52 protein-coding genes and 2 tRNA genes (1 of these 54 only partly in view) are annotated in these 57,216 nt (G+C 72.9%); 28 read left to right on the forward strand and 26 right to left on the reverse strand.

All coding sequences use genetic code 11. The features are described from left to right. A partial coding sequence (locus tag FLM69_RS02855) for a CaiB/BaiF CoA-transferase family protein (RefSeq protein ID WP_141842959.1) occupies positions 1-1,013 on the forward strand: 1,013 nt, incomplete at its 5' end. Between the two features lie 25 nt (positions 1,014-1,038). Further along, positions 1,039-2,265: an acyl-CoA dehydrogenase family protein gene (locus tag FLM69_RS02860; protein WP_141842961.1), complete on the forward strand. Its 1,227-nt coding sequence runs from the start codon at positions 1,039-1,041 to the stop codon at positions 2,263-2,265. A gap of 15 nt (positions 2,266-2,280) precedes the next feature. On the opposite strand, the gene rimK is transcribed toward FLM69_RS02860, so the two are convergent. After that, on the reverse strand, positions 2,281-3,516 hold the full coding sequence (rimK, locus tag FLM69_RS02865) for a 30S ribosomal protein S6--L-glutamate ligase (RefSeq protein WP_141842962.1): 1,236 nt from the start codon (positions 3,514-3,516) through the stop codon (positions 2,281-2,283). Between the two features lie 27 nt (positions 3,517-3,543). Here rimK and FLM69_RS02870 point away from each other — a divergent pair, with 27 nt between their 5' ends. Next, a complete protein-coding gene (locus FLM69_RS02870) occupies positions 3,544-4,074 on the forward strand; it encodes an ATP-dependent zinc protease (protein WP_141842964.1) in 531 nt (176 codons plus the stop codon). Then, entirely contained in the window at positions 4,071-5,186 is a 1,116-nt protein-coding gene (locus tag FLM69_RS02875) for a succinylglutamate desuccinylase/aspartoacylase family protein (RefSeq protein ID WP_141842966.1), read from the forward strand. The genes FLM69_RS02870 and FLM69_RS02875 overlap by 4 nt, the downstream gene beginning before the upstream one ends. 40 nt (positions 5,187-5,226) lie before the next feature. Here the strand turns inward: FLM69_RS02875 and FLM69_RS02880 are convergent, their stop codons facing one another. From FLM69_RS02880 to FLM69_RS02905, 6 genes are all read right to left on the reverse strand, one after another. Further along, the gene (locus FLM69_RS02880) at positions 5,227-6,216 is read right to left on the reverse strand and encodes an MFS transporter (RefSeq protein ID WP_254184133.1); all 990 of its coding nucleotides are present in this window, start codon (positions 6,214-6,216) and stop codon (positions 5,227-5,229) included. A 103-nt stretch (positions 6,217-6,319) separates the two neighbouring features. Continuing rightward, positions 6,320-6,781 (reverse strand): 50S ribosomal protein L9, encoded by a 462-nt coding sequence (gene rplI, locus FLM69_RS02885; RefSeq protein ID WP_141842970.1) that lies wholly within the window; start codon positions 6,779-6,781, stop codon positions 6,320-6,322. Positions 6,782-6,809: 28 nt separating this feature from the next. Continuing rightward, positions 6,810-7,049 carry a 30S ribosomal protein S18 gene (rpsR, locus tag FLM69_RS02890; protein ID WP_002857788.1) on the reverse strand — a complete coding sequence of 80 codons (240 nt, stop codon included), beginning with the start codon at positions 7,047-7,049 and terminating at the stop codon, positions 6,810-6,812. A gap of 230 nt (positions 7,050-7,279) precedes the next feature. Continuing rightward, on the reverse strand, positions 7,280-7,879 hold the full coding sequence (locus FLM69_RS02895; protein ID WP_135039565.1) for a single-stranded DNA-binding protein: 600 nt from the start codon (positions 7,877-7,879) through the stop codon (positions 7,280-7,282). 132 nt (positions 7,880-8,011) lie between these two features. After that, on the reverse strand, positions 8,012-8,317 hold the full coding sequence (gene rpsF / locus FLM69_RS02900; RefSeq protein WP_002857790.1) for a 30S ribosomal protein S6: 306 nt from the start codon (positions 8,315-8,317) through the stop codon (positions 8,012-8,014). 304 nt (positions 8,318-8,621) lie between these two features. Further along, the gene (locus FLM69_RS02905) at positions 8,622-10,109 is read right to left on the reverse strand and encodes a M18 family aminopeptidase (RefSeq protein ID WP_141842972.1); all 1,488 of its coding nucleotides are present in this window, start codon (positions 10,107-10,109) and stop codon (positions 8,622-8,624) included. A 106-nt stretch (positions 10,110-10,215) separates the two neighbouring features. Here FLM69_RS02905 and FLM69_RS02910 point away from each other — a divergent pair, with 106 nt between their 5' ends. Next, positions 10,216-10,545 carry a hypothetical protein gene (locus tag FLM69_RS02910; protein WP_235186532.1) on the forward strand — a complete coding sequence of 110 codons (330 nt, stop codon included), beginning with the start codon at positions 10,216-10,218 and terminating at the stop codon, positions 10,543-10,545. Here the strand turns inward: FLM69_RS02910 and FLM69_RS02915 are convergent. Beyond that, complete coding sequence (locus FLM69_RS02915; protein ID WP_141842974.1) at positions 10,536-12,059, reverse strand: glycosyltransferase family 87 protein; 1,524 nt, start codon at positions 12,057-12,059, stop codon at positions 10,536-10,538. The two genes, FLM69_RS02910 and FLM69_RS02915, sit on opposite strands and share 10 nt — an antisense overlap. 169 nt (positions 12,060-12,228) lie before the next feature. Here FLM69_RS02915 and FLM69_RS02920 point away from each other — a divergent pair, with 169 nt between their 5' ends. Next, the gene (locus FLM69_RS02920) at positions 12,229-13,314 is read left to right on the forward strand and encodes an inositol-3-phosphate synthase (protein ID WP_002857798.1); all 1,086 of its coding nucleotides are present in this window, start codon (positions 12,229-12,231) and stop codon (positions 13,312-13,314) included. Between the two features lie 108 nt (positions 13,315-13,422). Here the strand turns inward: FLM69_RS02920 and FLM69_RS02925 are convergent, their stop codons facing one another. Then, a complete protein-coding gene (locus FLM69_RS02925; protein WP_141842976.1) occupies positions 13,423-14,142 on the reverse strand; it encodes a MerR family transcriptional regulator in 720 nt (239 codons plus the stop codon). Positions 14,143-14,222: 80 nt separating this feature from the next. On the opposite strand from FLM69_RS02925, the gene FLM69_RS02930 reads away from it, so the two are divergent. Together FLM69_RS02930 and FLM69_RS11355 are read left to right on the forward strand one after the other, a co-directional pair. After that, positions 14,223-14,777 (forward strand): DUF2306 domain-containing protein, encoded by a 555-nt coding sequence (locus tag FLM69_RS02930; RefSeq protein WP_141842977.1) that lies wholly within the window; start codon positions 14,223-14,225, stop codon positions 14,775-14,777. A 231-nt stretch (positions 14,778-15,008) separates the two neighbouring features. Beyond that, positions 15,009-15,674: a hypothetical protein gene (locus FLM69_RS11355; RefSeq protein WP_181743469.1), complete on the forward strand. Its 666-nt coding sequence runs from the start codon at positions 15,009-15,011 to the stop codon at positions 15,672-15,674. Positions 15,675-15,720: 46 nt separating this feature from the next. On the opposite strand, the gene FLM69_RS11505 is transcribed toward FLM69_RS11355, so the two are convergent. The 3 genes from FLM69_RS11505 to FLM69_RS02955 form a co-directional block, all read right to left on the reverse strand. Continuing rightward, complete coding sequence (locus tag FLM69_RS11505; protein ID WP_255502673.1) at positions 15,721-17,859, reverse strand: acyltransferase family protein; 2,139 nt, start codon at positions 17,857-17,859, stop codon at positions 15,721-15,723. Between the two features lie 145 nt (positions 17,860-18,004). After that, entirely contained in the window at positions 18,005-18,304 is a 300-nt protein-coding gene (locus FLM69_RS02950; RefSeq protein ID WP_141842981.1) for a Rho termination factor N-terminal domain-containing protein, read from the reverse strand. A gap of 52 nt (positions 18,305-18,356) precedes the next feature. After that, on the reverse strand, positions 18,357-19,808 hold the full coding sequence (locus FLM69_RS02955) for a CCA tRNA nucleotidyltransferase (RefSeq protein ID WP_122054787.1): 1,452 nt from the start codon (positions 19,806-19,808) through the stop codon (positions 18,357-18,359). Between the two features lie 65 nt (positions 19,809-19,873). Here FLM69_RS02955 and FLM69_RS02960 point away from each other — a divergent pair, with 65 nt between their 5' ends. The 5 genes from FLM69_RS02960 (at position 19,874) to trxA (ending at position 26,144) form a co-directional block, all read left to right on the forward strand. Next, entirely contained in the window at positions 19,874-20,485 is a 612-nt protein-coding gene (locus FLM69_RS02960) for an NUDIX hydrolase (RefSeq protein WP_041102508.1), read from the forward strand. Between the two features lie 46 nt (positions 20,486-20,531). Next, the gene (gene murJ, locus FLM69_RS02965; RefSeq protein ID WP_002857806.1) at positions 20,532-22,376 is read left to right on the forward strand and encodes a murein biosynthesis integral membrane protein MurJ; all 1,845 of its coding nucleotides are present in this window, start codon (positions 20,532-20,534) and stop codon (positions 22,374-22,376) included. A gap of 65 nt (positions 22,377-22,441) precedes the next feature. After that, positions 22,442-24,574: a hypothetical protein gene (locus tag FLM69_RS02970; RefSeq protein ID WP_141842983.1), complete on the forward strand. Its 2,133-nt coding sequence runs from the start codon at positions 22,442-22,444 to the stop codon at positions 24,572-24,574. 147 nt (positions 24,575-24,721) lie between these two features. Beyond that, positions 24,722-25,723 carry a thioredoxin-disulfide reductase gene (gene trxB, locus FLM69_RS02975; protein WP_010079783.1) on the forward strand — a complete coding sequence of 334 codons (1,002 nt, stop codon included), beginning with the start codon at positions 24,722-24,724 and terminating at the stop codon, positions 25,721-25,723. Positions 25,724-25,754: 31 nt separating this feature from the next. After that, positions 25,755-26,144 (forward strand): thioredoxin, encoded by a 390-nt coding sequence (gene trxA / locus FLM69_RS02980; protein WP_324287923.1) that lies wholly within the window; start codon positions 25,755-25,757, stop codon positions 26,142-26,144. Between the two features lie 117 nt (positions 26,145-26,261). Here the strand turns inward: trxA and FLM69_RS02985 are convergent, their stop codons facing one another. From FLM69_RS02985 to rpmH, 8 genes are all read right to left on the reverse strand, one after another. After that, positions 26,262-27,635, reverse strand: coding sequence for a ParB/RepB/Spo0J family partition protein (locus FLM69_RS02985; RefSeq protein ID WP_080696026.1), 1,374 nt, complete (start codon positions 27,633-27,635; stop codon positions 26,262-26,264). Positions 27,636-30,143: 2,508 nt separating this feature from the next. After that, positions 30,144-31,088, reverse strand: a complete 945-nt coding sequence (locus FLM69_RS02990; RefSeq protein ID WP_036384450.1) for a ParA family protein — start codon at positions 31,086-31,088, stop codon at positions 30,144-30,146. Between the two features lie 74 nt (positions 31,089-31,162). Further along, a complete protein-coding gene (gene rsmG / locus FLM69_RS02995; RefSeq protein ID WP_020628388.1) occupies positions 31,163-31,888 on the reverse strand; it encodes a 16S rRNA (guanine(527)-N(7))-methyltransferase RsmG in 726 nt (241 codons plus the stop codon). After that, complete coding sequence (locus FLM69_RS03000; RefSeq protein WP_043282880.1) at positions 31,881-32,465, reverse strand: R3H domain-containing nucleic acid-binding protein; 585 nt, start codon at positions 32,463-32,465, stop codon at positions 31,881-31,883. The genes rsmG and FLM69_RS03000 overlap by 8 nt, the downstream gene beginning before the upstream one ends. Before the next feature lie 2 nt (positions 32,466-32,467). Next, positions 32,468-33,466 carry a membrane protein insertase YidC gene (yidC, locus tag FLM69_RS03005; RefSeq protein ID WP_061867462.1) on the reverse strand — a complete coding sequence of 333 codons (999 nt, stop codon included), beginning with the start codon at positions 33,464-33,466 and terminating at the stop codon, positions 32,468-32,470. A 5-nt stretch (positions 33,467-33,471) separates the two neighbouring features. Next, on the reverse strand, positions 33,472-33,840 hold the full coding sequence (gene yidD / locus FLM69_RS03010) for a membrane protein insertion efficiency factor YidD (RefSeq protein WP_002856440.1): 369 nt from the start codon (positions 33,838-33,840) through the stop codon (positions 33,472-33,474). Further along, positions 33,841-34,239 carry a ribonuclease P protein component gene (rnpA, locus tag FLM69_RS03015; protein WP_002856442.1) on the reverse strand — a complete coding sequence of 133 codons (399 nt, stop codon included), beginning with the start codon at positions 34,237-34,239 and terminating at the stop codon, positions 33,841-33,843. Between the two features lie 28 nt (positions 34,240-34,267). After that, positions 34,268-34,405: a 50S ribosomal protein L34 gene (gene rpmH, locus FLM69_RS03020; protein WP_002856443.1), complete on the reverse strand. Its 138-nt coding sequence runs from the start codon at positions 34,403-34,405 to the stop codon at positions 34,268-34,270. Positions 34,406-34,747: 342 nt separating this feature from the next. On the opposite strand from rpmH, the gene dnaA reads away from it, so the two are divergent. From dnaA to FLM69_RS03075, 12 genes are all read left to right on the forward strand, one after another. Further along, a complete protein-coding gene (gene dnaA / locus FLM69_RS03025; RefSeq protein WP_044659943.1) occupies positions 34,748-36,295 on the forward strand; it encodes a chromosomal replication initiator protein DnaA in 1,548 nt (515 codons plus the stop codon). A 755-nt stretch (positions 36,296-37,050) separates the two neighbouring features. Beyond that, positions 37,051-38,166 (forward strand): DNA polymerase III subunit beta, encoded by a 1,116-nt coding sequence (gene dnaN, locus FLM69_RS03030; RefSeq protein ID WP_002856446.1) that lies wholly within the window; start codon positions 37,051-37,053, stop codon positions 38,164-38,166. Positions 38,167-38,187: 21 nt separating this feature from the next. After that, positions 38,188-39,402, forward strand: a complete 1,215-nt coding sequence (recF, locus tag FLM69_RS03035) for a DNA replication/repair protein RecF (protein WP_061867461.1) — start codon at positions 38,188-38,190, stop codon at positions 39,400-39,402. Next, positions 39,395-39,958, forward strand: a complete 564-nt coding sequence (locus FLM69_RS03040) for a DUF721 domain-containing protein (RefSeq protein ID WP_061867460.1) — start codon at positions 39,395-39,397, stop codon at positions 39,956-39,958. Before recF ends, FLM69_RS03040 begins: the two co-directional genes overlap by 8 nt. A gap of 370 nt (positions 39,959-40,328) precedes the next feature. Beyond that, positions 40,329-42,479, forward strand: a complete 2,151-nt coding sequence (gene gyrB / locus FLM69_RS03045) for a DNA topoisomerase (ATP-hydrolyzing) subunit B (protein ID WP_181743470.1) — start codon at positions 40,329-40,331, stop codon at positions 42,477-42,479. 68 nt (positions 42,480-42,547) lie between these two features. Beyond that, positions 42,548-45,244 carry a DNA gyrase subunit A gene (gene gyrA / locus FLM69_RS03050; RefSeq protein WP_036384433.1) on the forward strand — a complete coding sequence of 899 codons (2,697 nt, stop codon included), beginning with the start codon at positions 42,548-42,550 and terminating at the stop codon, positions 45,242-45,244. Beyond that, positions 45,241-45,741: a DUF3566 domain-containing protein gene (locus FLM69_RS03055; protein WP_010079768.1), complete on the forward strand. Its 501-nt coding sequence runs from the start codon at positions 45,241-45,243 to the stop codon at positions 45,739-45,741. Before gyrA ends, FLM69_RS03055 begins: the two co-directional genes overlap by 4 nt. 100 nt (positions 45,742-45,841) lie before the next feature. Further along, a tRNA-Ile gene (locus FLM69_RS03060) sits at positions 45,842-45,915 on the forward strand. A gap of 58 nt (positions 45,916-45,973) precedes the next feature. Then, positions 45,974-46,135, forward strand: coding sequence for a hypothetical protein (locus FLM69_RS11360; protein WP_020624432.1), 162 nt, complete (start codon positions 45,974-45,976; stop codon positions 46,133-46,135). A gap of 11 nt (positions 46,136-46,146) precedes the next feature. Then, positions 46,147-46,219: transfer RNA gene (locus FLM69_RS03065), tRNA-Ala, on the forward strand. A 252-nt stretch (positions 46,220-46,471) separates the two neighbouring features. After that, a complete protein-coding gene (locus FLM69_RS03070; protein WP_036384431.1) occupies positions 46,472-47,260 on the forward strand; it encodes a queuosine precursor transporter in 789 nt (262 codons plus the stop codon). A 77-nt stretch (positions 47,261-47,337) separates the two neighbouring features. Further along, positions 47,338-47,565, forward strand: a complete 228-nt coding sequence (locus tag FLM69_RS03075) for an amphi-Trp domain-containing protein (RefSeq protein WP_036384429.1) — start codon at positions 47,338-47,340, stop codon at positions 47,563-47,565. 36 nt (positions 47,566-47,601) lie between these two features. On the opposite strand, the gene FLM69_RS03080 is transcribed toward FLM69_RS03075, so the two are convergent. After that, positions 47,602-48,249, reverse strand: a complete 648-nt coding sequence (locus FLM69_RS03080; protein WP_036384426.1) for an MBL fold metallo-hydrolase — start codon at positions 48,247-48,249, stop codon at positions 47,602-47,604. Between the two features lie 217 nt (positions 48,250-48,466). Continuing rightward, the gene (locus FLM69_RS03085; RefSeq protein WP_036384424.1) at positions 48,467-49,702 is read right to left on the reverse strand and encodes a hypothetical protein; all 1,236 of its coding nucleotides are present in this window, start codon (positions 49,700-49,702) and stop codon (positions 48,467-48,469) included. A gap of 185 nt (positions 49,703-49,887) precedes the next feature. Between FLM69_RS03085 and FLM69_RS03090 the strand changes: the two genes are divergently transcribed. Together FLM69_RS03090 and FLM69_RS03095 are read left to right on the forward strand one after the other, a co-directional pair. Next, a complete protein-coding gene (locus FLM69_RS03090) occupies positions 49,888-50,418 on the forward strand; it encodes a peptidylprolyl isomerase (protein WP_010079725.1) in 531 nt (176 codons plus the stop codon). 11 nt (positions 50,419-50,429) lie between these two features. Next, positions 50,430-51,374: a rhomboid family intramembrane serine protease gene (locus FLM69_RS03095; protein WP_255502675.1), complete on the forward strand. Its 945-nt coding sequence runs from the start codon at positions 50,430-50,432 to the stop codon at positions 51,372-51,374. Between the two features lie 167 nt (positions 51,375-51,541). Here FLM69_RS03095 and FLM69_RS03100 read toward each other — a convergent pair whose 3' ends face one another. Then, a complete protein-coding gene (locus tag FLM69_RS03100) occupies positions 51,542-51,847 on the reverse strand; it encodes a cell division protein CrgA (protein WP_036337280.1) in 306 nt (101 codons plus the stop codon). Between the two features lie 157 nt (positions 51,848-52,004). On the opposite strand from FLM69_RS03100, the gene FLM69_RS03105 reads away from it, so the two are divergent. After that, the gene (locus FLM69_RS03105; RefSeq protein WP_036384630.1) at positions 52,005-52,658 is read left to right on the forward strand and encodes an aminodeoxychorismate/anthranilate synthase component II; all 654 of its coding nucleotides are present in this window, start codon (positions 52,005-52,007) and stop codon (positions 52,656-52,658) included. A gap of 45 nt (positions 52,659-52,703) precedes the next feature. Here the strand turns inward: FLM69_RS03105 and FLM69_RS03110 are convergent, their stop codons facing one another. The 3 genes in view from FLM69_RS03110 to FLM69_RS03120 are tightly spaced (at most 32 nt apart) and all read right to left on the reverse strand, a layout consistent with a single transcriptional unit that may run on beyond the window. Then, positions 52,704-55,019: a PASTA domain-containing protein gene (locus FLM69_RS03110; RefSeq protein WP_036384634.1), complete on the reverse strand. Its 2,316-nt coding sequence runs from the start codon at positions 55,017-55,019 to the stop codon at positions 52,704-52,706. Positions 55,020-55,051: 32 nt separating this feature from the next. Next, positions 55,052-57,136, reverse strand: coding sequence for a protein kinase (locus tag FLM69_RS03115; protein WP_141842985.1), 2,085 nt, complete (start codon positions 57,134-57,136; stop codon positions 55,052-55,054). Then, positions 57,133-57,216, reverse strand: the final stretch of a protein-coding gene (locus tag FLM69_RS03120; protein ID WP_036384638.1) for a penicillin-binding protein 2. It continues 1,362 nt past the right edge of the window; the window shows 84 of its 1,446 coding nt (coding positions 1,363-1,446); its start codon lies beyond the right edge, outside the window; its stop codon occupies positions 57,133-57,135. Before FLM69_RS03120 ends, FLM69_RS03115 begins: the two co-directional genes overlap by 4 nt.

A 57,216-nucleotide genomic window follows, 5' to 3' on the forward strand; every position in this document is an offset into this window, starting at 1 on the left:
CCACCGCCCCCTCCCCGGCCTCGCTCCCCCTCGACGGCGTCCTCGTCGCCGACTTCTCCCGCGTCCTCGCCGGCCCGCTCGCCACCATGACGCTGGCGGACCTCGGGGCGCGCGTCATCAAGGTGGAACACCCCGAGCGCGGCGACGACACCCGCGGCTGGGCCCCGCCCCGCTCGGCGACGGGCGCCACCTACTTCGAGTCCGTGAACCGCAACAAGGAGTCGGTCGGCTGGGACCTGAAGGACCCCGAGGACCAGCGGCGGGCCGCCGCCCTGGCCGCCCGGGCCGACGTCGTGGTCCACAACCTCAAGCCCGGCACCATGGAGCGCCTCGGCCTGGGCTACGACGACGTCGCGCGGGAGAACCCGTCCGTGGTCTACGCCGCCGTCTCCGGCTTCGGCGACCGCGAGGGCCGGGACCTGCCCGGCTACGACTTCATCGTCCAGGCCGCGGGCGGGCTCATGAGCATCACCGGCGAACCGGACGCCCCGATGAAGGCGGGCGTCGCCCTGGTGGACGTGCCCACGGCCAAGGACCTCACCGCCGGCGTGCTCGCCGCCCTGCTGCGCCGCGAGCGCACCGGGGAGGGCGCCCACCTGCGGCTGAACCTGCTCTCCTCGCTGCAGGGGGCGCTCGCCAACCAGGGCCAGGCATGGCTCGGCGCCGGCGTCGTCCCGCGGCGGATGGGCAACGACCACCCCTCGATCGCCCCCTATCAGCTGCTGGCGTGCCGGGACGCGCTCTCGGCGCAGACGGCGGCTCACTGGCGGGACGTGCTGCAGGCCGAGCGGCTCCCGGTCGGCCTCGTGTCCACCGTCGCCGAGGGCGTCGAGCTGGCCGAGTCCCTCGGCCTCGAGCCGACCGTCGAGGTCCAGGACCGCTCCGGCGCCCCCGCCGGCCGGCAGTTCCGCCACCCGGTGCAGTGGGACCCGCCCGTGGCGCACCCGCGCCACGCGCCGCCCGCGCTCGGCGCGGACACGGCGGCCGTCAACACCTGGCTCGACGCCCACTGACCACCCCGCAGAGAGGACCCCCGCCATGACCACCCCGTTCCACGCCGAGGCCGACTCGTTCCTCGGCCGCGCCGACGTCGTCGGCCTGGACTCCCTGTTCTCCGCCGAGGAGAAGGCCGTCGCGCTGCAGGTGCGCGGCTTCGTGGACGAGCACATCCGCCCGCACATCGCCCGCTGGTACGACGACGCCGTGTTCCCGCGCGAGATCGTCCCCGAGCTGGGCCGTCTCGGCGTGCTCGGCATGCCCTACGAGGGCCACGGCATGCCCGGCCGCTCGGCGGTGGAGTACGGCCTCGCCGCGCAGGAGCTCGAGGCCGGCGACTCCGGCCTGCGCACCTTCGTCTCCGTGCAGGGCTCGCTCGCGATGGGCGCGATCCACAAGCACGGCTCCGAGGAGCAGAAGGCGCAGTGGCTGCCGCGCATGACCGCCGGCGAGGCGGTCGGCTGCTTCGGCCTCACCGAGCCGGGCGCCGGCTCGGACCCGGCCTCCATGACGACGACGGCCCGCCAGGAGCCCGGCGGCGACTGGGTGCTCGACGGGGTCAAGCGGTGGATCGGGCTGGCCACGCTGGCCGACGTCGCGATCATCTGGGCGCAGACCGGCGAGCCCGGCGACGGGCGCGGGGTGCGCGGCTTCGTGGTCCCCACGGACACCCCCGGCTTCCGCGCCGAGGCGATCCCCCAGAAGCTGTCCATGCGGGCGTCGGTGCAGTGCGAGATCCACCTCGACGGCGTGCGCGTGCCCGCCTCCGCGATGCTGCCGGCCGACTCCGCCGTCGGGCTCAAGGGCCCCTTCCAGTGCCTCAACGAGGCCCGCTACGGGATCATCTGGGGTGCGATGGGCGCCGCCCGCGACTCCTTCGACGCCGTCCTCGACTACGCGATGCAGCGGCAGCAGTTCGGGGTGCCGCTGGCCTCCCACCAGCTGACGCAGGCCAAGCTCGCGGACATGGCCGTGGCCATCGGGAAGGGCTACCTGCTGGCGCACCAGATCGGCCGCGCCAAGGACGCCGGCCCGCTCACCCCCGCCATGATCTCCGCCGGCAAGCTGGACAACTGCCGCGTGGCCATCGGCATCGCCCGGGAGGCCCGCGAGATGCTCGGCGGCAACGGCATCACCCTGGAGCACTCGCCGCTGCGGCACGCGAACAACCTCGAGTCCGTGCGCACCTACGAGGGCACGGACGAGGTCCACCAGCTCGCGCTCGGCCGGCACCTCACGGGCATCGGCGCGTTCGCCCCGGCCCGCTGAGCCCCGCCCCCGGGCTCAGGCGTCGTCGGCGGGCGCCTCGGGCGCCGGGGCCTCCTCGGCGACGGAGGCGAGGATCGGGGTGGCCGGCAGCTTCCGCACGCGCTTGGGGCGGCGGGCGCGGGCGGGGATGAGGGCGCGCATGTTCTCGGTCTTGCCGAAGCAGAGCAGCCGGTCGCCCTCCTCGAGGACCTTGGTGTCCGCGGGGTTGGGGAACACGCAGGTGCCGCGGTGCAGGGTGAGCACCTGCAGGTCCTTCGCCAGCAGCCCGGAGTCCTCGATGGACTGGCCCACCCAGCCGGAGCCGGCGTGCACGGTGATCTCACCGACCCCGTACCCGGTGGACACGGCCAGGCGCTGGCGCACGTCGATGTCCGGGAAGCCGGCCTGGTCCGCCACGTAGTCGATGATCGCGCCGGCCACGTCCAGGTCCGTGGCGGCCTCGATGCCCTGCAGCCCCGGCGAGGAGTTCACCTCCATGACCAGCGGACCGTGCTCGCCCTCGAGCATGTCCACGCCGGCCACCCGCAGGCCTATGATGTGGGCCGCCCGCACGGCGGTCTCCGCGTACTCGGGCGAGAGCTCGACGCGCTCCACGGTGCCGCCGCGGTGCACGTTGGAGCGGAACTCGTCCCCCTGGGCCCGGCGGCGCATCGCGGCCACCACGCGGTCCCCCACCACGAGCGCGCGGATGTCCGTGCCCTTGGACTCCTCCACGAACCGCTGGATGAGCACCTGCTGGTTGGTGCCGTGCAGCGTCTCGATGATCGCCTCGGCCACCTTCTTGGTCGGCGCCAGGATCACGCCGATGCCCTGGGTGCCCTCGAGCAGCTTGATCACCACGGGTGCCCCGCCCACCATGTCGATCGCCGTGGAGACCTCGCCGCGGTTGCGCACGAACACGGTGGCGGGCATGTCGATCTCGTGGCGGGAGAGGATCTGGGTGGCCCGCAGCTTGTCCCGCGAGTTCATGATGCCGGCGGCCGTGTTGGGCGTGTAGACGTCCATCTGCTCGAACTGGCGCACCACGGCGGTGCCGAAGTAGGTCACCGAGTTGCCGATGCGCGGCAGGACGGCGTCGTAGCCGGAGAGGGGGCGGCCGCGGAACATCAGATCGGGCTCGTCCGAGCTGAGGTCGATGCCGAAGCGCAGGGTGTCCAGGACCTTCACCTGGTGGCCGCGCTCGAGCGCCGCGGTCTTGAGTCGCTGCGTCGAGTAGGCGCGCAGGGAACGGGAGAGGATGGCGAGCTTCATGACCTCTTTCCTGGGAGGATGAGGGGCGTGTCTGAATCTAAGCACACGGCCCCGGCCTCCCACGGCGTGCCCCCCACCGACGACGGCGCCGCTCGCCCGGGTCTGGTGGGCTGGCGCGAATGGGTCGGCCTGCCCGCCGCCCACACCCCCTGGATCAAGGCCAAGATCGACACCGGTGCCCGCACCTCGGCGCTCCACGCCTTCGGCATCGAGCGGTTCACCCGCGACGGCGCCGCGTGGGTCCGGTTCGAGGTGCACCCGTGGCAGACCTCGGCCGCGGACGCGCGGACGGCCGAGCTGCCGGTGGCCGACCTGCGCACGGTCCGCTCCTCGAACGGCGAGGCGCAGGAGCGCGTCGTCGTCGTGATGCCGCTGACCCTGGCCGGCCGCACGATCGAGGCGGAGGTGACCCTGACCCACCGGGACGAGATGGGCTTCCGCATGCTCGTGGGGCGCACCGCGCTGGCCGCCGGCGGCCTCCTCGTGGACCCGGCCGCCTCGTACGTGGGCGGGCAGCCGCCGCGCGGCGTGCGCCGCCGGAACCGGGGACGCGCGTGAGCCCTCGCCCCGCCCGCGCCCCCTTCGCGTTCGGCGGGGTCGAGGTGGCGGCAGGCCGCCGCCACGAGCTGTCCCTGCCGATCTCCCAGCTCGTCACCGGCGCGGACGTCACCCTGCCCGTGCACGTGCTGCACGGCCGCGAGGACGGGCCCACCGTGTGGGTCTCCGCCGCGATCCACGGGGACGAGGTGGCCGGCGTCGAGATCGTCCGCCGCGTCCTGGAGCGGCTGCAGCCCAAAAACCTGCGCGGCACCCTGCTGGCCGTGCCCATCGTCAACGTGCTCGGCGTGATGGCCGGGGACCGCTACCTGCCGGACCGCCGCGACCTGAACCGCTCCTTCCCCGGCTCCGCCCGGGGCTCGCTGGCCTCGCGCATCGCGCACCTGATGATGACCGAGGTGATCGGCCGCTGCACCGTGGGCATCGACCTGCACACCGGCGCGGACCGCCGCTCCAACCTGCCGCAGATCCGCTGCGACCTGGAGGACCCCCAGACCCGCGCGCTCGCCGAGGCGTTCGGCGCGCCCGTGCTCTTCCACGCCCGCCTGCGGGACGGCTCCCTGCGCGCCGCGGCCCGCGAGACCGGCGCGCGCGTGCTGCTCTACGAGGCCGGCGAGGCCTGGCGGTTCGACGAGTACGCGATCGCCCCCGGCGTGGACGGGGTCCTGCGCGTGCTCGCCGCCCTGGACATGGTGGACCCCGCGGACGTCGGGCTCACCGAGCCCGGGCCGGACGCCGTCGTCGACGCCCCCGGTCCGCTGCCCGGCGAGGTCCCCGAGGAGCGGACCACGGACGTGCCCGAGGCGACCGATGCCACCGGCGAGGACACCGCCGCCGTGCACCCCGACGTCGTCGACGGCGAGCAGGACTCCCCGTACCTGGTGTGGCACTCCACCTGGGTGCGCGCCCGCGCGGACGGCCTCGTGCACCTGGACGTCTCCCTCGGCGAACGCGTGAGCGCCGGGGACCGGATCGGCGCGCTCTACAACTCGTTCGGCCGCCGCCTCGCGCACGTGAAGGCCGAGCTGACCGGTGTGGTCATCGGCCGCACCGAGGCACCCCTGGTGCACCGCGGCGACGCCCTCGTGCACATCGGGGGATGGGACGCATGAGCAGCGGCGGTGCGCCGTCCGCGCGCCGGAGCCGCCCCGTTCAGGCCGGGGACGGGCGCCGGGCGATGGCCCGGCCGCCGTGCACGAGCCGGTAGTAGAGCAGCAGCGCCAGCACCGCGTAGGAGACCGCCATCCCCGCGAGGATCGGGTAGACGACGGCGTTGTCCCCGTGTCGGTCGTGCAGCACGCCCAGGACGGCGCGGCCCACGATGGTGCCCGCGGCGAAGAGCAGGAAGAACAGGCTCGGCACCATCGCCGGGTAGCCCTGCTGCTGCGCGAACGTGGCCATGAACGCGAGGATGCCGCCGTACATGAACCCGGAGGCCAGGGCCACGCCCGCCGCCGGCGCCACCTCAGCGGAGAACACGTCCGCCCGGTGCAGCCGGAACCGGCCCGTCAGCGGCGGCTCGGGCACGCGCAGGAACAGGGCGATCAGCAGGGCCATGCCCGTGAAGCCGATGCACGCCCAGAACAGGGCGTCGTAGCCGAGGGTGGTGCTCAGCTGCAGGGCCACCGTCGGCCCGACGGCGCCCGCGAGCGTCATGGACGTGGAGAACCAGCCGGTGCCCTCGGAGCGGCGCACCGGCGGGACGATCCGCTGCACGGCCGTGGCCAGCACGGTGCCGGCCGCGCCGAAGCACATGCCGTTGAGCAGCCGTACCACGGTCAGTGCGGCCAGGGAGTCCGCCCAGAGGTACGCCGCCGTCGTGAGGACGTAGCAGGCCAAGGCGACGAGCAGGACCCGCCGCCGCCCCCACGCGAAGGTGGCGGGCGTCGTCGTCATGCGGGTGAGGACCGCGCCCAGCACGAACGCCCCCAGCACGAACGCCCCCACCACGACGCCGGCCTCCGCGTCCGACGCGCCGAAGGACGTGACGGCGTAGAGCGCCATCGCGGTCATGAGCGTGTAGAAGATCATCGCCACGAACAGGTAGGTCGCGCTGACGAGGATGAACGGGCGCGTCCACAGCGGCGGGCGCGGGGCCGCCGTCGAGCCGGCGGGGTCGGAGGGCGGTGGGGCGGAGGGCATGACCTCCATGTTCCCCCACGGCACGAGGCCCCGGCCCGCTCGTGAAGAGCGGACCGGGGCCTCGGGTGCGCGTCGCGTACGCGACGGGCTCAGAAGCGGATGATCACTTCTTGGCCTTGGCGGCCACGACCTGCAGCTGGACGGTCGCGATGACGTCCTCGTGCAGGCGGACCTGGGCCTCGTGGTTGCCCACGGACTTGATGTGCGCCGGCAGGGTGATCGAGCGCTTGTCCACGGTGCCGAGGCCGGCGGCCTCGATCGCCTCGGCGACGTCGGCGGTCTGGACGGCGCCGAACAGGCGACCCTCCGCACCGGCGGTGCGCTCGAGCTTCACGGTGGCGGACTGGAGCTGCGCGGCCTGGGCCTGCGCGTCCTCCAGGTTCGCCACGGCGCGGGCCGCGCGGGCCTTCTGCAGGGACTCGACCTGCTTCTCCCCGCCCTTGGTCCACACGGTGGCGAAACCGCGCGGGAGCAGGTAGTTGCGGGCGTACCCGTTCTTGACCTCGACCACGTCACCGGAGGTGCCGAGACCGGCCACTTCCTGGGTCAGGATGAGCTTTGCCATCTGGGTGTTCCTTCCTTCGCTCGCTCGATCAGCCGCGGCCGGCGCCGGCGTAGGGCAGCAGGGCCACCTCGCGGGCGTTCTTGACGGCCTGGGCGATCTTGCGCTGCTCCTGGACGGTCACGCCGGTCACGCGACGGGCACGGATCTTCCCGCGGTCGGAGATGAACTTGCGCAGCAGGGCCACGTCCTTGTAGTCGATCTCGGTGATCTTGGCGGCCTTGAGCGGGTTGGACTTCGGTTTGGGCTTGCGGAGTTCAGCCTTCGCCATCGTGGTGCTCCTTCAGAGTTCTCTGGAGCCCGCAGAACGGTTCTGCGGGATGGGATCACGCGGCGTCCCGTGCGGGGCACGGGGCCGTGTGCAGTGCGGCCCGGCGGTGCCGGGTCGCGGGTGGGATGGGCCGCCGGGGCGGCCCTCCGGGCGAGGTGCGCCCGGACGGAGAGGTCCGTGGTGTTCCGTGTCCGTCGCGGCCGTGGGGGCCGCGCCCGGTCAGCGCAGGATCAGAACGGGGGCTCGTTGGAGGACGGGGTGTCCCATCCGCCGCCACCGCCGCCGGACCAGGGGTCCTGCGGTGCGGCCTGGCCGCCGCCCTGCTGCTGGCCGCCCCAGCCGCCGCCCTGCTGGGCGCCGCCGAAGCCGCCGTCGTTGTTCCCCCCGAAGCCGCCGCCGGCCGGGGCGCCGCCGAAGCCGCCCCCCTGCTGGCCGCCGCCGAAGCCACCGCCGCCGCCACCGCCGCGCTGGGCGCGGGTGACCTTGGCCGTGGCGAACCGCAGCGCCGGGCCGACCTCGTCCACGTCCAGCTCCCAGCTGGTGCGACGATTGCCGTCCCGGTCGTCGTAGGAGCGCGCCTTGAGGCGGCCCTGCACGATCACGCGCATGCCCTTGGTCAGCGACTCCGCCACGTTCTCCGCGGCCTCGCGCCAGACCGAGCAGCGCAGGAACAGTGCTTCGCCGTCCTTCCACTCGTTGGTCTGGCGGTCGAACGTGCGGGGCGTGGACGCGACGGTGAAGTTCGCGACGGCCGCGCCGTTCGGGGTGAAGCGCAGCTCCGGGTCGGCGGTGAGGTTGCCGACCACGGTGATGACGGTCTCGCCTGCCATGGTCACTCCTGTCTTCGGGGGTTCTGCCGGTCAGTGACCGGATCCGGGGATCCGGGACTGCTCAGCGGGGTTCCGGTGGGGGCGTCGGGGACTGATCCGATGCTCTCAGACCCTCCGGACACGGTACGAGGATCACTCAGCGGTGATCTTCTGCTCCTCCGGACGGATGATCTTGGTGCGCAGGATCGTCTCGTTGAGGTTCAGCAGACGGTCCAGCTCCTGGGTGGCGGCCGGCTCCGACTGGAAGTTGACGACCACGTAGATGGCCTCGGACTTCTTCTGGATCTCGTAGGCGGTCTTGCGGCGACCCCACACGTCGATGTTGTCGACGGTGCCGCCGGCGTTCGTGACGACCTCGAGGTACTTCTTCAGGGTCGGCTCCACGGTGCGCTCGTCGACCTCAGGGTCGATCAGCACCATCAGCTCATAAGCACGCATGCGAACCCACCTCCTCTGGGCTTGCGGCCGCGGTCTCTCCGCGGCAGGAGGTTCTGTGCTCGTCGTCCGTGTGATGCTCCGCGCTCTTCGGCGGCACACAGACAACCTGACCCATCCTAGCAGTTCGAGGGAGGGGCACTGGCGCGGCGCCCACGTACGCGGGCGCCTCCCGCGCCGACGCCTCCCGCGCGTCGAGCCCGCGAGCCAGATGATTCGGTCGTTTTCCGGCCGCTTTTACGACCGAAATCTCTGGCTCGCGGCCATCCAGGAGCAGAAATATCTGGCTCGCCCCCCACGCGCAGCCTCACACCCCGCGGAAGAACTCCCGCACGGCCGCCGTCAGGTGCTCCACGTCCCGCACGCCGCACATCTCGCGCGCCGAGTGCATGGACAGCAGACCCAGGCCCACGTCCACGGTCCGGATGCCCAGGCGGGTCGCCGAGATCGGGCCGATGGTCGAGCCGCAGGGGACGTCGTTGTTCGAGACGAACTCCTGGAACGGCACCCCCGCCACGCCACACCAGCGCGCGAACGCGGCCTCGCCCCCGGCATCGGTGGCGTAGCGCTGGTTGGCGTTGATCTTCAGCAGCGGCCCGTGGTTCACGCGCGGGTGGTTCACGGGGTCGTGCCGCTCGGCGTAGTTCGGGTGCACCAGGTGGCCGGCGTCCGCGGACAGCAGCCAGGACCCCGCGATCGCCCGCGCCCGGCCCTGCCCGGCCACGCCGAGCGCCTCGAGCACGCGCCCCATGACGTCCTCGAGCAGCGGCCCGGCCGCCCCGGACCGCGACGCCGACCCCAGCTCCTCGTGGTCGAACGCGGCGAGCAGCGGGATCACCGGGGCGCCGGCCGCCTCACCGGCCACCCCGCCCGCAACGGTCCCCTCGTACGCGATCGCCCCCTCGGCGCCGCCGTGCTCGCGCGCCAGCTCCTCGAGCGCCACGAGGCCCGCGTGCACCGAGCTCAGGTTGTCCAGCCGACCCGACGCGAAGAACTCGCCCGTCAGCCCGAAGAGTCCGGGCGCCTGGGCGTCGGCCACCACGACGTCGTGCCCGCGCACCGCGGCCGGGTCCACACCGGCGGCGGCCGCGAGCGCGGTCAGCACGTCACCGGGCACGCGGGCGGCCAGACCGTCGGCCTCCGCCTCGCCGGCGCCCTCGCCGCGCGGGACGAGCGCCCCCACGACGGGGTTCGTGTGCCGCTGCCGCTTCAACGTCAGCCCCTCGTTGACCTCGCGGTCCAGGTGGATGGCCAGCTGCGGGATGCGCCCCACGGGCCCGGTCGCGGCGAGCACCTGCGTGCCGTCGTCGAGGGCGAGACGCCCGGCGAACCGCAGCTCACGGTCCAGCCACGAGTTCAGCAGCGGGCCGCCGTACACCTCGACGCCGGCCTGCACCCAGCCGTCGGCCGTCACGGTGGCCGGGTTCGGCTTGAGCTTGAACCCCGGCGAGTCCGTGTGTGCGCCGAGCACGCGGAACACCGGCACGACGCCGGCGCTCTGCCCCGCCTCGTCCGGCCCGGCCGCGCGCGCCTCAGCACCCTCGTGGCGGCCCAGCGCCCCGGCGCCCGTCGGCACGATCCAGGCCACCGCCGCGCCGTCGCGCACCACCACGTAGCCGCCCGGTGCCGCCGGGAAGTCGGCCGTCTCGTCGAGGCGGGTGAAGCCGACGGCCTCCAGGCGGCGTGCGACCTCCTCCGCGGCGTGGTAGCTGGAGGGCGAGGCGGTCACGAACTCGGCCAGGTCCCGCAGGTGGGCGGGCAGCTCGGCGGCGGTGTCACGGGTCACGGGGGTCATGCCCCGACCGTACCGCCCCCACCACCCCGTCCGACTACCCTGGCCCGCAAGCGGGCCCGCCGCATCGCCCGCCCCGTCAGCGCAGGAGGAGCCCGCCGTGGACATCATGATCGCCGTCGCCGTGGGGGTCTTCCTCCTGGTGGCGTGGACCGTGGGCGGCTGGGCCATCGTGCGGATGGGCTTCACCCGGGACGGGGACGCGGCCCGCGCCCCCGCCCACGACGACGGCGCCGCGCGTCCGGCGCACCCCGGCGCGGCCGCGGACCCGGCCACCGACCCCCACGTGATGTGGCGCGAACAGATGAAGGCGGCCACGGCCGCCTCCGGGGCGCAGTGCGTCTGCCCGCCACCCCGCGAGGGCGGCGCCGCCGAGGCGGGGACGAGCACGCCGCCGTCGTCCCCGGACTGCCCGATCCACCGCTGGGACTACGCCTGAACCGCGGCCGGCCGGCCTGAGCGCCCCCGGGCCGGGCCGGCGTACGCGCCGGCGAGCGGGTCGGTGTCCGGGTGGCCGCCGTGGTCGCGCTTCACGAGGTCCTCCGCCGGGTGCAGCATCTCCCACACGACGCGCCCGCACAGCCACAGCACCGCGAGCATGTGCGCGAGGATCGCGGCCACGTAGACGGAGTCGTCCATGGAGTGCTGCGGCGGGGTCTCGGCCACCCCCTTGGCCAGGTACATCCACACGGCGAAGAAGTGCAGCGCCTCCACCGTCTGCCACACCCAGAAGTCCCGCCAGCGCGGCAGGGCGAGCGCCAGGAGCGGGATCAGCCAGACCACGAACTGCGGTGAGTACACCTTGTTGGTGAGCACGAACGCCGCCACCACCAGGAACGTCAGCTGGGCCAGCCGCGGGGTGTGCCGCACCCGCACGCCGAGCACGAAGATCCCGAGGCAGCACACCGCGAAGGTGCCGTAGGCCAGCAGGGTCAGGGAGTCCTCCGGCACGAACGCCCACCCGGCCTGCGCGGCGGTCACGTCCCACGCGTGCCACACGCTGGACAGGCCCGGCCCGCGCTCGCCGGAGAAGGTGAAGAACACGGACCACGCCTGGAAGTTCACGGCCATGAGCGGCACGTTGACCGCCGCCCACGCCGCCACCGTGCCCCCGGCCGCGAGCAGGAACGGTCGCCACCGCCGCGAGCGCACCGCCAGGATCAGCAGCGGCCCCAGGATCAGCAGCGGATACAGCTTCATGGCCGCGCCGAGGCCGAACAGCACCCCCGCCGTCAGGGACCGGCCGCGCGACCACGCGTACATGCCGCACGCCAGCAGGGCCACGGCCCACAGGTCCCAGTTGATGGTGCCGGCCAGCACGATCCCCGGGGCCACGGCCACCATGAGCCCGTCCGTCCACCGGCGCCCCGCCATCCGGACGGTCAGCACCGCGACGACGGCCCACAGCACCACCACGAACCCGAAGTTCACGAGCCAGAACACCACCGTGCCCTGCTCCGGCGAGAACGGCAGCGCCTGCGTGATCCAGGCCGCCACCGAGCCCACGACGGACATCAGCACGGGGTACTCGAACGTGGAGCCCGCCCGGAACGGCGCCCACGGGTCCGCCGCGAACCCGCGCCCGCCGTAGAGCGCGGCCCAGTCCGAATAGCAGCCCGCGTAGTAGACGTCCGGGGCGCCCCAGCCGTGCAGCAGGCACGGCGACTTCTGCAGCACGGTCACGACGGCGGCCAGAGCCACCAGCAGCCCCGTCAGCGCCACGGGCCCGGCCCAGGAGCCGGTCCCCCGTCCGGGGCCGTTCGCCGCGAGGCCGCCGGCGAGCTGGAAGCGTCCGCCGCGCTCGCCGGGGGCGGGCAGGGTCCCGGACGGTGCGCTGTCAGCGGAACGCCCGGCGGGGACACCCGGGGCGGTCACGGCGTCGCTCGGGGCGCCGTCCGCGGCGTGAGTGGGCGGCTCGCTGGGGGTCGCGGCGTGCGCGGGGGCCGGTCTCATGCCCCCATCCTAGGAAGCCGCCCGGACACCGGACGGGCGGGGCCGCCGTCGTCGGTCGTAGACTGGCGTGGTTGATCCCCGGGTGAGCGCTCCGCCGAACGGTGTGGGCCCCCTGTGCGCGCGCCGCGTGCCCGCACCCGTTCCGGACAGTCGAGGAGAGAACCAGACCGTGGCCACCAATCCCATCCGCGTCGCCATCGCCGGCGTGGGCAACTGCGCAACATCCCTCATCCAGGGTGTGGAGTACTACCGCGAGGCGAAGGCCACGGACACGGTCCCAGGCCTGATGCACGTGCAGTTCGGCGACTACCACGTGTCCGACCTCGAGTTCGTGGCCGCGTTCGACGTGGACGCGAAGAAGGTCGGCCTCGACCTGTCCGAGGCCATCACCGCCTCCGAGAACAACACCATCAAGATCGCGGACGTGCCCCACGCGGACGTCACCGTCCAGCGCGGCCCCACCCTGGACGGCCTCGGCAAGTACTACGCCGAGACCATCGAGGAGTCGGAGGCCGAGCCCGTGGACGTGGCCCAGGCCCTCCGCGACGCGGAGGTGGACGTGCTGGTCTGCTACCTGCCCGTCGGCTCGCAGCTGGCCACAGAGCACTACGCCCAGGCCGCGATCGACGCCGGCGTCGCGTTCGTGAACGCCCTGCCCGTGTTCATCGCCGGCACCCCGGAGTGGGCCGAGAAGTTCACCGCCGCGGGCGTGCCGATCGTGGGCGACGACATCAAGTCCCAGATCGGCGCCACCATCACCCACCGCGTGATGGCCAAGCTGTTCGAGGACCGCGGCGTCACCCTGGACCGCACCTACCAGCTCAACGTGGGCGGCAACATGGACTTCAAGAACATGCTCGAGCGCGAGCGCCTGGAGTCCAAGAAGATCTCCAAGACGCAGGCCGTCACCTCCAACACCTCCGCGCAGCTGGGCGAGAAGGACGTGCACATCGGCCCGTCCGACTACGTGGCCTGGCTCGACGACCGCAAGTGGGCGTTCGTGCGCCTCGAGGGCCGCAACTTCGGCGACGCCCCGGTCTCGCTCGAGTACAAGCTCGAGGTGTGGGACTCCCCCAACTCGGCCGGCGTGATCATCGACGCCGTGCGCGCCGCGAAGATCGCCCTGGACCGCGGCATCGGCGGCCCGATCCTCTCGGCCTCGTCCTACTTCATGAAGTCCCCGCCCGTGCAGCACAACGACGACGCGGCGCACGAGCTCGTGGAGGCCTTCATCCGCGGCGACATCGAGCGCTGACCGCCATCCCCTCCGTTCCGGGGGCGAGACCTGGCGCCGTTCCCTCAGAACGGCGCCCGGTTTCGCCCCCGGAACGTATGTGTGGGGCCCCCGGAGTGCCGCGCGCGGTCAGTCCCCCGTCGACGACGGCGCGGACGGCCCCGGGGCGTCGGCCCCCGCGTGGTGGCCCTGCGCCACCGCCACCAGTCGCAGGAGCAGCCGGCTGTAGGCGTGCACGCCGACGGCCACGTAGCGGGCGAGCTGGTCCGGCGTCGGCTCCTCCCCGAGCCCGGACCACGCCGGCGCCGGGGCCTCCCCCGCCGCGGGCGCCAGCTCCGTCCGGGCGACGGCGTCGGCGGCCCGCGCGTACACCGCGACGGACGTCAGGCTCGGGTCCAGGCCCCAGCCGCGCATCGCGTCGAGGTGGTCGTCCAGGGCAGCCCAGGCCTCCGTGGTCGCGGTGGTCCAGCCGTGGGCCGCAGCGAGCGCGGCGGCCGTGAGCCGGGGTGCGGCGTCGCCTGTGCTGGGGGCGGGCGGCGCACCTGACGCCCGCCCCTCGGTGGGCGTCGCCCCAGCGCCGTGCAGCAGCACCAGCGTCTGCACGCGCCCCATCATGCGCAGCGGCGGGTCCGACTCCACGGCGGACACCACCTGCCGAATCCCCTCGGTGCCCATCCCGACGACGCGGCGCAGGTCCCGGATCAGCTCCAGCCGCTGCACGTGGCCGGGGCCGTAGCGGGCGGTGGTGGCGTTGAGCTTCTCCCCCGGCGGCAGCAGCCCCTCGCGCAGGTAGTGCTTGACGGAGGTGACCGGCAGGTCGACGGCGGCGGCCAGCTGATGCAGTCGCACGGGCGGGTCCTCTCGGAGAGCGACGGCGGAGTCCGCTCTCCACGGTGACGCCCTTGGAGAGCGTCACTATCTTAGGCCGCATGGACGCCGTCACCCCGCTCCAGCATCTGCTCGGCCAGCCCCTCCTCCTCGTCCACCTCGCCGCCGCCCTCCTCTCCCTCGCCCTCGGCCCGATCAACATCCTGCGCCGCCGCCGGGACCGCACCCACCGGATGGTCGGCCGCACCTGGGTGGCCGCCATGGTGGTCACGTGCCTGACCAGCTTTGGCCTGCACGGCGCGAACGGTGGCTACTCGTGGCTGCACGGGCTCTCCGTGTTCACGCTCGTCACGGTGACGCTCGGCGTCGTCGCGATCCGCCGCGGGAACCGCCGCGGGCACGTCGGCAACATGGTCGGCTCGCTGATCGGGATCTGGATCGCGTTCCTGTTCGCGGCGCTCGTGCCGGACCGCACCATCGCGCAGGTCGCCTCGACCGACCCGTGGACGGTGCCGCTCACGCTCGTCCTCGTGGCGGCCGCCGTCGGGCTGGCGTGGTGGGCCTTCCGTCCGACGGCGGCAGGGCGCCGGTCAGGCCCTCATCCGGGCGGCGGCGAGAAGACCGGCGCCGAGGGTGGCCAGGGCCCGTCCGGGTGAACGTGGTCCAGAACGCGGTGGCGGGAGGCGCGCCCCGGGTGAGGTCGAGGAGGGCAGCCGGTCGCGCTCAGGCCCGCGGGGTCGCCCCGGGCAGACCTGCCCACCGCCGCCCCGGCCCGGGGCGGCAGCGGGGCCCGGGCCTGTGGACAACGCTCCCGCGACGCTGTGCCCTGGGCCAGGATGAGCCCGAGGGTGCGCCCGCACCCGCACCTTCGGGAGAGGAGCCGTCCCATGCCCGTCCGCCGCCCCGTTTGCCGCCGTCGCCCGCGCCCCGCCCTGCGCTCCGGCGCCCTGACCCTCGTCCTCGCCGCCGCGCTGCTGAGCGCGGGCTGCGGTCTCGGCCCCTCGTCCGAGCCGGGCGCGTCCGAGCCGGGCGCCTCGACGTCGACCCGGCCCGCCGCGTCCACCTCCCCCACGCCCTCCTCGTCCGCGTCCTCCCCGTCCGCGTCCTCCCCGTCCGCGTCCTCCCCGCGCGCCGCCGAGACCCGGACCATCCACACGGACGGCCTCACGTTCGAGCTGCCCGCGACCTGGGAGGAGGCGGACCTGAGCAACGTCACCACCATCCGGCTCAACCAGCCGACCCCGACCGAGGAACGGCGCTGGCACCTCGCCGTGGACCCCGCCGACTCCACCCGCCCGGGGGACACCCCCGTGGCCTCCCTGACCTACCTGCGCACCGACCCGGAGAGCCCCCCGACCGCCCCCGTGGAGGACCGCCGCCGGCTGGTCCGCGACTGGGCCCGGCAGGCGGCCGAGACCCTCGCCGCGGCCCCGGACGAGCAGGCGCTCAGCGGCCTGAGCCTCGAGGGCCTGGGCTGCGCGGAGGGCACCCTGGAGAAGGACGGTGCCCCGCGGACGGCCGACGTCGGCCCGTCACCTTCCCCGTGGAGGTGACGGGCCGGCGTCGTCGTGGGGGCGCGTGCCGCCCCGGCCACCGCGCTCAGCGCCGCACGCCGAGCCGGTCCTCGATGGTGAGCCGGATGAGCTGGGCGTACATGGCCTGGCCGTCGGCGCGGGGGTGCACGCCGTCGGCGGAGAAGTCCGTGACGTGCTGCTTCGCCGCGGCGTCCCAGTCCGCCAGGACGATCCGGTCCGGGTGGGCCTTGGCCTGCGCCTCCATCTGCACCTGCACGTCCGCGATCCAGTCCATCGGGCCGTGCGGCACCACGAGCACGAGCAGCCGGTCCTCGCCGACGGCCGCCAGGATCTTCTCCCAGTCGCCCCGGTGGGTGGTGCCGTTGGCGCCCAGGGCCACCACGACGACGTCGCTCAGCTGGCCGTCCGCCTTGAGCTTCTCGATCTCGTCCGCGGCGTCCCAGATCTGGTAGCCCACCTCCGCCTCGAGCAGCATCCCCGGCAGCTGCTCCAGGAGCGTGGGCGCGGCCGAGAGCGAGACGGAGTCGCCGATCAGGGTGACGTCCGGGCCGAGCTCGGACGGCGGCAGGGCCGCGGTGAGCTGCTCCTTGGAGTACGTGGGGCGCGTGACGGCCGGGTCGCCGAGCCCGAGCCCGGACGGCTCGGCGGACGACCCGGGCGAGGGCGTCGCACCGGCGGAGCCCTCCGCGTCCCCGGGGGCGGCCGAGCCGGGTGCCCCCGAGGCCGATGCCTCGGCCCGCTTCGACTGCTCCGCAGCCCGGGACTCGCGGGCCGCCTGCTGGGCCGCCTCGGCGGCCTTGAGGGACTCCTCCGCCTGGGCGATGTCCTGCTCGAGCTGGGTCTGCGCGGGCGAGTGCACCACGGCGGCCACGGCCGCCGCGGGGACGGCCACGAGCCCCAGCGCCGTGGCGGCGGCCGCGAGCCGGCCGATCGGCCCGGCCCCGCCCGTGAACGCCCGCCGAGCGGCTGCGCCCCAGCGACCGAAGGCACCCCTGAACCCCTCGTGGAGGATGGGCTCCTCGATCAGCCGGGTGCTCAGGTCGGCGATCAGGGCGGTCAGCAGCAGGATCGCGCCGGCGGCCACGGGCTCGACCCACCCGGGGGCGTCCACGGGCACCATCACGCGCATGATCACGAGCAGCGGCCAGTGCCACAGGTACGCGGCGTAGGAGCGGCGCCCCCACCAGCGCAGGAACCCGTTGCCCAGCACGCGCGAGAGCGAGTCGCGCCGGTCACCCTGCACCACGTGCCAGACGATGAACGCGACGACGGCGGACAGGCCCGCCAGCACCCCGCGGTACGTGCTCGCGTGGCCGCCGTCGACCAGGGCGAATCCCGCCGCGAGCACCGCGACGGCGCCCCACGCGACGGCCACCCGCGTGGCCGAGGTCCGCGGCTCGGGGCCGCCGTGCTCGGGCCGGGGCACATGGGCCAGGCCGATCGCCACGCACGCGCCGAACAGCAGGCCGAAGGCGTGGGTGTCCGTGCCGAAGTAGAGGCGGGCCTGCTCGAACCCGTGCCACGAGCCCCAGGCCATCCACGCCGCGGAGGCCACGGCCATGACCGCGACCACCAGGATGCGACGGCGGTCCGCCACCCGCCCCGAGTTCACCGTGCTGCGCGGCGGCCAGGTGAGCAGGAGCAGCCCCCAGAGGAGCAGGGGCCAGAGGATGTAGAACTGCTCCTCGATCGCCAGGGACCACAGGTGCTCGAACAGGGGCGGCGAGGCGCGGTTGAAGTAGTCCCCGCCCTCGAGGATCATCACCCAGTTGCTGGTGTAGGTCAGGGCGCCGAACCATTGGCGGCCCAGGCCCGCGGGGAACTCGTCCACCGCCAGCCACGCGAGCGCGGTGGTGCCCACGAGCGCCATCAGCATGGCCGGGATGAGGCGTCGGACGCGCTTCATCCAGAAGGTGCCCAGCGCCACGCCCCGGCCCGCGTCCACACCGCGGACCAGGCCGGTGGTGATGAGGAAGCCGGAGAGCACGAAGAACATGTCCACGCCCACGAACCCGCCGCGCAGGAAGGTGGGCCAGGCGTGGAAGACGAGCACGGCGAGCACCGCGATCCCCCGCAGCCCGTCGAGGGCGGTCACCCGGCCGGGGCCGCGACTGACCCGAGTGCCGACCTTGACGGCGGGCACGCCGTCCTCGGGCGACAGGGCATGGCGGGGCACGGACGCGGTGCGCTGGTCGGAACTCACAGCGGTCGATCATCCCATCCGGACCTGGATGGGCCAAAGCCTCCGGCTATCCCCGCCCGCCCCACCGCGTTGGGGGCGGTTTCCGGCGGTATTCCACTCCCAAAGCACCGGGTTCCGCCCCCGGAGGCGGGGGTGCGGGCGCCGGTCAGTGGTTCCGCAGCGCCTCGATGAGCTCGTCCTTGGTCATGGTGGAGCGGCCCTCGATGTCGAGCTCGCGGGCCCGCTTCTCGAGCTCGTCCTTGGTCCAGTCCTCGTAGGAGCCGGCCTCGCCGCCGCGCTCGGCGACCTCGTCCCGGCCGTCCCGGGCGGAGGCGTTGGCGATCCGTGCGGCCTTCTCCTCGCTCGCGCCCTCGCGGCGCAGCGCCTCGTAGACCTCGGGGTCCTTGATGCTGGAGGTGCCGGGGCCCATGGGGGCGCCGTTCTTCTCGGCCTTCTTCTCAGCCATGCGGCCAGTGTGGTCCCGGCCCGACGACGGGTGGAAGGTCCGCCGCGCCGCCTCAGTCCTGCTGGGCCTCCGGCTGCTCGGCCCACCAGCGCCGCAGCTCCGCCTCGGCCTCGGCCTGCTCGTGCGGGCCCTCGTCGAGGCGCCACTCGAGCAGGTGGTTGTACGCCCGCCCCACCACCGGGCCCGGGCGGATCCCCAGCAGCGCCATGATCTGCTGCCCGTCCAGGTCCGGCCGCACGGCGGCGAGCTCCTCGGCCTCGGCGATCTCGGCGATGCGCCGCTCGAGGTCGTCGTACGCGTGGGCCAGCCGCTCGGCCTTGCGCCGGTTGCGGGTGGTCACGTCCGAGCGGGTCAGCGCGTGCAGGCGGGGCAGCAGGTCGCCGGCGTCGTGGGCGTACCGGCGGACGGCGGAGTCGGTCCAGCCGGCGTCGCCGTAGCCGTAGAACCGCATGTGCAGCTCCACCAGACGGGCCACCGCCTTGATGGTGTCGTTGTCGAACTTCAGGGCACGCAGCCGCTTGCGGACGAGCTTGGCCCCCACGGTCTCGTGGTGCCGGAAGGTGACGGCCCCGCCCTTCTCGAAGCGGCGCGTGGCCGGCTTGCCGACGTCGTGCAGCAGCGCCGCCAGGCGCAGCACGGGGTCGGGGGTCGACGGCGCGTACTCACCCTCCAGCTCCATGGCCTGCTCCAGCACGGTCAGGGAGTGGGCGTAGACGTCCTTGTGGCGGTGGTGCTCGTCCGACTCGAGCTGCAGGGCGGGCAGCTCGGGCAGGACGTGGTCGGCCAGGCCGGTGCGCACGAGCAGGTCGAGGCCGGCGCGCGGGTGCGCCCCGCACACGAGCTTGACGAGCTCCTCGCGGACGCGTTCGGCGGAGATGATCGTGATCCGCTCGGCCATCGCGGCCATGGCCTCCTCCACCTCGGGGGCCACGGCGAAGCCGAGCTGGGAGGCGAACCGGGCGGCGCGCATCATGCGCAGCGGGTCGTCGGAGAAGGAGTCCTCGGGGGTGCCGGGGGTGCGCAGCACGCCGGCGTGCAGGTCCCGCATGCCGCCGAAGGGGTCCACGAGCTCGAGGGCGGGCAGGCGCAGGGCCATGGCGTTGACGGTGAAGTCGCGGCGCAGCAGGTCGTCCTCGAGGCTGTCGCCGAAGGCCACCTGCGGCTTGCGGCTGGCCGGGTCGTACTGCTCGGCCCGGTAGGTGGTGACCTCGAGCTGCCAGCCGGCCTTGCGGAAGCCGATGGTCCCGAACCGCCGCCCCACGTCCCACGTGGCGTCCGCCCAGCCGGCGCCCACGGCCTCGGACGCGTCCGGGTCGGCGTCCGTGGTGAAGTCCAGGTCCGGCGACGTCCGCCCCAGGAAGAGGTCGCGGACCGGGCCGCCCACCAGGGAGAGCTCGTGGCCGGCGGCCTCGAACCTCCGCCCCAGCTCCACGACGACGGCGGGCAGGGTGGCGTCCGCGGGGAAGCCGGGGGGCAGCGCGTGGGTGGCGGTGGTCAGATCCATGATGCCTACAAGGGTGCCAGACGGTCCCGGCACGGGCCCGCGCGGGCCGGGCTAGAGTTGACGGCATGACCCGCCCCGATCCCTCCGCGCACCGGGGCGCCCCCCTGCCCTCCGCGCTGGGGGCGTGGCGTCGCCGGCCGCAGCCGCCTCTGCGCCCCGTCACCCCGGCCCCCGCGGGACCCCGTTCCGCCGCTGCCGCCTCCCTGCCCACGGTGGAAGAGGTCTCCGCCGGCGGCGTCATCGTCCGCGAGCATGACGGCGGCCTCGAGGTGGCTGTGATCGCCCGCTACAACCGCGGTGGTCGGCTCGAGTGGTGCCTGCCCAAGGGCCATCCCGAGGGTGAGGAGGACCACCGGCAGGCGGCCGTGCGCGAGGTGGAGGAGGAGACCGGGATCGCCGGCCACATCCTCGAGCCGCTCGGCGCGATCGACTACTGGTTCACGGTCGCCCGGCACCGCGTCCACAAGACCGTGCACCACTTCCTGCTGCGCGCCACGGGCGGCGAGCTGACCACGGAGAACGACCCGGACCACGAGGCCGTGGACGTCGCGTGGGTGCGCCTTGAGGACGTCGCGCGCCGCCTCTCCTTCGCCAACGAGCGCCGGATCGTCGACCTGGCCCGCCAGGTGGTCGACCAGCACTTCCCCCCGGGCGGTGCCCGGGGCCCCCGCCCCTGATCCACCGCCCCCGGCACGGGGCCTTCCGACCACGATTGGGTGACCCTTGAGCAGCAGACCCGCCCCGCGCCGAGCGCAGGACCCCGCCCACGCCGGCGTCGCCGACGAGGAGCCGACGACGACGGACCCCGCCCCCGCCACGGATCCGGCCGCCGTGGACCCCGCGGACGAGACCCCCGAGGGCGAGCGCCGCGCCGGCCGGTCCACCGCGATCATGGCCTCCGGCACGCTCCTCTCCCGCGTGCTGGGCCTCGTCCGTGCGACGCTGGTGACGGTGGCGATCGGCCTGTCCGCGGACATGGCCGACATCTTCGAGATCGCCAACTCCCTCCCGAACGTGATCTACCTGCTCCTGGTGGGCGGCGTGTTCAACGTCGTGCTCGTGCCGCAGCTGATCAAGCACGCCCGCGACGCCGACCGGGGCGCGGACTACACCTCCCGCCTGATGACGCTCGGCACGCTCGTGATGCTCGCCGGCACGGTGGTGGTCATGCTGGCGGCGGCCCCGCTCATGACGGCCCTGACCCGCGGCTGGTCGCCGGAGAAGCTCGAGATGGCCACCGTGTTCGCCCTGTGGTGTCTGCCCCAGGTGTTCTTCTACGGCATGTACGCGCTGGTGGGGCAGGTGCTCAATGCCAACGGGCGCTTCGGCGCCTACATGTGGGCGCCGGTGCTGAACAACGTCGTCGCGATCGGCGCGATCGTGCTGTACCTGGGCATGTTCGGGGCGTACCGGGCCGGGGACGACCTCGCCGGGTGGACGAGCGCACAGACGGTCGTGCTGGCCGGCGGCCACACCCTGGGCGTCGTGCTGCAGGCCGTGATCCTCTTCCTGCCGCTGCGCGGGCTCGGCCTGGGTCTGCGCCCGCGGTTTGGCTGGAAGGGCATCGGCCTGCGGGACACCGGCCGGATCGCCGGGTACACCCTGATCACGATGGTCGCCACGAACGTGGTGCTCCTGCTGTGCCAGCGGTACGTCACCTCCGCCACGGAGGCCCGCGACCGCGGCGAGCTGCGCATCCCCGGCACGGAGACCTGGAGCGCCGAGATGGCGCAGGCGGCCATCCCCGGTGTGGCCGCGTACAACATGGCGATGCTGATGGCCGTGCTGCCCCATTCGGTGTTCGTGCTCTCCCTGGCCACCGTGCTCTTCAACCGGCTGGCCCGCGCCATGGGCCGCCAGGACATGTCCGCGGTGCGACGCACGACGGCGCAGGGTCTGCGCGCGTTCACCGTGCCGCTGATGTTCTGCCTCGCCGGCGTGGTGGTCCTGGCGGGCCCCCTGGGCCGCGTCTTCGGCTCGACGGCCGAGACGGCGATGGTGGCCGGCGTCGCGGTGGGCTCGGTCCTGCTCGCGCTGGCGCTGTCCATCCCGTTCCGCTCGGGCTCCTTCTACCTGCTGCGCGTGTTCTACGCCGCCGAGGACGCCAAGGTGCCGATGGTGGTCCAGGTCAGCGGCTCGCTCCTGATGCTGCTGCTCTCGTGGGCGGGCGCGATGCTGCTGCCGCTGTGGTCCATGGCCCTGTGGGTCGCGGTCGCCTCGTCCGTCTCGTACGTGTACCAGTTCGTCCTGACCCATGTGCTCACCGTGCGCCGGTTCGGGGACTACGGCCTCGCATCCGTGCTGCGTGCCCACGTCCAGACCGGCCTGGCCGCGCTGGCCGCGGCGGCCGCGGGCGTCGTCGTCGTGTGGCTGCTGGGCGGGTACACCGGCGGGTTCGCGTGGAACTCCATCGGGACGGCGCTGCTTACGTGCGCGGTGGCGGCCGTGGCGATGGGTCCGGTGTACCTGATGGTGCTGCGGGCCATGCGGTTCCCCGAGCTGGACGACGCCCTCCGGCCGCTCGTCGCCCGCGTGCCGGCGCTGGGTCGTCTGCTGCGCGTCGGCTGATCTCTGGCCGCGACGGCCACGCCACGTATCATCGGATTCCGACCCCGTCGTCAGGAGAAGAGCCCGTGCCCCAGCCCATCGCCGTCGGCGCCGTCCTGGGCGGCCGCTATCGCATCACCCAGCACGTGGTGACGTCCGCGGACCAGGACATGGTGTTCCTGGGCACGGACCAGGTGCTCAACCGCCGCGTCACCGTGCTCGTGGCCTCACGTGAGAACGCCACGCAGGTGGCCTCGTCCGCGCGGGAGCTGGCCACGGGCGAGCGCACCGACGACGTGCAGGTGCTCGACCTGGGGCTGTCCGAGGGCCGCACGTACCTGATCGCAGGCGGGGACCCCGACCCGGACGTCCTGCTGGGTCTGGCGTACCCGCAGGAGCTGTACGTGGAGCCGTTCCAGACGGACAGCCTCGGCTCCGAGCTGTTCGGCGAGTCGCGGACCGGAGACCCCCACGCCTACGACGACGACGAGGCGTACTACACCGACCTCGACCGCCGGCTCCGCGCGGACGAGGACGAGGCCCAGCGTCGTCCCGGGTTCCTGAACCGCCTCTCCGAGCGCCTCGCCGAGCGGGTCCGTCCCTCCGACGGCACCGCGGCGAAGGCGGCCGCCGGGGCGTCGGCCCTGGCCGCGGCGGACGCCGCCACCCGGAAGCAGCAGGAGGAGCGCGAGCGCGCGGAGCGGGAGGCCGCCGAGCGTGCAGAACGCGAGCGCAAGGAGGCCGAGGAGAAGGCACGCGCCGAACGGGAGGCCGCGGAGCGGGCCGAGCGGGAGCGCAAGGAAGCCGCCGAACGCGCAGAACGCGAACGTCGGGAGGCGGAGGAGCGTGCCGAGGAGGAGCGCCGCGCCGAGGCCGAGCGCGCCCGTCGCCAGGCGGAGCAGGAGGCTGAGGAGCGGGCCGCGCGCGAGCGGGAGGCCGAGCAGGCCCGGCTGGCCGCGGAGCGGGAGGAGGCCGAGCGCCGCGAGCTCGAGCGCCGGGCCGAGGCCCGCCGTCGTGCCGAGGAGGAGCGCGCCCGGGAGGCCGAGCGGCGCGAAGCTGAGAAGCGCGAGGCCCAGGAACGCGAGGCCGCGGAGCGCGAGGCCCAGGAACGCGAGGCCGCGGAGCGCGAGGCCCAGGCGGGCACCGCCGCACTCCCGGCTGTCGCGGCGGGGGCCGCCGCCGCGCAGGCCACCGACGCCGATGCCGACGGGGCCACGCCGCCCACCGAGCCCGTCGAGCCCGTGGCGGCCGAGAAGACCGACCCGCCGGAGCCGGTCGCCCCGGACACCGAGGCGATCCCGGTGCGGCGCCAGCGCCCCGTCCCCCGCCGAGCGATCGTGGCCGAGTCCGCGCCGCCCGTCCACGAGGAGTCCCGCAGCACGGCCGCGCCGGTGGCTGCCGGGACCGCAACGGGGGCCACCGCGGCGGCTGCCGGTTCGACGTCCGCCGCCGCGGCTCCGGATGCCCTGGCCGCCCCGGCCACCACCGGGGGCGACGACGGCGCCACGGTGGCCGACCCGGGCGACGGCAACGGCCGCACGCGCGGCGGCGGTCCGCTGGCCCTGCTCCTCGTGCTCGGCCTGCTGGCCGCACTCGTCGTGGGCGGGGTGCTGCTGGCCCAGAACCTGCGCGGCGGGCCGGCCCCGCAGGCCGCGGCCGCGTCGTCCGAGTCTGCGTCGTCCGAGTCCGCATCGGACACCCCGTCGCCGTCGGAGAGCACCAGCCCCTCCCCCACCCCGACCAGCGAGAGCGCCGCGGCCGCCCCGCAGCCCGTCCAGGCCCTGCGCTCGGTGCCGGACCTGCCGGAGCACGAGGCCGAGCACGACGCGGACCTGAGCAACCTCATCGACGGCGACCCCACCACCGTGTGGCGCACCTTCGCCTACGCACGGCCGAACTTCGGCGGCTATGTGGAGAGCATGAACCTCGTGGTCCAGCTCGAGGAGCGCACCGAGGTGAACGAGGTGACCCTGCAGAGCACGGGGGCCACCGGTGGCGCCTGGTTCGCCTACATCGCCGACTCCCCCGAGGGCGCGAACGCCAAGGAGATCGGCAACGGCACCTTCGACCAGGACACCGTCTCCATCCCCGTGCCCTTCGAGGGCACCGAGGCCGAGGCCGAGTACGTGATCGTCAGCCTCACCTCGCTGCCCCAGCTGGAGGGCACGACGTCGGACCTCCCGTTCGGCCTGCGGCTCGGCGAGATCGCCGTCCGCTGACCCCGCGCCCAGGCGACGGCGCGCCGGACCTTCCGGCCGCCGTCGCCGGACGTCGCTGCACCGCGGCCCGACACCGCGGAATACCCGCCCGTGGCTCCGCCGTTGTCCTGGAGGAGCGCCCACCACCCCGATCCACTGGAGGAACCCGTGGCCCCCACCGCCCAGGACCAGAGCGTCCACAACGTCGTGATCGTCGGATCCGGCCCCGCCGGATACACCGCGGCGATCTACACCGCCCGCGCCGACCTCTCCCCCGTCCTCGTGGCCGGGGCGGTGACCGCGGGCGGCGAGCTGATGAACACCACCGAGGTGGAGAACTTCCCGGGCTTCCCGGAGGGTGTGCAGGGGCCCGAGCTGATGGCGAACCTCGAGGCCCAGGCCCGCCGGTTCAACACGGAGGTGGTCTACGACGACGTCGTGCAGGCCGACCTGACGTCGAACCCCAAGGTGCTCACGCTCGGCGACGGCACCCAGCTGCGCACCCACGCGGTCATCCTCACGACCGGCTCCGCCTACCGGAAGCTCGGCGTTCCCGGCGAGGAGCGCCTCTCCGGCCACGGCGTCAGCTGGTGCGCCACGTGCGACGGCTTCTTCTTCCGCGAGCAGGAGATCGCGGTCGTGGGCGGCGGCGACTCCGCCATGGAGGAGGCCCTGTTCCTCACGAAGTTCGCGTCCAAGGTGACCGTGCTGGTCCGCAAGGACGAGCTGCGCGCCTCCAAGGTGATGGCCCACCGGGCCATGGAGAACGAGAAGATCGAGTTCCGCTGGAACACCGAGGTCACGGAGGTGACGGGTGACGACAAGGTCAACACCCTCCGCCTGCGGGACACCCGCACCGGCGAGGCGTCCACGCTGGACGTGACCGGCCTGTTCGTGGCCATCGGCCAGGACCCGCGCACGGACCTGGTGCAGGGCCAGGTGGAGCTCACGGAGCACGGCACGATCCGCATCGACCATCCGTCCTCGCGGACCTCCCAGCCGGGCGTCTTCGCCGCCGGCGACGTCACGGACCACACCTACCGCCAGGCCGTCACCGCCGCCGGCTCGGGCTGCGTGGCCGCCCAGGACGTGGAGCACTACCTCGCGACCGTGGCCGATGTGGAGGAGGCCGCGCCGGCCGGCCCGGAGTCGGACGCGAACCCGGCATGAGCCACTGACTCATGACCCCTGACGGAGCGTCATGAATCATGTCGATAACACCCCTGTCCACCCTCGTCAGACACAGAACAAACCCCAGGAGGCTGCCATGAGCACCATCACCGTCACCGACGCCGACTTCGACCAGAAGGTCCTCCAGTCCGAGCTGCCCGTCCTCGTGGACTTCTGGGCCGAGTGGTGCGGCCCGTGCCGCATGCTCGGGCCCGTCCTGGAGGACATGGCCGTGGAGCACGAGGGCAAGGCCGTGATCGCCAAGCTCAACGTGGACGAGAACCCGGCCATCGCCGCGCGTTACGGCGTCACCTCCATCCCGCTCGTCGTGGGCTTCCAGAACGGCGAGAAGGTCGTCGAGTCCGTGGGCGCCAAGCCCAAGGCCGCGCTGGAGAAGGAGTTCTCGGCCCTGCTCGGCTGAGCCCCTCCCCCACTCACCACGACGGCCCCGTCACCCCAGAGGGTGACGGGGCCGTCGTGCGTTGATCTTCAGGACAAGCGGCGGGTGCCCGTGGACGCCGTCCGCGGGAACTCCGGATCAGGACTTCTTGCCCTTCCCCTTGCCGTCCTGACCGCCCTGGATGAGGTCCATGATGCGGTTCAGGTCCTCCACGGTGGTGAAGTCGATGGCGATGCGGCCCTTGCGCGCGCCGAGGGTGATCTTCACGGCGGTGTCCAGGCGGCTGGTGAGCGCGGTGGCGTAGTGGTCCAGGCGCTCGTGGCGGGCGTCGTCCGTGCTGCGCCGCGGCGTGCGGCCCGGCCGGAGCCCGCCCTGCAGTTGCGCGACAGCCTCCTCCGTGGCCCGGACGGACAAGCCCTCCGACTGGATCCGCTGCGCCAGACGCTCCATGTCCGACGGGTCCGTGAGACCGAGCAGCGCACGCGCATGGCCGGCCGAGAGCGTGCCGGCGGCCACGCGGCGCTGCACGAGGGGCGGCAGCTTGAGCAGCCGCAGCGTGTTGGAGATCTGCGGACGGGAGCGGCCGATGCGCTGGGACAGTTCCTCCTGCGTGCAGGCGAAGTCCTCCATGAGCTGCTGGTAGGCGGCGGCCTCTTCGAGCGGGTTCAGCTGGGAGCGGTGCAGGTTCTCCAGCAGGGCGTCCCGCAGGAGGTCCTGGTCCGGGGTCTGGCGGACGATCGCCGGGATGGTGTCCAGACCCGCCTTCTGGGTGGCGCGCCACCGGCGCTCGCCCATGATCAGCTCGTAGGGGGTGGGACCGTCCACCTCGCGCACGACGATCGGCTGCAGGATGCCGACTTCGCGGATCGAGGTGACCAGTTCCGCCATGTGGTCCTCGTCGAACACCTCACGCGGCTGCCGGGGGTTGGGATGGATGTCCCCCACCGGGATCTCCCGCAGGACCGCGATGTCCGCGGACACGGTCCCCTCAGTCGTGGCGGAGTCAGTGGTTGTGTCCACCGGTTCCTTCCTCGACGACGTCGCGGAGGCGGCACGCTTGCTGGGCGCCTTCACCGTCGGCATGGCCGGGCGCCCCTTGGTCGGCCGCGCCGCAGGTGCCTCCTCGGAGTCTGCGGAGAAGAACACGTCGACGGGACGCTGCGCGGGTCGCGAGGCACGCTTCGACGAGGTGGGCCCTGCCTTCGTGGCGGACGTGGTGTTCCGGCCAGTCGCAGCCGTTGATTTCCCGGCCTGTGTCGTTCGGCCCGCGGTCTTCCGCTGCGAGGCCGACGGGGCGGGCTCGTTGGACTCCCCTGGCGTCTCGGTCGTCGCGGTGCTCCGCGTCGATGTCGTGGTGGCCTCCGCTGCCGCGGCAGTCTTCGGGCCGCTCTTCACCGGCACCGCAGAGTCCTTCGGGGAGGAGGCCTCGGCGTTCTCTTCCGGGGCTTCTACAGTGCTCTGGATCAGGGCGCCGAGGCCTCGCCCCAGGCCTCCTCGACGGCTCGTCTTCAACGGGTCCTCCTGCAGTGAGTGGGTCTGCGATCAGTGTAGGTGAGCGGCCTGGTCTCGATGGTCCCGGGCGGCGGGAAGACACTTCTCAAGGTGCTCTGGCCCTGACCGCCGGGGGGCGCGCGAGGGCCTGACACGTGCAAGGGGCGCGGCGAGGTTCTGGCCTCGGTTCTGGGGTGAGACGTCCGTATTGGGCCCGGATGGCAGGATGTGGGCGCGCGGACAGCACCTGCCGCGAGCGTGAGTGTTTCACGTGGAACACTCCGAGTGGGGGCGCTTCGGAAGGGTGCCGCTGCAATCCTCAAGACCTCCTCGTGTTCCCTCTCGAGGTTCACTCGTTTCACATGAAACGCGAGCCCGCGTCGACGAGCGGGCGGTATCAGAATCACGGTTGTTCAGTTTGTTTTTCATGTACTCCCGGGCCGATCAGCCCTCCGTGCGGACGGTACTCAGATCGCTGGCTACCCGCATGATGATGTGCTTCATCGGACGCGCAATGGCGGACCAGCAGCGAAGCACTCGTCCCACTTCCCCGCGGTGTGATGTGAACACTCGAATCGCCGAACGGATGAGCTCGGCCTGCTCGTCGCTTCGCCGTCAGTGCTTCCTCACACCCGCGCAGCTCACGAATTGAACGCTGCTTCACCATCCGCGTTTCACGTGAAACACGGACGAGTCTGTCATCCAAGTACGACATGAGTTCGGGTGGGCCACGTGCTCGCTCACCCGCAAGTCAGCGCCACATTCCTGCGCCATTCTCAGTCAGCTCGCTCCCGGCACGGATCGTGTGCTCCCTGGATTGCCCGAGGTGGTGACCTCGCGGCACGGCCCTTTGTCCCGGAGCTCGTTTCACGTGAAACGTATCGTTCGAAGATTCGACCGCGCGCGCATCCATGGAAGCTCGCCCACCAGCGGGTCGCACTCCGAGACCGGCGTGCGCAGGGTCCTCTATATCTTGAGAGGTTCAGACTTGCCGCGTCGCTGATGGTACTGGCTCGATCTAGTGAGCCCCAATCACCGGTCGTTCAGTTTCACGTGAAACGGCTGGGAGGGAACGCCGGGTCGCGGGTCGCATGTCGGGGCAGCGAGCATCCACTTCCGCCGTTGACAGTACTGCTCGATGTGGTCGCCGATGTCACGGGCGGCAGTACAGTGACGCGGCCGGCGCTCCACCCCACCCACTGACTCCATCCGTCCTGTCAGCTGAGGCCGCCCATCAAAGTTTCAGGACCGCCTCGTGGGGAAACTGGGTCTTCAATGCCTCCATCCGCGGACAGCTGCGGTCAGGGATCGACGCTAGGTGAGCGCGGAACCACCGTGTTTCACGTGAAACCCCCGGCGACCGGCCGATTACTCGACGCCCTGGTTCCCACGTCGCTGCAAGCGACAGAACCACACGGCCCGCCCCATCCCGCACGGAGCCGCCGCGGGCTCCCCGGGGGGCCTCCACCGAAGTCACCATTCACACGCCGTCCCCGTGCCCAGCCGTCAGACGCTACAGGAGACTGAGCAGGGCTCATCAACACCGCAGAGGCATCTACGGCCGCACACCTTAGACGTCCCCTGTCCACAGATGTTGTCCACATATCAACATCGACGTTCGCTGGTGACCACGTCAAGACGCCTGTTGGCCAGTTCAACCACTTGTCTCTGTATACATTGGGGGCACACGACCGCTCTTCCTCACCGGAGGCTCTCTTTCTCCGCACACAGGAATGCACAGCAGAACTGTCCTGCAGGCGCCGCCAATCGGCCCCTCCAACTCAGACGAATCACAGCAGACCCCCTCGCCGCTGACGTCTCCTCTCGCACACGCTGACTGACAGACCGGCCGCGCACCCCCGCGACGGCAGGCTGACTCGTGCTCCGCTCTGGCCCCCGATTTCCTGCACGTCACCGACGGCGAGGAGGTCTGACATGGGGGAGGGGGCACCCAGCCACGGCACCCGGCCTGCTCGACGGCTGCATTCTCGGGGCTGCCACGAGCCCGCCTGGGGGGCAGGGACGGGCCATGCCCTGCACGTCCGCACCCGCAGGCCAGGACGTTCCCCACAAACCGCGCAGCTCCCGAGGCGCACCTCAACGCACGGTGCGCCGCCGGCCGGCCATCACAGCCGCGGTCCCGCCCCAGGGCGAAACCGTCCTCCCCGTGACTTCGTGCGTCGTCGCCCCCGGCTGCCCCCCCTGGCGACAGATGCGCCCCGCCCACAACGGAGCGGCAGAGGGCTCGGCCCAGGGGAGGAGAGGGGAGCGGGACAGACGGGAGCGGTCCACTACGGGCACCCCTCCCCATCGTCCCGCCGCGGCGGCACCACGCTCGCACCCTCAGAGAAGGTCGTTTCACGTGAAACACGAACTTCCGATATGCCCAGCGTTTCCGCTTGTCTTTTCACCCCCCATCTTCCGGGCCACGCTCACTCACGACGAAGCCCGCCGGGGATCGCTCCCCCGGCGGGCTTCATCGTCGTCAGCAGCACCATCCGGTGACCACAGCAGCGGACCGCCTGCGCGTCAGCCCTTCACGGCCGGGGCACCGCGGCTGGCGATCTCTGCAGCCGCCTCCCGGTACGCCACGGCGCCGGCCGAGGCCGGGTCGTAGGTCAGCACCGTCTGCTGATAGCTGGGGGCCTCGGAGATGCGGACGTTGCGGGGGATCGCGGTGTTCAGCAGCTGCTCCGGGAAGTGCGTCCGGACCTCCTCCGCCACCTGCACGGCGAGGTTGGTCCGCGCGTCGAACATCGTCAGCAGGATGGTGCTCACCTGGAGACGCGGGTTCAGGTGCTTCTGGATCATCTGCACGTTCTTGAGCAGCTGGGAGAGGCCCTCGAGGGCGTAGTACTCGGCCTGGATCGGGATGAGCACCTCCTCGGCCGCCACGAACGCGTTGACCGTCAGCAGGCCCAGGGACGGCGGGCAGTCGATGAACACGTAGTCCAGCCGCTCCTGGCCGTCCTCCTCGCGCCAGGCGGTGTACGCCTCGAGCGCCCGCGACAGTCGCTGCTCGCGGGCCACCAGAGAGACCAGCTCGATCTCGGCACCGGCCAGGTCGATCGTCGCGGGCACCACCTGCAGGCCGTCCACGTCCGGGGCGTCCTGCACGACGTCCTGGATCTCCATCTCGCCCAGGAGCACGTCATACACGGAGGCGACGTCTCCGGTGTGGGGGATGTTCAGCGCGGTGGACGCATTGCCCTGCGGGTCGATGTCCACCACCATCACCCGCATGCCCGCGCGGGCGAGGGCCGCGGCCAGGTTGACCGTCGTCGTCGTCTTGCCGACGCCGCCCTTCTGGTTGGACGTCGTGAACACGCGGGTGCGGTCGGGGCGCGTCAGACGGCGACGCTGGAGCCGCGCGGGCTCCTCGGCGTCGGCGCCGCCCTTCTCGGCGGTCCGGCCGGTCCACTTCTGGCGCAGGGCCCTCCAGGCCCCACCCCGGCTCTCCTGCTCCTGCGCCATGCGGCTCTACCTCCTGGGTCGCGGGTGTGCGGATCTGCTGCCGCCCGGCCCGTCCCGTCCCGGTGGGGGAGGGGTCAGCGGGGACGCGCGCTGACGCGCACGACGGTGGTGGTCTCGGGCAGCAGGCCCTCGCCCACCGTGAGGATCTCGGGCTCGGCACCACCATACTTGCGCAGGACCTTGCGGGCGGCGGCGATCTCGTCGGCCGCGGAGCGGCCCTTGATGGCCAGCAGCTCCCCGGCGCCCTGCAGCATCGGCATGGCCAGCGGCACGAGGGTCTTCAGCGCGGACACGGCGCGGGCGGTCACGACGTCGACGTCGAGGTTCCCGGAGACCTGCTCGGCACGGCCGCGGATCACGTCCACGTTCTCCAGGCCGAGGTCGGCGACCACCCTGTCCAGCCACTCCACGCGCCGCTCGAGCGGCTCGATGAGCAGGAACTGGCAGTCGGGGCGCGCGAGCGCGAGGCACAGGCCGGGCAGGCCCGCGCCGGAGCCGACGTCGGCCACGAGCGCGCCCTGCGGGAGGAGCTCCTCGACCACGGCGCAGTTCAGGACGTGGCGCTCCCAGAGACGGGGTGCCTCGCGCGGGCCGATCAGGCCCCACTCGATGCCGGTGTCCGCCAGGTGGGCCACGTATGCCTCGGCCCGGGGGAGGGCCTCGCCGAACAGCTCGACGGCGGCCGGCCGCAGCGCGTCGGTCAGCGGCGGCGCCGGCTGCCCCACGGGCGCGGGGCGGTCGCCCCGGTCCTGCGGATCCAGCCCGGGGCGCCGCTCGTAGGCCGAGCCCCGCTCAGTCATCGGCGGAGATGACCACGTGCCGGCGGGCGCCCTCGCCCTCCGACTCGGAGGTCAGGCCGGCGTCCGCGACGACGTCGTGGACGATCTTGCGCTCGTACGCGCCCATGGGCTCGAGGTGCACGGGACCCTCGCCGGCGCGGACGCGCTCGACGGCCGCCTGGGCGGCGGTGCGCAGGGCGACGTTGCGGCGCTCCCGGTGCCCGCAGACGTCCAGGATCAGCCGGGAGCGGTGCCCCGTGGCGGCGAGCACGGCCAGCCGGACGAGCTCCTGCAGGGCCTCCAGGGTGCGGCCGTCGGGGCCGACGAGGCCGTCCAGGCGCTCATCGTGGTCCTCGGAGACGACGGACACGTACGTGCGCCCGTCGCGGACCTCGATGTCGATGTCCCCGTCCAGGTCCGCGATGTCGAGCAGCTCCTCGACGTAGTCCGCGGCGACGTCGCCCTCCTCCTCGAGGCGGCGCACCGCCTCCGAGACGGCGGCACCGTCCTGCTCCGCGACGCGAGAGCCCTGGCCCACGGGGGTCTCGACGACGGCGTCCTCGGCCTCGGGGGCCGGGGTCACGTTCTCGGCGGACATGCTCACTTCCTCCTGCGGTTCTTGCGCTGGGGCTGGACGCGCTGACCCGACTGGCGGACGACCTCACCGTTCAGCACGGCACCGCCGCGGCCCGCCTGGGTGTGCGCGGACGAGGGCGTGGCCTCGGCGTTCGACACCTTCTGGCCCACGGGGGGCAGGCCCTTGGCGGCGCGGCGCTCGTTGAGCTCCTTCTCGGCGAGGGAGCCCGGGGTCGGGTTGTTGCGGATGATCCACCACTGCTGGCCGACGGCCCAGAAGTTGGAGTAGGTCCAGTACAGGAGCACGCCGATGGGGAAGTTGATGCCGCCGATGCCGAAGATCAGGGGCATGGCGTAGAGCATGATCTGCTGCGTCTGCATCATGGGCCCGGAGAGGGCCTGCTGCGTCATGTTCTTCGTCATGAGCATCTTCTGCATGAAGAACATCGAGCCCGACATCAGCAGGATCAGCACGATCGCCGTGACGATCACGGGCGTGCTGCCCGGCGCGCCGAGCGAGTTCATGAAGGTGTCCGACATGCGGGCGCCGAAGATCGTGGAGCCCTCGAAGGAGCGGATCTGGTCCGCGGACAGGGCGTCCATGGCCTCGCCGCGCTCGGCCGCGCCGCGCGCTCCGAGCAGCACCTGGTAGAGCGCGAAGAAGAACGGCATCTGGATCAGCAGCGGCAGGCACGCGGCGAACGGGTTCGCCTTGTGCTCCTTCATGAGCGCCTGCTGCTCCATGGCCATGGCCTGGCGGGAGAGCTGGTCCTTCTTGCCCTTGTACTTGGCCTGCAGCTTCTGCAGCTCGGGCTGGATGGCCTGCATGGCGCGCTGCGCCTTGATCTGCTTGACGAACAGCGGGATCAGCAGGGTGCGGATGAGCACCACCAGCAGGAGGATGGACAGGGCCCACGTCCAGCCGGAGTCCGCGGGCAGGCCCGCGAACTCCAGGATGCTGTGGAACGCCCCGAGCAGCCAGGACATCAGCCAGCGGAACGGGGAGAGGATGGCTTCGAACATGGGGGTCAATCCTCCTGCGGGAGATCAGGTGGGATGGGAGGGTGGTTCAGGGCGAGGATGCGCGGCTGCCGGCCCGGCGGCCAGCGTCGGTGCCCGGGCGGGACCGGGTCCACGCCGCCGTCGTTCCAGGGATGGCACCGGCCGATGCGCCGCGCGGCGAGCCACGACCCCTTCACCGCGCCGTGCACGTGCACGGCCTCCAGCCCGTAGGCGGAGCAGCTGGGGAAGAACCGGCACACGGGTCCGTACAGCGGGGAGACCACGGCCCGATAGACCGTGAGCAGGCCCGCCAGCAGGGCGGACGGCAGCGCGCGCAGCGGCCCCCACTCACGGGAGGGCTCGAGCACGACGAAGGGCGAGGGCGTGACGGTCATCTACGCGTGCTCCGAGGCGGCGGGCAGGTGCGGCTTCAGGGCCTTGCCGAGCGCGCCGACGGTCTCGCGGCGCAGCAGCGCGTAGTCCGCCTCGGCGGCGGCCGGCAGCGCGCGGACCTGCACCAGAACCGGCAGGTCGCGCAGCGGGGGCAGGCGCATCTGATCCGCGACGACGGCGCGCAGCCGCCGCTTCACCCGGTTGCGGGTCACCGCGTTCCCCACGGCCTTGGACACGACGAACCCGGCCCGCGGCCGAGGGGCGCTCGGCGACGTGGACCGGGTCTGATCGGGGTCCGTGGCGACGCTCACCACGACGGTGCGCCGACCCGCGCGGGTGCCGGTGCGACCGAGGTGACGGAACTCCGCGGGCGTGCGGACGCGACGGTCACGGGGCAGCACGGGGCGCGCCGTCCCTGGACCGAGGTCCTCAGGCGGACAGCTCGGCGCGGTTCTTGCCGCGGCGAGCGGACAGGATGGCGCGGCCGGCGCGGGTGCGCATGCGGGCACGGAAGCCGTGCTTGCGGGCACGACGGCGGTTGTTGGGCTGGAACGTGCGCTTGGTCACTGTGATCTCTCCACGACGTGTTGTGTGCCTTCGACCGTCGACCTGAGCAGGTGGACCAGGGGGAAGGACCGGTGAGGCTCTGACATGAAATCCCCGGCGGGCACGATCAACCGACACCCGGGGGACCAGACAACTCTAGTGGCCGGGGTACGCAGGGGTCAAACGGGTGCGCGCGGATCCCGGACGCCCGTGGGCGCCCGGGACGGTCGTCCACAGGATGATAGGGGTTGTCCACCGTCTGTGCACAACCCTGTGGACAACCGTTAGACTCCGAGCACCGTCGTCCGTCTCGCGCAGCCGCCCCCGTCCTCGGGGACGTCTGCCCCAGGAAAGGAAGCCTCCGTGGTGGCAGACCAGGCCGTGCTCAGCTCGTGGCGCTCCGTCGTGGGCTCCCTCGAGGACGACGCGCGGGTCAGCGCCCGCCTCATGGGCTTCGTCTACCTGGCCCAGCCGCAGGGCCTCATCGGCAACACGCTCCTGCTGGCCGTGCCGAACGAGACCACCCGCGAGACGCTCCAGGGCACCCAGGTGGCCGACGCCCTCACGGACGCACTGACCAAGGAGTTCCGCGAGGAGATCCTGCTGGCCATCTCGATCGACGCGAACCTGCAGCCGCCGCGGACCCCCTCGTCCGAGGCCCGCCGCTCCTCCCTCGCGGGCGGACCGGCCGCCGCCGCGGTGCCGGACGTCGAGCTGCCCCCGGCTGCGACCGCCGCCACCTCCCGCCGCGCCGTCGCCGAGGAGCTGCCGGGCTTCCGCATCGAGCCGCCGGCCGACGTCGCGCCCGCTGCGACCGCGGCCCCGAGCGGGAACGGCAAGCCGACCCCCGCGCCGCCGTCGACGTCCGCGGAGACCAGCCGCCTCAACGACCGCTACCACTTCGAGACGTTCGTGATCGGCTCGTCCAACCGGTTCGCGCACGCCGCCGCGAACGCGGTGGCCGAGGCGCCGGCGAAGGCGTACAACCCGCTGTTCATCTACGGCGAGTCCGGCCTGGGCAAGACGCACCTGCTGCACGCGATCGGGCACTACGCCCGTCGCCTCTACCCGGGCCTGCGGGTGCGGTACGTGAACTCGGAGGAGTTCACCAACGACTTCATCAACTCCATCCGCCACGACGAGGGCGCCTCGTTCAAGCAGGTCTACCGCAACGTGGACATCCTGCTGATCGACGACATCCAGTTCCTGGCGGACAAGGAGGCGACGGTCGAGGAGTTCTTCCACACCTTCAACACGCTCTACAACAACAACAAGCAGGTGGTCATCACCTCGGACCTGCCGCCCAAGCAGCTCTCCGGGTTCGAGGACCGGCTGCGCTCCCGCTTCGAGTGGGGGCTGATCACGGACATCCAGCCGCCGGACCTCGAGACGCGCATCGCGATCCTCCGGAAGAAGGCGGAGGCTGAGGGTCTCGTGGCCCCGCCGGAGGCGCTGGAGTACATCGCCTCGCGCATCTCCACGAACATCCGCGAGCTCGAGGGCGCGCTGATCCGCGTGACCGCGTTCGCCTCGCTCAACCGGCAGACCGTGGACATCGAGCTGGCCGAGCATGTGCTCAAGGACCTGATCACGGACGAGACGGCGCACGAGATCACGCCGGAGCTGATCCTGCACGCCACGGGGGAGTACTTCAATCTCACCCTCGAGGAGCTGACCAGCAAGTCCCGCACCCGCACGCTGGTGACGGCGCGGCAGATCGCCATGTACCTGCTGCGCGAGCTGACCGAGATGTCGCTGCCCAAGATCGGTCAGGTCCTGGGCGGCCGCGACCACACCACCGTCATCCACGCGGACCGCAAGATCCGCGAGCTGATGGCCGAGCGGCGGACGATCTACAACCAGGTCACCGAGCTCACCAACGAGATCAAGCGGAAACAGCGCGGCGCCTGAGCCACCCACTGCCCCCTCGAGTCCCGGTTCGAACCTTCGACCGGGACTCGAGTCTTCTTCCACATTGTCCACCGGTGTGGACAACTCTGTGGAGAACCCCCGGTGCTGTGGACAACCTCCGCCCCTGTGGATGGCGGAATCAGGCCGCTCACGCCGCGTCCACACCCCTGGGGACGACGACGGCGCACAGGCTGGTGAATCACACGGATGTCATTCGGTTGCCCACATGTATCCACAGGTCTCCACAGCCGAAAACCGCATGATCTCGCGGGTTTCGACGGGTGTGGACGTGCCCTGTGGACAGGAATGTGGACAACTGGGGGGTGGATCCGGGGACGAGTCTGGACAACTCCGGTCGGGCCTGTGCAGAGCGGGGGAGGGCCTCCGGGGCTCGTCCACACCGGATGCACACCCCGAACGAGCGGGCGTCCACACGGTTCCCCCAGCCGAATCCGCATGGTGACGCGGCAGAACGGCGTTCTCCACAGGATCCACACCCGCTACCACTCCTTCTGATCCCCCTGGAGAGATCCCGCCAAGCAACATCATCTCCGCCGCCCCTCACCGAGCTGAGCGCCTCGAGGGCCCGGGCTGCGCCCGTGCCCCCGTGCGCCCGAGATCCTTGGAATTACACCGCTGTCATTCGTCGGCGACCTGACACCCGCCGCGCGGACCGCCTATGCTGAGGCCCGCGTGTCGCCGTTCCCCCCGGGCCCGCAACCCCCGTCATCACCCCCAGAGAGGCAGTGCAGCTCGTGAAGTTCACCGTCGAACGCGACATCCTCACCGACGCCGTCTCCTGGGCCGCACGCTCCCTGTCCCCGCGCCCGCCGGTGCCGGTGCTCTCGGGCCTGCTGATCACGGCCGAGGCCGGCGTCGTGTCCATCGCGAGCTTCGACTACGAGACCTCCGCGCGCCTGGAGATCGAGGCCGACGTCGAGACCGCGGGCCAGGTGCTCGTCTCCGGCCGCCTGCTGAACGACATCGTCCGCTCCCTGCCGCAGGCCCAGGTCACGGTGGAGCTCGACGGCGGCAAGGTGCTCGTCACCTGCCGCTCCTCCCGCTTCGCCCTGGCCACGATGCCCGTGGGCGACTACCCGGCCCTGCCCGAGCTGCCGGCCCCCGCGGGCACCGTGGACGGCGCCGCGTTCGCCCACGCCGTCGCCCAGGTCACCGTCGCCGCCTCCAAGGACGACACCCTGCCGATCCTCACCGCCGTGAAGGTGGAGATCGAGGGCGACACCATGACCTTCCTGGCCACGGACCGCTACCGGCTGGCCATGAAGGAGATCCGCTGGACCCCGGCGGACCCGTCCCTCTCGACGTCGCTGCTCATCAAGGCGCGCACGCTCACCGAGGTCGCCAAGTCCCTCGGCTCCGGCGGCGACCTGGAGATCCTGCTCGGTCAGACCGCCGACCTCGTGGGCTTCGCCTCCGGCGGCCGTCGCACCACCTCCGTGCTCGTGGACGGCGAGTACCCCAAGATCCGCTCGCTCTTCCCCGAGTCCAGCCCCATCCAGGCCGTGGTGGACACCGCCGCCCTGGTCGAGGCGTCCCGCCGCGTGGCCCTCGTGGCCGAGCGCAACACCGCCCTGCGCATGGTGTTCACGGACGGCCAGGTCACCCTGGACGCCGGCACCGGCGACGACGCGAGCGCCAACGAGTCCGTGCCGTGCACGCTCGAGGGCGAGGACATCACCGTGGCGTTCAACCCGTCCTACCTCTCCGAGGGCCTGGCCGTGGTGGACCAGCCGCAGGTGCGCTTCGCCTTCACGTCCGCGCCCAAGCCCGCCCTGCTCACCGGCGTGAACCAGGAGGACGGCGTCGTCTCCGACTACCGCTACCTCGTGATGCCGGTGCGCATCGCCTGACGCAGGGGGCCGGACGCTCCCGTGTACCTGTCCCACCTCACCGTCGCGGACTTCCGGTCCTACCGCTGGGCCGATCTGGAGCTGACGCCGGGGTCCACGGTGCTGCTCGGGGCCAACGGGGTGGGCAAGACCAATCTCGTGGAGGCGATCGGCTACCTCGGCGCCCAGCAGTCCCACCGGGTCAGCTCGGACGCGCAGCTCGTGCGCTTCGGCCGGGACCGGGCCCGGATCGCCGGGCGCGTGCACCGCGGGTCGCGCGCCGTCGCCCTCGAGCTGGAGATCCTGCCGGGCCGGTCCAACCGGGTGGCCATCAACCGCGGCGCCCCCGTGCGGGCGAAGGAGGGCCTCGGGATCCTGCGCACCGTGGTCTTCGCCCCGGAGGACCTGAGCCTCGTGACGGGGGAGCCCGGTGGCCGTCGTCGTCTCCTCGACCAGCTCATGGTGCAGCTGCGTCCGGCCCTCGGTGAGGCCGCCGCCGACTACGAACGCGTGCTGCGCCAGCGCAACGCCCTGCTCAAGGCGGGCCGCAGCTCTCGCCGCTGGGGCCCCGAGGAGGACGCGACCCTCGCCGTCTGGGACGAGCACCTCTGCGCCGCTGGCGCCCGCCTGCTCCACGGCCGCCTGCACGTGCTGCGCCTGCTGGCCCGCCCCCTCCAGGAGATGTACGCCGCGCTGACCAACGGCTCCAAGGCGGCGGCCTACGCCTACGAGTCCACCGTCCCGCTGGCCCGTGGCACCCACGCGGAGGTCCCGGCCGTGGCGGACCTGGCCGCGGACATGCACCGGACGCTCGAGGCCCAACGGGAGGAGGAGCGGGCGCGGGCGCTCACCCTGGTGGGCCCGCACCGGGACGAGCTCGCCCTCTTCCTGGGTCCGGCGCCCGCGCGCGGCTACGCCTCCCACGGGGAGACGTGGTCGCTGGCGCTCGCCCTGCGCATGGCGGCCTACGACGTGCTCGTGGCGGACGACCCGGACCCCGACGCCCGCCCCGTCCTGATCCTGGACGACGTGTTCGCGGAGCTCGACGCCGCCCGTCGCCGCCGCCTCGCCGCGCTCGTGCACCGGGCCGAGCAGGTGATCGTCACGGCCGCCGCGCTCGAGGACGTCCCCGAGGAGCTCACGGCCCACCGCGTGCTCATCCGCCAGGACGCGGAGGGCTCCGAGGCCGTGGCCGCCGCGGCCCCCGTGGAGGGGGACATCCGCGAGCCCCGGCGCGAGGGCGGCGCCGATGGCTGAGACCCCCGCCCCGTTCGAGCCGGACCGGCCGGACCTGGCGCTCGTGCAGCTGCGCCGGGTCCGCGAGGCCGCCCGGGAGCGGGGCGAGGCGCCGCTGCGGGCGCGGGGGACGGGCGCGGGCCTGGCCGGGGCCATGGCGGGCACGACGTCGGCCGGCCGGGAGCGGCAGGACCGTCGGCTCCCGTTCGGGGGTGCGGACCGGGACCCGGCCACGGTGTCCACCGTGTTCGGCCGGCTCATCCGCGACCGTGGCTGGTCCACCCCCGTGGCGGTCGGCTCCGTGCTCACCCGCTGGGCCGAGCTGGTGGGGCCGGAGATCGCGCTGCACTGCCGCCCGGAGAGCTTCGAGGACTCCGTGGTGCGGGTCCGGACGAGCTCCACCGCGTGGGCCACGCAGCTGCGCCTGATGAGCCCCGTGCTCCTGCAACGCTTCGACGAGGCGCTCGGGCCCGGCGTCGTGACCCGCATCGAGGTGGCGGGGCCGCAGGCCCCGAGCTGGCGCAAGGGGCCGCGCACCGTGCGCGGCGGCCGCGGGCCGCGCGACACCTACGGCTGAGTCCGGGGCGGCCCCCCGCGGCGCACGACGGCGTCCCGGACGCGGCGAGGCCATGGGCGCCGCTCTGGCGCGCTCACAGGGTCGGGGACGGCCCGGGAGGCATGGGCGGTCTCCTGCGCACGTCCTGAGCCGTGTCCCTGGCCGCTGAGCGGGTGTTCTCCCGTGGCGGACCCCCGTCGATGCGGGCCCTCGGGGTGTCAGGCGGTACACTGGGACCAGTGAAAGGGGGCCGGTTGTCGTCCGTCCCCCACCCCCGTGGATCTGCGGGAGCGTGTCGCGTGCCGGTTATGTCCGGGCGGCGTCGCGCGCCTGCGCGCGGGTCGACCCAGCCGCCGACGTCCGAGGAAGTGAGCCACCCGTGGTTGACGCCATGCCCGAGAACCCCGCGGAGGAGCCGACCGCCGCGTCGGCCGCGCCGAACCCGGAGGCCGTGCCGGACGCCGTCGGGCAGCCCGAGGCCCCGGTGAAGGACCGGAAGGTGCCCGGTGAGTACGGCGCCAGCGCCATCACCGTGCTCGAGGGCCTCGAGGCCGTCCGCAAGCGCCCCGGCATGTACATCGGCTCCACCGGGCCGCGGGGCCTGCATCACCTCGTGTACGAGGTCGTGGACAACTCCGTGGACGAGGCGCTGGCCGGCTACGCCACCGGCATCGACGTCACGCTGCAGGCCGACGGCGGCGTGCGCGTGGCGGACGACGGCCGCGGCATCCCCGTGGACCTGCACCCCACCGAGGGGAGGCCGACCGTCGAGGTCGTCATGACGATCCTGCACGCCGGCGGCAAGTTCGGCGGCGGCGGCTACGCCGTCTCGGGCGGCCTGCACGGCGTGGGCATCTCCGTGGTCAACGCGCTCTCCCGCCGCGTGGACACCGAGGTCCGCCGTCAGGGGCACGTGTGGCGCATGTCCTTCGCGGACGGCGGCGTGCCCCAGGGCGAGCTGGTGAAGGGTGAGGCCACGGACGCCACGGGCACCGTGCAGACGTTCTACCCGGACCCGGAGATCTTCGACTCGATCGAGTTCGACTACGAGACCCTGCGTGCCCGCTTCCAGCAGATGGCCTTCCTCAACAGGGGCCTGCGCATCACCCTCACGGACGAGCGCGTCCAGGAGTCCAACGAGGTCGTCGACGACGAGATCGTGGGCGAGGGCGCCGCCGGTGAGGACGTCGCGGGGAACGGCCTGGCGGAGGACGCGGAGCAGGAGCCCCAGCGCCGCTCCGTCACCTACCTGTACGAGAACGGCCTGCTCGACTACGTCCAGCACCTCAACTCCGCCAAGAAGGTCGAGTACGTCCACGACAACGTCATCGCCTTCGAGGCCGAGGACGTCTCGGACGGCCGCTCCATGGCCGTCGAGGTGGCCATGCAGTGGACCTCCGCCTACTCGGAGTCCGTGCACACCTACGCGAACACGATCAACACCCACGAGGGCGGCACCCACGAGGAGGGCTTCCGCGCCGCGCTGACCTCCCTGGTCAACCGGTACGCGCGGGAGAAGGAGATCCTCAAGCCCAAGGAGGACAACCTCACGGGCGAGGACATCCGCGAGGGCCTGACCGCCGTGATCTCCGTGAAGCTCTCCGAGCCGCAGTTCGAGGGCCAGACCAAGACCAAGCTCGGCAACTCCGAGGCCCGCGGGTTCGTGTCCAAGGCGGTCACGGACCACCTCGGCGACTGGTTCGAGCGCAATCCGGGCCCGGCCAAGGAGATCATCCGCAAGGCCATCATGGCCTCGCACGCCCGCCTGGCCGCCCGCAAGGCCCGGGACAACGCGCGCCGCAAGTCCCCGCTGGAGTCCTTCGGCATGCCCGGCAAGCTGGCCGACTGCTCCTCGAAGGACCCCGAACGCTGCGAGGTGTACATCGTGGAGGGCGACTCCGCCGGCGGCTCGGCCAAGCAGGGCCGCAACCCGGAGACGCAGGCCATCCTGCCGCTGCGCGGCAAGATCCTGAACGTGGAGCGCGCCCGCCTGGACAAGGCCCTCGGCAACGCCGAGATCCAGTCGATGATCACGGCGTTCGGCACCAACATCGGCGAGGAGTTCGACATCTCCAAGCTGCGGTACCACAAGATCGTGCTCATGGCGGACGCGGACGTGGACGGCCAGCACATCACCACGCTGCTGCTGACCGTGCTGTTCCGGTACATGCGCCCGCTCATCGAGGCCGGCCACGTGTTCCTCGCGCAGCCGCCGCTGTACCGCATCAAGTGGTCCAACGCCCCGCACGACTACGTGTTCTCCGACGAGGAGCGCGACGCCGCCGTCGAGGCCGGCCTGGCCAAGGGCTGGCGCTACCCCAAGGACAACGGCGTGCAGCGCTACAAGGGCCTGGGCGAGATGAACTACCAGGAGCTCTGGGACACCACCATGGACCCGGAGCACCGCACCCTGCTGCAGGTGACCATGGAGGACGCCGCCGCCGCGGACGCCGTCTTCTCCATGCTCATGGGCGAGGACGTGGAGTCCCGCCGCACCTTCATCCAGCAGAACGCCAAGGACATCCGCTTCCTGGACGTCTGAGCCGGACCCGCAGACCTGCCTGAGCCGACCCCCCTCCCCGCCGTCGCGGGGAGCACGAGAGGACCCGCGTGAGCGACGAGACCACCCCCCAGACCCCGGACGAGCCCGTCGAGGGCGCCCCGACCCCGCAGCCCCCGCAGACCGGCCTGGACATCGAGGTGGAGCACTACGTGCTCCCCGAGGGCGCCGCCGACAAGGTCGAGCCCGTCGACCTCGAGTCGGAGATGAAGCGCTCGTACCTGGACTACGCGATGGCCGTGATCGTCGGCCGCGCGCTGCCGGACGTGCGCGACGGCCTCAAGCCCGTGCACCGTCGCGTGCTCTACGCGATGTACGACGGCGGCTACCGCCCGGACCGTGCGTTCAACAAGTCCGCCCGCGTGGTGGGCGACGTGATGGGCAACTACCACCCGCACGGCGACACCGCGATCTACGACGCCCTCGTGCGCCTCATCCAGGACTGGGTCCAGCGCTACCCGCTGGCGCTCGGCCAGGGCAACTTCGGCTCCCCGGGCAACGACGGCGCGGCCGCCCAGCGCTACACCGAGACCAAGATGGCCCCGCTGGCCATGGAGATGGTCCGGGACATCGACGAGGACACCGTCGACATGCAGGACAACTACGACGGCAAGCAGCAGGAGCCCGTCGTCCTGCCCGCCCGGTACCCGAACCTGCTGGTCAACGGCTCCTCGGGCATCGCCGTCGGCATGGCCACGAACATCCCGCCGCACAACATGCGCGAGGTGGCCGCGGGCGTGCAGTGGTACCTCGAGCACCCCGAGGCCACCCGCGAGGAGCTGCTCGAGGCGCTCCTGGCCCGCGTGCACGGCCCCGACTTCCCCACGGGCGCCCAGATCCTGGGCCGCAAGGGCATCGAGGAGGTCTACCGGACCGGCCGCGGCCCCATCACCATGCGCGCCGTGGTCAACGTGGAGGAGATCCAGGGCCGCACGTGCCTTGTGGTCACCGAGCTGCCCTACATGACCAACCCGGACAACCTCGCCGCGAAGATCGCGGAGATGGTGCGGGACGGCAAGATCAGCGGCATCGCGGACATGCGCGACGAGACCTCCGGCCGCACCGGCCAGCGCCTGGTGATCGTGCTCAAGCGCGACGCCGTCGCCAAGGTGGTGCTGAACAACCTCTACAAGCACACCGAGCTGCAGTCGAACTTCTCGGCCAACATGCTCGCGCTCGTGGACGGCGTGCCGCGCACCCTGTCCCTGGACGGCTTCGTGCACCACTGGGTGAAGCACCAGATCGACGTGATCGTGCGCCGCACCGCGTTCCGCAAGCGCAAGGCCGAGGAGCGCGCGCACATCCTGCGCGGCCTGCTCAAGGCCCTGGACATGCTGGACGAGGTCATCGCGACCATCCGCCGTTCGGCCTCGGCGGACGTGGCCCGCGAGGCCCTCAAGGAGCTCCTGGACATCGACGACGTCCAGGCCCAGGCCATCCTGCAGATGCAGCTGCGCCAGCTCGCCGCCCTGGAGTCCCAGAAGATCCAGGACGAGTACGACGACCTCATGGCGAAGATCGCCGAGTACAACCGGATCCTGGAGTCCCCGCAGCGTCAGCGCGAGGTCATCTCCGAGGAGCTCGCCGAGATCGTGGCCAAGCACGGCGATGACCGCCGCACCGAGATCATGGCCGGCTTCGACGGCGACATGTCCATCGAGGACCTGATCCCCGAGGAGGAGATGGTCGTCTCCATCACCCGCGGCGGCTACGTCAAGCGCACCCGGATCGACCAGTACCGGTCCCAGGCGCGCGGTGGCAAGGGCGTGCGCGGGGCGATGCTGCGCGGCGACGACGTCGTCGAGCACTTCCTCACCGTGTCCACGCACCACTGGCTGCTGTTCTTCACGAACTTCGGCCGCGTGTACCGGATCAAGACGTACGAGCTGCTCGAGGCCGGCCGCGACGCGAAGGGCCAGCACGTGGCCAACCTGCTCGCGTTCCAGCCGGACGAGCGGATCGCCCAGATCCAGCCGCTCGTGGACTACGGCCGGGCCCCGTACCTCGTGCTCGCCACGCGCGGCGGCCTCGTGAAGAAGACGCCGCTGCTGGACTACGACACGAACCGCACCGCCGGCCTGATCGCCATCAAGCTGCGCGAGGGGGACGAGCTGGTCTCGGCCCGCGTGGTCTCGCCCGACGACGACCTCATCCTGATCTCGCACAAGGGCCAGTCCCTGCGGTTCACCGCCACGGACGAGGCGCTGCGTCCCATGGGCCGCGCGACCTCGGGCGTGACGGGCATGAAGTTCCGCGACGACGACTCCCTGCTGACGATGGACGTGGTGGAGGAGGACGGCTACGTCTTCACCGTCACGGACGGCGGCTTCGCCAAGCGCACCCACGTGGACGAGTACCGCCTGCAGAACCGCGGCGGCCTCGGTATCAAGGTCGCCAAGCTCGTGGACGACCGCGGCGAGCTCGCCGGCGGTCTCGTGGTGCGCGAGGACCAGGAGGTCCTCGTGGTGATGGCCTCGGGCAAGGTGGTGCGCTCCGCCGTCGCCGGTGTGCCGGCCAAGGGCCGCGACACGATGGGCGTGATCTTCGCCAAGCCGGACAAGCGGGACCGGATCGTCGCCGTCACCCTGAATAACGAGCAGGAGATGGAGGCGAAGGCGGACGCCGAGGCCGAGGCGGGGCCGGATGTACCCTTGGACGCAGACATCGACCCGACCGACCCCGTAGCCGCACCGGAGGACGCCCTGACGCAGGACGCCGGTGAGGGTGCAGACGGAGGAGAGCAGTGAGCACGTCCGCGTCGTCGCGTCCCGGCCAGGGGCGGAGCACCGGGAAGGCCGCCGAGCCGCGGTCCGGCCGCCCGGTGCGCAAGGCCAGCGGGTCCTCGCAGGAGGACCTGGTCCGCGCCGTCCCGAAGGCCAAGGTGCGCCGCGCCCGCCTGGTCCTGACCCGGGTGGACCCGTGGTCCGTGCTGAAGCTGGCGTTCCTGCTCTCGGTGGCGCTGGGCATCCTCACGGTGGTGGCGGCGGTGGCGCTGTACTCGCTGTCCGACGTCCTCGGGATCTTCGACAGGGTCAACGACGTGATCGGCACCGTGCTCGGCTCCGAGGCCGGGCGCTACACCGTGGCGTCCCTGGCCCCGCTGAGCACCGTGACCTCGCTGGCCACCGTGCTGGCCGTGGTCAACGTCATCCTGCTGACCGCCCTGGCCACCGTGGCCGCGCTGCTCTACAACCTCTGCGCGAGCCTCGTGGGCGGCCTCGGCGTCACGCTGACGGACGACTGAGCAGACCCTCGACGACGCCCCGCGCGGATTTGCGCGGGGCGTCGGCGTTCCTGTACAGTCATCTCCTGTTGTGAACGGCGTCAGCCGTGAGCGACGGTGAGGGCGTATAGCTCAGGCGGTTAGAGCGCTTCGCTGATAACGAAGAGGTCCCAAGTTCAAGTCTTGGTACGCCCACTCCCACCACACAGAGCCCCGGTCCGCTGGGGCTCCGTTCGTCTCCGGAGGTCTTCCCATGGGTCGACTGGCACGCGTGGCCCTCGTGGTCAGCGCCGCGGCAGCTGCCTATGGGGCGCGTCTCTGGCGGGAGAACAGTGCGGGGAAGGACGTCTGGGCCACGGCCACGGACGACCTGCCGGAGGACGCCGACGGCGTCGAGCCGGCACCGGAGGACTGACCGGTCCTCACGGGGGCATGGCGCAATTGGTAGCGCACCTGCTTTGCAAGCAGGGGGTTAGGGGTTCGAGTCCCCTTGCCTCCACCGAAGAAGGGCCCGGGAGTCGTGAGACTCCCGGGCCCTTTCGTATGCCCAGGGTGGCCGCCGGCGCCGGCACCGTGGGCAGAAACCGGCGACCCGGGGGCTCCTGGGGCACAAACCGCAGGACTTCGGGCCCCGTGGGCAGAAGAGAGGGCGTTTCTGCCCACGGAGGGACGGGGATGGCCTGCCCCGAACCCCCGCCGCCGGACCCGCCCACCGCTCCCGTCGCCGTCGTGCGTGGTGTTGGATGGTCCGGTGAACACCACCATCGACACCCCGTCCCCCGACCGACCCGCCCCTGGGCAGGGCACTCCGGCCTACGCCCGGGTGCCCGCGAGCTACTACGACATCTTCGTGGGCGTCTTCATCGCCCTCCTCATCCTCTCCGGCGTCACCGCGGCCAAGCTCTTCTACGGCCCCACCGTCCCGATCGTCTCCGACCTCTTCTACGACGGCGGCCCCCTCATCTTCGACGGCGGCGCCTTCCTGTTCCCGTTCGCGTACATCGTCGGCGACATCCTCGCCGAGGTGTACGGCTGGCGCCGGGCCCGCCGGGCCATCGTCCTGGGCTTCACGATGCTCGTGCTCGCCGCCCTCACCTACACGGTGGTCTCCTGGACCACGCCCGTCGAGGGCTTCGAGGTCTGGGACCAGGCCCTCGCGCCCATGCTGCGGATCACCGTGGCCGGCTTCGTCGCGTTCCTCGTGGGCTCCCTGCTCAACGCGTCCATCGTGGTCCGCCTCAAGGAGCGCATGAAGGAACGGCACGTGGCCTTCCGGCTCATCCTCTCCACCGTGGTCGGCCAGTTCTTCGACACCCTGATCTTCTGCACCATCGCCTACGCCGGCACCATCTCGCTGCTGGAACTGGCGAACTACACGGTGACCGGCTTCGGCTACAAGACGCTCGTGGAGATCCTCATCGTGCCGGTGACCCTGCTCGTCATCCGCGCCCTCAAGCGCCGGGAGCCCACCTACCGGGCACCCGGCTTCGAGATCCACCGCGACGAGAACCCCGCCGTCGCCCCGGCCGCGTCCCGCTGACCCGCACGGGCCCCGGCGTCGGCCGCGCCGGGGCCCGTCCGTCGCGCGCACCCCGCCCACCGACTACCGTCGGTGCCATGGGCAAGGACCTCTTCGAGCACGAGCAGCAGCAGACCCTCAGCCGCGAGCAGGCCGCCGCACGCCTGCGCGACCTCGCCGACCAGCTCTCCCGGCAGAACGAGGTGCGGATCGAGCACGGCGACCGCGACGTGGTCGTCACCGTCCCGGACCGCGTGGGCCTCGAGGTGGAGCTCGAGGTCGAGGATGGCGGCGGCGCCGAACTGGAGATCACCCTCAGCTGGTGACCGGCCCCGGGTCGGCCGCCGTCGCCTCCCCGTGCCTCAGAACGTCCAGGGCTCCCCGGGGGCCAGACGCCGGTAGTCGGTCACGCCCTCGGCGAGCCCCGAGAGCACCCCGTCCACCACGCCCTTGCCGTCCTCGCTGAGGATGCCGTCGTGGATGGGGCGGGTGTGCGTCGCCGCGATGGCCCGCATCTGGTCCACCACGTCCGCGATGCGCAGCCACGGCGCCGCGACGGGCAGCAGGAGCACCTCGACGTCGGCGTCCGGCACCGTGAACGAATCGCCGGGGTGCAGCACGGCCCCGTCCACGAGGTAGGACACGTTCACCGGGCGCGGCACCTCGGCGTGGATCACCGCGTGCTCCCCGCCGAGCACCTCCACCCGGAAGCCGGCGGCCTCGAACGTCTCCCCGGGCACGGCCGTATGCACGCGCCCGGCGTCGAGCCCCGCCTCCGCCAGCGGCCCCGTGAGGTCCCGTGGCGCCCACACGTGCGCCTCCGTGCCGGCCACGGCCCTGGCCAGCTGCTCGGGGACCACGTGGTCCGGGTGGCCGTGTGTCACGAGGACGGCATCCGCGCCGTCCAGGACCGCCGCGTCGCTGAACGCGCCGGGGTCGAACGCGAGGCGTCGGCCGGCCTTCTCGAGGCGGACGGCCGAGTGGCCGAAGAGGGTCAGGGTCGTGCTCATGCGGATCACTCCTCCGCCCGGCGTCGGGATCCCGGGCGCTTCCAGCCTCCCGCGTGCTCCCGGCGGCGGACAAGGCCCGCGCCCCGTTCGATGGCCGCCCACCGGGCCCCGCCCCGACCGGCGTCCGGACGCGCGACGGCCCGCGCCCCTCGGTCCTGCCGAGGATGCGCGGGCCGGGCGTCGTCCGCTGCGCGCTCAGGGCACGGGGGGGAGCGGGTCAGCGCTGCTGCCCGGGCTGGACGCCCAGCACCTTCGCGTTGGCGGCGGCCACCGGGTCCGGGGTGGCGGTGTCCACCCGCACGCCCTGGCCCGCCGCGGCCGAGCCGGCCTCGGCCACGACCTTCTGCTGCTGGGCGTAGGGGTTGTTCGCCTCCACCACCGGGATGTTCGCGGTGATCGGGCCCGGCACCGGGGCGGTCCACGGATCCTGCACCGGCTTGGTCAGGCGCCACAGGGCGAAGCCGGCGCCGGCGGCGGCGGCCGCCATGCCCGCGACGATCCAGGAGCGGCCGCCCGAGCGGGAGGCCCGGCGACCGGCGGCACGGTTCAGGTCCTTCTCGGCCGCGCCGGCGTACTGCTCGGCACCCTTGCGCAGGCGCTTCACGATCGCCTTGTCCCCGGTGAGCTTGATCAGGGCCTGCTCCAGGGCGTCCGGGACCTCGACGTCGTGGGCGGTCTTGCGGGCGTGCGCGGCGCCGTCGGCCAGGCGGGCGGCGGCCACGGGGAGGACCTCCTCCTTGCGGCGCTGGGCGTAGTCGCCGGCGTCGGCCAGGCGGGCCTGCACCTGCGGGGCTACCTTCCCGCCCTGCTCCTGCAGCGCGGACAGACCCGTGGCGAGGAGACCGGCGAGGGTCAGGCCGCCCGCCGCGGCGGCGTCCTTGGCCTGACCGGCACGGTCGCTGAACAGGGCGGCGGACCGCTGCGCGTCCTTACGGGCGCCCTTGGCGGCCTTCTTCGCGTCCTTGCGCAGGCCCTTGGCGGCCTGGCGGCCGTCCCGGCGCAGCTGCGTGGCCTTGCGGCCCCCACGACGGCGGCCCTTCTTCGCGGCCTTCTCAGCGTCCTTGCGCGCCGCGGCGAACTGCTGCTGCACCTCGTGGCCGGCGTCCTGCGCCTGGGCCTGCAGGTGCTCGAGGAAGTCCTGGACGGTGTCCACGCCCTTGGCGACGGCGGGGGCCAGCAGCCCGTACTGGTGCGCGACGGCCTCGCCGGCCTTCCGCGCCCCGCGCTCGACCACGGGGCCGTACTCCTTCTTGGCGTCCTGGGCCTTGCGGCGGCCCTCCTCGGCCGCGGCGGAGCCGCCGATCAGCCCGTAGGCCGCGGCCACCTCGCTCCAGGCGCGGGTGGACTCCACCTTCGGGGCGGCCCAGTGGCGCAGGTTCTCCGCCTGGCGTGCGACGAACGCGTTCGCGTCGCCGTCGTGCTGGATCTCGTCGTGCAGGGTCTTGCGAGCCATGTGATGCCTCCCGTGAGTTCTGGATGGTCGTTGAACGCGGTGGTCCTCGAGGCCCAGCCTAGTGGCCGACCCCCGCCGTGGCACGGGTCCCGGCACGCCGGGAGTGCGTACGCCGATCGCGGAAGACCCGCCCCCGGACGGCGGGATCCGGACGGCCCGCCGCCGCGGATGGAACAATGGGGCGCATGGCGAACAAGACGCACACCGCGACCATCCACACGAACCACGGCGACATCGTCGTCGAGCTGTTCGGCAACCACGCCCCGAAGACCGTGAAGAACTTCGTGGGTCTCGCCACCGGCGAGCAGGAGTGGACCCACCCGCAGACCGGTGAGAAGAACAACGGCGCCCCGCTGTACTCCGGCACCGTGTTCCACCGCATCATCAAGGACTTCATGATCCAGGGCGGCGACCCGCTCGGCATGGGCATCGGCGGCCCCGGCTACCAGTTCGGCGACGAGATCCACCCCGAGCTGCAGTTCGACCGTCCCTACCTGCTGGCCATGGCCAACGCCGGCCCCGGCACCAACGGCTCGCAGTTCTTCATCACCTCCGTGCCCACCGGCTGGCTCAACGGCAAGCACACCATCTTCGGCGAGGTGAAGGACGAGGCCTCCCAGAAGGTCGTGGACGAGCTCAACGCCGTCGCCACCGATCCCCGTGACCGCCCGCTCGAGGACGTCGTCATCGAGTCCATCGACATCGACGAGGCCTGAGCAGCCCCTCGGTGAGCACCACCCCCTCTGACCCGCACGGCCCGGACTCCGCGGACGGCACACCCCCGGTGTGCCCGCGGCATCCGGGCCGTGCCGCGTATGTGCGCTGCGCCGTGTGCCGGCGCCCCGCGTGCCTCGACTGCCAGCGTCCCGGCTCCGCGGCCGGGCCGGTCTGCGTGGACTGTGCGTCCGGCGTCGTGGCCGGCCCCGCTCCGACGGCGGCCCCCGCCGCCGGCGCCGCCGCGACGGTCCCGGTCCGACGGCGGACGGGCTTCGCCGCCTCGCCCGTCACCTGGATCCTGCTGGCGGTCACGGTGGTGGTCTACGCGGCGCAGTGGATGACCCGGGATCAGGCGTCCGGCGTGACCGAAGCGCTCTGGTACGCCGGGCTCTACACGTCCCCGTACGGCATGGAGCCGTGGCGGATGGCCTCCTACGCGCTCGTGCACGACGTCACCGGCCCCACGCACCTGCTGCTGAACATGCTCGCGCTGTGGGTGATCGGGCGCGTGCTCGAGCCCGCGCTGGGCTGGTGGCGGTTCCTCGCCCTCTACGTGCTCTCCGCCGTGGGCGGTGCGGTGTTCGCACTGTGGGTCTCGGACCCGCTGCAGCCCGTCGTCGGGGCGTCCGGTGCCGTGTACGGCATGTTCGCGGCCCTGTTCCTGTTCACCCGGGTGCGGGGCGGGCAGGTGCGCTCGATCGCCGTGCTGATCGGCCTGAACCTCGTGTTCTCGTTCCTGCTGCCCGGGGTGGCCTGGCAGGTGCACGTGGGCGGGCTGCTGACGGGCGCCGTCGTCGCCGTCGTGTTCTCCCTGGCCGGCGGGCTGCGCCCCGGGCGGGCGCGTGTGCCGTCCGTGGGCGCCCAGGCGGCCGGCCTCGTGGTCGTGGCGGCGGCGCTGGCGGCGCTCACGGTGCTCGGCGCCGCCCGGGTCACGGTGGCCGGCCTGCTCGGCTAGGCCGTCGTCCCCGACCGTCCCCGGAGTTCTCCACAGCGGGGTGTGCACTTCTTCCCACAGGGGTGTCCACACCTGTGGACAACTCCGGGGACAACTCGTCTCCGGGCGGGATCGTGCGGATCGGCCATCCACAGGGTTGTCCACCGCTGTGGAGAACTACACGTGTGTCATTCGCTCCAGCGGGACATCATGAGGAACCCGACGAGCGCGATGCCGAAGCCCACGAGGATGTTCCAGCCGCCGATCTGCACGATCGGGAAGAGGCCCTGGGTCAGGTAGTAGACGATGATCCAGAGCAGGCCGAGGATCAGCAGGCCGAACATCACGGCCTTGTACACGGGGGAGAGGGGCTTCGGACCCGGGTCCACGTCCCCGAGGTCCGTCCGCACGGCGGAGCGGCTGCGGCGCGCGGCCTCGAGCTCCTCGCGCTTCCGACGGGCCGAGTCCTTGCGCTTGCCGGCGGGTGCTGCCACGGGTCTTCTCCTCGGGTGGGGGGGTGGTGGGCGCCCCCACCGGCGGGGACCGGGGCGGGGACGGTATCCTGCTGACCTGCCCAGGACCGGGGTCAGCGACGTGCCCGGCCAGTCTATGCACCCCGCTCCCACGCGGCGGGGAGGAAAGAGCGCCCCCGTGCAGAGCCCCGAGGTCTCCGTCCTCGTCGTCGACAACTACGACAGCTTCGTCTACACCCTGGTGGGCTACCTCGAGCAGCTCGGGGCCCGCACCACCGTGATCCGCAACGACGAGGTCACCCCCGGCCGCGCCCTCGAGCTCGCGGCCGAGCACACGGCGGTGCTCATCTCGCCCGGGCCGGGCGCGCCCGCCGACGCCGGTGTTTCCCTCGACCTCATCCGCTCCGCCGCCGACGGCGGCCGTCCGCTCTTCGGGGTGTGCCTGGGGCACCAGGCCATCGCGGAGGCGTTCGGCGCCACCGTGACGCACGCGGAGTCCCTCATGCACGGCAAGACGTCCCTGGTCCGCCACGGCGAGCACCCCATGTTCGAGGGCGTCCCCTCGCCGTTCACCGCCACCCGCTACCACTCGCTGGCCGCCGTGCGGCCCACCGTGGACGAGGCGGTCCTGGAGATCACCGCCGAGACCGAGGACGGCGTCGTGATGGGACTGGCCCACCGCACCGCGCCCCTGTGGGGCGTGCAGTTCCACCCCGAGTCCGTGCTCACCGAGGGCGGCTACCGGATGCTCGGCAACTGGCTCGAGTCCGTGGGGCTCTCCGGGGCCGCCGAGCGCGGCGGCCGGCTCTCGCCCCTCGTCCGCCAGGACTGACCGGTCCCGGGGCCCGGTTCGCGGGTCGGACGGCGCCCCGTCCGCTCAGGTGGACGGCGGCGGATCGATCGAGGGCTCGGGGTCCGGCGTCAGCGTCGGCAGCGGGTCCACCGGCGTCCCGGTGGGCGAGGTGCTCGGTGACTGCTCGGTCGGCCCCGGCGAGGTCGACGGGGCCGCCGACGTCGACGACGGGCTCTGCGTCGGCGACGGCGTCGCGGTCGCCGTCGGCTCGGGGGTGGGCGTGGCCGAGGCGGACGGCGAGGGCGACGGCTCCGCGCTCTCGGAGGGCTCCGCGCTCTCCGACGGCGGGGGGCTCGGTGACGCGGACGCCGACGGCGTGGGCTCGGGCGCCTCGCTGGACGGCGGCGCCGGCTCGGAGGGCTCGGCCGTGGGCGCGATCCACGAGGACGCCGTCAGGGTCAGGGAGGAACGGTTGTCCACGCGGACGCCGGCGGGCGGATCCTGGGCCACGACCGTGCCGGTGTCGGTGGTCGCGCCGTCCTCGTCCTGGATCCGCACGCGCAGCTCGGGGGCGCTCAGCGCCAGCTGACGCCGCGCGTCCGGAGCGCTCATCCCCACCACGTCCGGCACGGCGACCATGCCGCTGGACAGGTGCAGCACCACGGAGGAGCCGGGCGGCACGTGGGTGCCCATCGCGGGGTCGGTGCGGGCGAGCAGCCCGCGCTCGAGTCGGCCGTCGTCCTGGTACAGCACGGAGGAGACGCGCAGGCCCAGCCGTTCCAGCTCGCGGCGGGCCGCGTCCTCGGACAGCCCGTGCAGGGAGTCGGACAGCGCGATACCCTCCTCGCCGCGGGACACCCGGACCCGCACCTCGGCCCCGCGGGGCACCTCCGTGCCCGTCTGCGGGTCGCTCTGGGTAACGGTCCCGTCCGGGGCGTCGGCCATGTACGCGGACGAGACGACGGCCACCAGGCCCGCGTCCTCGAGCGCCGCGACCGCCTCGTCCTGCTGCAGCCCCACCACCGCGGGCACCTCCACGGTGTTGCGCAGGGCCGCCGCGAGCCACGGCGCCAGGACCAGGGCCAGCACGACCAGGACCACGCCGGCCGCCAGGAGCGTGCGCCGGCGGACGCGGCGTCGGACGCGACGGGGTGTGGCCGTCGCCGGTGCCGGCGTGTCTCGGGGCGGCGGTTCGGGCCGGGGCGTCGCGGCTGCACCGGGCGTCGCGGCTGCACCGGGCGTCACCGGCTGGCCGCCGGTCACCGGGCGGGGGCCGTCCATGGCGGCGGCGGCGGCCAGCTGCGCGGCGGAGGCGGCGCCGGGCAGTCCCGCACCCGCGACGGCGTGGTTCGCCGCCTGGGGTTGTGCGACGTCCGGCTCGGCCGGGGCGGAGGGCGTCGGCCGGGTCAGCGGGACCGTGGCCGTCGGCACGTCGGCGTCGTCGGCCCCGTGCTCCGCGGGCGTGGCGCGCGGCACCGCGCCGCCCGCGCCGACTGGGGCGGGATGGCCGGCACCGAGCGGCGGGGTGTGACGGCCGGGGGCGGCGTGCGGATCCGCCGCGGCCTCCTCGAGGGCCGCGAGGAACGCGGCGCCGGTGGGGAACCGGTCCTGCGGATCCTTGCGCAGGGCGCGCAGCACCACGGGGTCGAACGCGGGCGGCAGGTCGGGGTCGACGTCGGAGGGCGCCGGCGGCTCCTCGCGCACGTGCTGGTAGGCCACGGCCAGCGGCGTGTCGCCCGTGAAGGGGGGCCGGCCTGTGAGCAGCTCGAACAGCAGGCAGCCGGCCGCGTAGAGGTCGGCGCGGCCGTCCACGGTGCGGCCCGTCGCCTGCTCCGGGGCCAGGTACAGGGCGGTGCCCACCACGGCCTGGGTCTGCGACGTGGTGGCGGAGGTGTCTGCCAGCGCGTGGGCGATCCCGAAGTCCATCACCTTCACGGTGCCCGTGTCCGTGACCATGACGTTCGCGGGCTTCACGTCGCGGTGGACGATGCCCTCCTCGTGCGCGTGCTCGAGCGCTTCCAGCACGCCCCGGGTCCAGGCCACGGCGCGGTCCGGGCCCACGGCGCCCTCGGCGTGCAGGATCTCCCGCAGCGTCCGGCCGGAGACGAGCTCCATCACCAGGAACGGGCAGTCCACCGGATGGAGGCCGTCCTCGAGGGAGACCTCGCCCGTGTCGTACACGGAGACGATCGAGGGGTGGTTCAGGGAGGCCGCCGAGCGCGCCTCCTTGCGGAAGCGCGCCTGGAAGTGCGGGTCGCGCGCCAGATCCCGGCGCATCAGCTTCACCGCCACCGGGCGGTGCAGCCGCAGGTCCTCGCCGCGGAAGACGTCCGCCATGCCGCCGCGCCCGATCAGCTCACCGATCCGGTACCGCCCGTTCAGGGTCCTCTGCTCGTCCACAGACACGTCCGCGTGGTCGTCCCGCCCGCCGCTCAGGCGGAGGGCGTGGCGTCGGCGGACGAGGCCTGCGCGCCACGCGCGTCGGCGGAGGAGGCCTCCGCGCCGCGCGCGTCAGCGGACGGGTCGGTGGTGGGCTGGCCCGTCGGCGCCGTGGACTCCCCGGAGGACTCCGTCGTCGGATCCGCCGTGGGCGTCGTCGGCTCCTCGGACGGCTCCGGCGTGGGCTCCGGGTCGGCGGTGGCCGTCGGGGATTCGGCGGTGGGGGACGGGCTGGGCTCGTCCGAGGCCGACGGGCTCGGCCCGGTGCTCGGCTCCTCCGACGCGCTGGGCTCCGGCTCCGAGGCGGGCTGGGAGGCCTCGCGGGTCGGCGCGGCGTCGGACCCGCCGGTGGCCACGATCAGCTGCACGTGCGTGTCGTAGCGGTGACGCTCGCCCTCGCCGGGCACCACGCGCACCACCTCGCCGTCGGCGCCGTCGGCGGACGGGTCGTCCACCCGGTCCACGGTGAAGCCGCGGTCGCGCAGCGTCTGGATCGCGCTCTCCACGGGCTGGCCCACGAGTCCCTCCGGGATGACGCCCTCACCGGTGGAGACGGCCAGCGTGACGGTCTCACCGCGCCGCAGCGCCCCCACGGGGTTGATCTCCTCGACGGTGCCCTGCGGGCTCTGCGCGTCGCGGTCCTCCTCGCGCACCGCCAGGCCGAGTCCCTCGAGCTCGGTGCGCACCTCGCTCACGGGGCGACCCCTGTACGCCTCCGGGTCCACGTTCACGGACGACTCCTCCTGCGAGGTCGCCGGCGCCGAGCCGCCGTTGCCGCGGCCACCCGTGAGCAGCGGCCACAGCAGCGCCCCCAGGAGGGCGAACACCACGAGCCCGAGCAGTGCCCACAGCGGCCAGGGGTTGGCGCGTCGCCGGCGGGCGGGCGCGGAGCCGCCCCCGGCGGGCGGGCCAGGGTCCACGACGTCGCCCGGGCGGGTCTGCTGGTCGCGCACGGCGGCGATCTCGTGGTCGCGCGTGCTCGCGCTCGCGGCGGCGCCGGCCGCACCGGCCGCGCCCACGGCCGCCGCACCGGCGGCGCCGGGGCCGCGGGCGTCGTCGTCGGTGCGGGGCTGGGCCGCGGTCACCGGCAGCGCCGCGGTGGCGGGGGAGCCGTCTGTCCGGGTGCCCTCGGCGCGGGGATGGGTGGTGCGCATGCCGTCGTAGTCCAGGGGAGCGGTCTCGGCGCCCGAGGGGTCGGCCACGCCCTGCTCCTCGAGGAAGACGGCCAGGCCGGGCACGGCCTCCACGGCGCCGCGGGTGTCCTTGCGACGCAGCGCGTCGGCGGCCTCCGAGAGCGCGGTCGCGTCCGAGGGCCGCTCCTTGGGGTCCTTCGAGAGCATGCACATGATCAGGGCGCGCACCTGGGCCGGGACGGTGTCCGGCAGGGGCGGCGGGGTGTCGTTGACCTGGGCGAGGGCGATCGCGATCTGGGACTCGCCCGTGAACGGGCGATGCCCGGCGAGGGCCTCGTAGCCGATGATGCCCAGCGAGTAGAGGTCGGAGGAGCCGGTGGCCTGCTGCCCCGTGGCCTGTTCGGGCGCGAGGTACTGGGCGGTGCCCATCACCTGGCCGGTGGCCGTGAGCGGGACCTGGTCCGCCAGGCGCGCGATGCCGAAGTCCGTCACCTTCACCCGGCCGGTGGGCGTGATCATGAGGTTGCCGGGCTTGACGTCGCGGTGCACGAGCCCCTGGGCGTGGGCAGCCGAGAGCGCGGCCGCCGTCTGCGCGATGATCCGCAGGGTCCGCTCGGGGGAGAGCACCTTCTCCTTCTCGAGGATGGAGGACAGTGGCTGGCCCGGCACGAGCTCCATGACGAGGTAGGCGGAGCCCTTCTCCTCGCCGTAGTCGTAGACGTTGGCGACGCCGGGGTGGTTCAGCAGCGCCGTGTGCTGGGCCTCCGCCCGGAAGCGGCGCAGGAAGTTGGGGTCACCTGTGTACTCCTCCTTGAGGATCTTCACGGCGGTGATCCGGCCCAGGACCTTGTCCCGCGCCTTCCACACCTCGCCCATGCCGCCGATCGCGATGCGATCGGTCAACTGGTACCTGCCGCCGAGGGTGATGCCCGATGTCGGCCTCATTCCGTGACCACCGCTTCCATGATTGCCTTCATGCCACTGACGACTGTCTGATGTCCAACCCCCGGCGGCTCGTCCTCCAC

It is taken from the genome of Micrococcus sp. R8502A1 (assembly GCF_006704135.1).
GTDB classification, from domain to species: Bacteria; Actinomycetota; Actinomycetes; order Actinomycetales; family Micrococcaceae; genus Micrococcus; species Micrococcus luteus.

Bases quoted from the DNA above. Each gene is read 5' to 3' on its own strand.
- FLM69_RS02960 (WP_041102508.1), top strand. From the start codon at position 19,874: ATGACCCGCCCCGATCCCTCCGCGCACCGGGGCGCCCCCCTGCCCTCC.
- FLM69_RS02955 (WP_122054787.1), bottom strand. From the start codon at position 19,808: ATGGATCTGACCACCGCCACCCACGCGCTGCCCCCCGGCTTCCCCGCG.
- rplI (WP_141842970.1), bottom strand. From the start codon at position 6,781: ATGGCAAAGCTCATCCTGACCCAGGAAGTGGCCGGTCTCGGCACCTCC.
- FLM69_RS03090 (WP_010079725.1), top strand. From the start codon at position 49,888: ATGGCGAACAAGACGCACACCGCGACCATCCACACGAACCACGGCGAC.
- rpsF (WP_002857790.1), bottom strand. From the start codon at position 8,317: ATGCGTGCTTATGAGCTGATGGTGCTGATCGACCCTGAGGTCGACGAG.
- yidC (WP_061867462.1), bottom strand. From the start codon at position 33,466: ATGTTCGAAGCCATCCTCTCCCCGTTCCGCTGGCTGATGTCCTGGCTG.
- FLM69_RS02915 (WP_141842974.1), bottom strand. From the start codon at position 12,059: ATGAGACCGGCCCCCGCGCACGCCGCGACCCCCAGCGAGCCGCCCACT.
- trxA (WP_324287923.1), top strand. From the start codon at position 25,755: ATGAATCATGTCGATAACACCCCTGTCCACCCTCGTCAGACACAGAAC.
- FLM69_RS02910 (WP_235186532.1), top strand. From the start codon at position 10,216: ATGATCGCCGTCGCCGTGGGGGTCTTCCTCCTGGTGGCGTGGACCGTG.
- FLM69_RS02930 (WP_141842977.1), top strand. From the start codon at position 14,223: ATGGACGCCGTCACCCCGCTCCAGCATCTGCTCGGCCAGCCCCTCCTC.
- FLM69_RS02860 (WP_141842961.1), top strand. From the start codon at position 1,039: ATGACCACCCCGTTCCACGCCGAGGCCGACTCGTTCCTCGGCCGCGCC.
- FLM69_RS03040 (WP_061867460.1), top strand. From the start codon at position 39,395: ATGGCTGAGACCCCCGCCCCGTTCGAGCCGGACCGGCCGGACCTGGCG.
- FLM69_RS11355 (WP_181743469.1), top strand. From the start codon at position 15,009: ATGCCCGTCCGCCGCCCCGTTTGCCGCCGTCGCCCGCGCCCCGCCCTG.
- FLM69_RS02950 (WP_141842981.1), bottom strand. From the start codon at position 18,304: ATGGCTGAGAAGAAGGCCGAGAAGAACGGCGCCCCCATGGGCCCCGGC.
- yidD (WP_002856440.1), bottom strand. From the start codon at position 33,840: ATGACCGTCACGCCCTCGCCCTTCGTCGTGCTCGAGCCCTCCCGTGAG.
- FLM69_RS02895 (WP_135039565.1), bottom strand. From the start codon at position 7,879: ATGGCAGGCGAGACCGTCATCACCGTGGTCGGCAACCTCACCGCCGAC.
- FLM69_RS03000 (WP_043282880.1), bottom strand. From the start codon at position 32,465: ATGTCCGCCGAGAACGTGACCCCGGCCCCCGAGGCCGAGGACGCCGTC.
- FLM69_RS03075 (WP_036384429.1), top strand. From the start codon at position 47,338: ATGGGCAAGGACCTCTTCGAGCACGAGCAGCAGCAGACCCTCAGCCGC.
- rpsR (WP_002857788.1), bottom strand. From the start codon at position 7,049: ATGGCGAAGGCTGAACTCCGCAAGCCCAAACCGAAGTCCAACCCGCTC.
- rsmG (WP_020628388.1), bottom strand. From the start codon at position 31,888: ATGACTGAGCGGGGCTCGGCCTACGAGCGGCGCCCCGGGCTGGATCCG.
- FLM69_RS11360 (WP_020624432.1), top strand. From the start codon at position 45,974: ATGGGTCGACTGGCACGCGTGGCCCTCGTGGTCAGCGCCGCGGCAGCT.
- FLM69_RS02905 (WP_141842972.1), bottom strand. From the start codon at position 10,109: ATGACCCCCGTGACCCGTGACACCGCCGCCGAGCTGCCCGCCCACCTG.
- gyrB (WP_181743470.1), top strand. From the start codon at position 40,329: ATGCCCGAGAACCCCGCGGAGGAGCCGACCGCCGCGTCGGCCGCGCCG.
- rimK (WP_141842962.1), bottom strand. From the start codon at position 3,516: ATGAAGCTCGCCATCCTCTCCCGTTCCCTGCGCGCCTACTCGACGCAG.
- FLM69_RS03115 (WP_141842985.1), bottom strand. From the start codon at position 57,136: ATGAGGCCGACATCGGGCATCACCCTCGGCGGCAGGTACCAGTTGACC.
- FLM69_RS02990 (WP_036384450.1), bottom strand. From the start codon at position 31,088: ATGGCGCAGGAGCAGGAGAGCCGGGGTGGGGCCTGGAGGGCCCTGCGC.
- FLM69_RS03080 (WP_036384426.1), bottom strand. From the start codon at position 48,249: ATGAGCACGACCCTGACCCTCTTCGGCCACTCGGCCGTCCGCCTCGAG.
- FLM69_RS02880 (WP_254184133.1), bottom strand. From the start codon at position 6,216: ATGCCCTCCGCCCCACCGCCCTCCGACCCCGCCGGCTCGACGGCGGCC.
- FLM69_RS03085 (WP_036384424.1), bottom strand. From the start codon at position 49,702: ATGGCTCGCAAGACCCTGCACGACGAGATCCAGCACGACGGCGACGCG.